Raw genomic sequence first — 56,746 nt, 5'->3', positions numbered from 1 at the left:
CGGGCCGGAGGCCAGACCGATCGCGACCGATCCGGCGCCCTGGACGGCGTACAGGACGCCGGCGTAGGCGGGGGAGTGGCCGAGGCCGTCGATGACGGCGTAGAGCAGCGCCCCGGACATGCCCGCGCAGAACATCGTGGTACCGCCCGCCAGGACGAGGGGGCGCAGCCCGGGGTGGTTCCAGAGGTGTCCGATGCTCTCCGCGGTCCGACGTCGCCGGCCGGTCATGGGCGGCTGCGGCTGCTCCTCGTGGACGCGCAGCAGCGCGTACACGCCCGTGGCCAGCACGAACGTGACGGCGTCCAGCAGGGCGACGCCCGGGCCGCCGTACCCCGCGAACAGGGCCGCGCCGGCCAACGGGGCCACCAGCTTCATGGCCTCGGTCGCCGTCATGCGCAGCCCGTTGAAGTCGCCCAGCAGGGAGTGGTCGACCGCGGCGGCGACGAGGGCCGACTCGGCCGCGTCGTGTACGACGCCTGCGGCGCCGTACACGAAGAGGACCGTGTAGAGCAGCCACAGGCGGCTCGGGGAGTCGACGGTGAAGAGGGTGAGCAGAAGGGCGGCCAGGAGGAGGTTCGCGCCGAGGAGAAGGGGTTTGCGGCGGAACCGGTCGGCGAGCGTGCCGAGCAGGGGCCCGGCGAGCGTGGGCGCCCACATGGCGAGCAGGCACAGCGCCGCCAGTCCGTCCGAGCCGGTCAGCTCCTTGGCCCACACTCCGGACGCCAGCCACAGCGCCGACGTCCCGAAGCCGGAGATCACCACGCCGGCGAGATACAGGCCCGCATCGCGGTCCCGCAGGACCCGCACCACCGCCCATGTCGATGTCGTCATGCCTGGCCATGGTGGGTCTAAGGCCCCCGGCCGGGGATCAGGCAAGTGCCTTATGGGCGGGCCCGGCCGAACCAGCCGACTGCTCGTCGCCCACGTGGGACCACCCACGCTCACCCGACTTCCTTTGTCAGAAGCATTGACGGAACATGCGCCCCCTCCTACCTTCAACGCGTCGTATTTCATACGTCATATATGAGACGCGATACACGAGATCAGATACCCCGGATCTGATACGTGACTTCCGAGAGGCGCGCATGACCTCTGTGCCCACGCCGATCCCGTCCCGCACGCAGTACGTGCTGGACGCGATCAAACACCGCATCCTCACCGGGCAGTTGACGCCGGGCCAGGCTCTGGTCGAGACCGAGCTCGCCGCACAGTTCGGGGTGTCCAAGACCCCGGTGCGCGAGGCGCTGAAGACCCTGGCGGGCACCGGACTCGTCGTGATGAGCCAGTACAAGGGCGTCACGGTGCGCAGGGTGGACGCGGACATGGCACGCGAGGTCTACGACGTGCGGCTGCTGCTGGAGCCCGAGGCGCTCAGGCGGGCGGTACGGCGAGGAGCCTCCCTCGACGCCGCACGCACCGCGCTGACCCGGGCCGACGACGCCACCGACACCGCCGAACGGTCCCTCGCCAACCGGGAGTTCCACCGCGCCCTGTACCTGCCCTGCGGCAACCCGCTGCTCGGCCGCATGCTCGACGAGGTCCGCGACCAGGCGGCCCTCGTCTCCGCGGTGGCCTGGGCGGCCTCGCCCTCCTGGGAGCGGGAGGCCGGCGAGCACCGGGAGATCCTGCGGCTCGCCCTGGCGGGCGACGCCGACGGCGCGGCCCGCGCCCTGCACGCCCATATCGCGTCCTTCGTCGAGCGAGCGTTCCCCCAGGCGACCGACCGGGTCACGGACCAGGCGGCGAACCAGGAAGGCACCACATGAGCAGCGTGACGTTCGAGACCCAACGGGCGGCCCTGGCCGACGTGGTGGCGATCCCGGTGACTCCGTTCGCCGAGGACGGCACCGTCGACCAGGACGCCCACCGGGCCCTGTTGCGTCGGCTGCTCGAAGGCGGGATCCGCATCCTCACCCCCAACGGAAACACCGGCGAGTTCTATGCGCTCTCTCCCGAAGAGCGCTGTCTCGTCACCGAGTCGGCCATCGAGGAGACCGGCGACCGCGCCGCGATCCTCGTCGGCGTCGGCCACGACGTGCCCACCGCCGTCGCCTCCGCCCGGCACGCCCGTGAGCACGGCGCCCAGATGGTGATGGTCCATCAGCCCGTCCACCCGTACGTCTCCCAGGGCGGCTGGGTCGACTACCACCGCGCCATCGCCGAGGCCGTCCCCGAGCTGGGCGTCGTCCCCTACATCCGCAACGCCCAGCTGACCGGCACCCGCCTCGCCGAACTCGCCGACGCCTGTCCGAACGTCATCGGCGTCAAGTACGCCGTCCCGGACGCAGCCAGGTTCGCCGCCTTCGCGCGGGACGCGGGGCTCGACCGCTTCGTCTGGGTCGCCGGCCTCGCCGAGCCCTACGCGCCCTCGTACTTCTCCGCGGGCGCCACCGGCTTCACCTCCGGACTCGTGAACGTCGCCCCGTCCGTCTCGCTGAACATGATCGAAGCGCTTCGATCCGGCGACTACCCGGCCGCCATGAAGGTCTGGGAGCGGATCCGCCGCTTCGAGGAACTGCGGGCCGCGAACGGCTCCGCCAACAACGTCACCGTCGTCAAGGAGGCCCTCGCCTCCCTCGGTCTGTGCCGCCGCGACGTCCGCCCGCCGAGCAGCACCCTTTCCGAGGACGAGCGCGCCGAGGTCGCCGCCATGGCCGCCGGATGGTCGACATGACCGACAGAATGCGTCCCGAGGAACTCAGAAGCCACCAGTGGTACGGCACCGAGGGCCGGCTGCGCACCTGGTCGCACAACGCCCGTATGCGCCAGCTCGGTTACGAGGCGGAGGAGTACCGGGGCCGCCCGGTGATCGCCGTCCTCAACACCTGGTCCGACATCAACCCCTGCCACGTCCATCTGCGCGAGCGCGCCGAGGCGGTCAAGCGGGGCGTGTGGCAGGCCGGCGGCTTCCCGCTCGAGTTCCCCGTCGCCACACTCTCGGAGACGTACCAGAAGCCCACCCCGATGCTCTACCGCAACCTGCTCGCGATGGAGACGGAGGAGCTGCTGCGGTCGTACCCGGTCGACGCGGCCGTGCTGCTCGGCGGCTGCGACAAGTCGACACCCGCGCTGCTCATGGGCGCCGCCTCGGCCGACGTGCCGTCGATCTTCGTACCCGCCGGGCCGATGCTGCCCGGGCACTGGCGCGGCGAGACCCTCGGGTCCGGCACCGACATGTGGAAGTACTGGGACGAGCACCGCGCGGGCAACCTGACGGACTGCGAACTGCGGGAGCTGCAGGGCGGGTTGGCGCGTTCGCCCGGTCACTGCATGACCATGGGGACCGCGTCCACGATGACCGCGGCCGCGGAAGCCCTCGGCATGACCCTGGCGGGCGCCTCCTCGATCCCGGCCGTCGACTCCGGGCACGAGCGGATGGCGGCCGCCTCCGGGCGGCGCGCCGTGGACCTCGCCTGGACGGGGCTCAAGCCGTCCGGGATCCTCACCCGCGAGGCCTTCGAGGACGCCGTCACCACGGTGCTCGGGCTCGGCGGCTCCACCAACGCGGTCATCCATCTGATCGCGATGGCGGGCCGCTCCCAAGTGCCGCTCACCCTCGACGACTTCGACCGCATCGCCCGCACCGTGCCGGTGCTGGCCAACGTCCGTCCCGGCGGACAGACGCACCTCATGGAGGACTTCCACTTCGCCGGCGGCCTGCCCGCCTTCCTCTCGCGGATCACCGACCTGCTCCACCTGGACCGGCCGACCGTCAGTGGCACCCTGGGCGGGCAGATCGAGGGTGCCGTCGTCCACGACGACGACGTCATCCGCACCCGCCACAACCCCGTCGCCGCCGAGGGCGGAGTCGCCGTCCTGCGCGGCAACCTCTGCCCCGACGGCGCCGTCATCAAGCACATCACCGCGGAGCCGCACCTGCTCGAGCACACCGGTCCCGCGGTCGTCTTCGACGACTACAGGAGCATGCAACGCACCATCAACGACCCGGAGTTGAACATCACGGCCGACAGCGTTCTGGTGCTGCGGGGCGCCGGACCCAAGGGCGGCCCCGGCATGCCCGAGTACGGCATGCTGCCGATCCCGGACCACCTGCTCAAGCAGGGCGTACGGGACATGGTCCGCATCTCCGACGCCCGGATGAGCGGCACGAGTTACGGCGCCTGCGCACTGCACGTCGCGCCCGAGTCGTACATCGGCGGCCCGCTCGCCCTTGTCCGCACCGGCGACCTCATCACCCTCGACGTCGAGGCGCGCACCCTCCATCTCCACGTGGACGACGAGGAACTGGCGCGACGCAAGGCGGCCTGGACACCCCCGCCCACCCGCTACGAGCGCGGCTACGGCGCGCTCTACAACGACCAGATCACCCAGGCGGACACCGGCTGCGACTTCACGTTCCTGTCCGGCCCGGGCAAGGTCCCAGACCCTTACGCCGGCTGAAGGTGCCCCTTCAGGGGCAGGGCGCCGCATCGCCCTGCGGGCGCTTCGCTGTTCGGAGGTGTCAAATGAACCCCATGAGTATCGCCGTACCCATCGTCCTCGCAGGCGCGCGCGGCCACGGCCGCTGGCACCTGGACAACATCCGCCGGCTCCAGGACAAGGGGATCGTACGGCTGGCAGGCATCTGCGAGCTGACCCCGCTGACCGCCGACGAGATCCCGGACGGCCTCGGCGCGCCCGAGCAGTCCGCCGACTTCGGCGCGCTCCTCGACTCCACCGGCGCCCGGATCGCCGTGATCTGCACACCGATCCCCACCCACACCGACCTGGCGCTCACGGCCGCACGCAAGGGCGTGCACCTGCTGCTGGAGAAGCCGCCCGCGCCGTCGTACGCCGAGTTCCGGCGGATGGCGGACGGGGTCGCCGAGGCGGGCGTGGTCTGCCAGATCGGCTTCCAGTCGCTGGGCTCGCACGCCGTACCGGCGATCCTGGGGATGATCGCCGAGGGCACCGTCGGTGAACTCGTCGGCGTCGGCGGGGCCGGCGCCTGGGTGCGCCCCGAGGCCTACTACCGGCGGGCGCCCTGGGCGGGCAAACGGCGCCTGAACGGCGTCGACGTCATCGACGGCGTGCTCACCAACCCCCTCGCGCACGCCGTGGCCACCGCGCTCGCCGTCAACGGCACCACACGCGCCGAGGACGTCACCTGCATCGAACTCGAACTGCTGCGCGCCAACGACATCGAGTCCGACGACACCTCCTGCGTCCGCGTCACCACCGCACCGGGCCGCAAGGTCACCGTCGCCGCGACCCTGTGCGCCGAGCGGGACGACGAGCCGTATGTCGTCGTGCACGGCACCCGCGGCCGGATCACCTACTGGTACAAGCAGGACCGCGTCCTGCTCCAGCGCGCCGGCCACGGCCCCGAGGAGTACGAGTACGGCCGCACCGATCTGCTGGAGAACCTGGTCGACCACCTCACCGACGGCGCCGACCTCCTGGTCCCGCCCGACGCGACGGGCGCCTTCATGAGGGTCGTCGAAGCGATTCGGCAGGCACCCGATCCGGCCCCGCTGCCCGCCGCGGCCTGGCATCTGATCCCCGACGAGGGCCGCAGGGTCGTGCCCGGCATCGACGGACTCGTCGCGGCCGCCGCCGACACCCTCGTCCTCTACTCCGAACTCGGCGCCACCTGGGCCCCACCGCAAGAGGTGAGCACCTGATGACGACCACCGACTCGCCGGTCCTGCGTGTCGCGGGCCCGGCGGGGCGACGATGAACTGAGCGGTGCCGATCCGGAACCCTCCCGTCCAGAGCGCTTGACCCGTTTTTTGCCTGTGGAGGAGATATCGATCAGGCAACGGGTCTCGCGCCCGCCGGGGTGACGCGCGTAGAAACCTGTCATGCATAAGCCACTGCGTATCGCGGCGATCGCCGCAGCGTGTGCCCTCGCCGGCGGCGCCCTCTACGGCGCCGGTGCGGCCACGGCCGGCCAGTCCACGGCCAACTCCACCCATGAGCCGTACAACATCGGTCTCCTGGTGAAGGACATCGACACCTACTACGGCACGGCTGCCGACGCGGGCGGCGTGTACCAGGCGTCCCCGGACAGCCCGTACGCCCAGGACCTCGCGCGGATCGACTCGGCCGCCCGGAGGTACATAGACCAGGCCGCCCGAAAGGCGCACCACCACGGCGAGAAGCCCGCGGTCGTCTTCGACATCGACGACACGCTGCTGCTCAGCCTCGACTACGAGAAGCGCTACAACTACACGTTCAACCCGACCACGTGGGCCGACTACGTGAACAAGGCCGACCGCCCGGGCGTCTTCGGCAGCGCGGAGCTGGTCCAGTACGCCGAGTCCAAGGGCGTCGAGGTCTTCTACAACTCGGGTCTGAGCGAGGCGCAGCGCACCGCCGCCGTCGCGAACCTGAAGAAGATCGGCGCCGATGTGAACCTCGACGCCGACCACATGTTCCTCAAGGACAAGGCGAACCCGCCGGCCTATCTGAGCGCCTGCGCCACGCCGGGCACCTGGACCTGCACGACCGTGCAGTACAAGTCCGGCACCCGCAAGCACATCGAGGACGACCTCGGCTACGAGATCGTCGCCAACTTCGGCGACCAGTACTCGGACCTGGACGGCGGCTACGCCGACCGCACGTACAAGCTCCCGAACCCGACGTACTTCGTGTCCTGACCCGTCCCGGCCGTCCCGCTCAGCCATACGTCCTGAGCGGCCGCTCGTACTCGGCCCCCGTCACCGGCAGCACCGTGCCGTGACGGGGGCCTTCGTAGCTAGTTCTCGGTGTTGGACTTGAACACGGTCGGTCCTTCGCCCGAGGTGCGGCAACCTCTTCCGGTCACGGCGGCGACTGGGTATCAGAAACGGCCGGGGAGGGCTCCTCCGGCCCCGTTTCGTTCCCACTCCCCAGGAAAGGAACGCCCCGTGCGACTCGGCACCGGACGCCACCGCAGGACACGTACCCTCTCGATCGCCGCGGCGGTGTCCCTGTCCGCCGGGGCCGGCGGCGTCTGCCTGGGCCTCTCGGGCGGCGGCGCCCAGGCCGCCACGACGACGGTCACCGTCTCCACCACGGCCCAGCTGGAGTCGGCCGTGAAGAGCGCTGCGGCGGGCACCGTCATCCAGGTGCGCGGCGGCACGTACTACCCGACGGCCACCCTCAAGTCCACCGCCGGCGGCAGCAGTTCGCACCGCATCACACTGCAGCCGTACGGCAGTGAGAAGGTGAGGATCGACGGCTCCAAGCTGCCCGCCGGGTCCTGGCTCACCGGGATCTACGGCAGCTACTGGACCGTCCGGAACCTCACCTTCCAGCACTCCCCGGCCCAGGGCCTCGTCGTCACCTCGTCCACCGGGGGCATCTTCAAGAACCTGGTCACGGCGGACAACGGCGACTCCGGGTTCACGCTGCGCGGCGACAACACCGTCGGCAACCTCGTACAGAACCTGGACAGTTACGGCAACTACGACGCCGCCGGGCACGGCCAGAACGCCGACGGCATCGCCATCAAGTTCGGCTCCGGCACCGGCAACAGGGTCACCGGGGCCCGCCTCCACGACAACTCCGACGACGGCCTCGACCTCTGGCAGTTCTCCTCGCCGGTCACCATCGAGCACTCCTGGTCGTACGGCAACGGCAGGAACCGCTGGCACGACTCCGCCTTCGAGGGCAACGGCAACGGGTTCGAACTGGGCGGCGGGGGAGTCGCCGTCGCGCACGTCGTCAACAACAACGCGGCCTGGGACAACGCGCTCAACGGGTTCACCGAGAACTCCAACACCGGGGCGATCGCGCTGAACCGCAACACCGCGTACGCGAACGCCCGGGCGGGGTTCTCCTTCGCCACCGGTAGGGCCCGGTTGGCGCGGAACCTCGCGGTGAGCGACGAGGGCGGGCCGGCCCAGCTGGGGCCGAGGACGGTCTCCGCCGCGAACAACTGGGACGCCGGGGTGAGCACGCCGGGCTTCAGGTCGACCGACGCGTCGCCCGCGTACGGCTCCCGGAGGTCCGATGGATCGCTCCCGGCGACCACCTTCCTCACCACGGGGTCCACCACCGTCGGGTCGACCATGGACTGAACGCGGCCCCGGTCCGGGCAGGACGACAGAAACGCCCCGCCGGTCGTCACCGGCGGGGCGTTCTCGTCGCCGACGAGGGGGGCTCTGTCGGCGGCTGCTGACCGAGGGGGGCTCAGGTCAGCAGGTCCAGGCAGTCGAACGACGTGCCCGCGCTCAGGAAGGCACTGCCGCCCGAGCCGCTCACGACGTCGATCTTCAGGACGTTGTACTGCGAGGTGTCCGTCTTCCACGCACTACTAGGGACGTTGAAAGTGAAGGTGTGGTTGTTTCCGCGGTACGACCCTGTGGTGAGGGAGCGTGTCGAGGGCTGTGCGGGTGCCGTGGGGATGGCCGAGACCCAGTCGTTGACGGTCACCCGCGGCCGTCCGCCGGCGAACGCGTCCGTCACCCCGAGCCGCAGTGTGTGCGCCGCCGCGGCCTGCGCCTTGGTCAGCTTGAAGTAGACCAGGACGCCGTTGTTGACGTCCTTCCAGATGTAGGCGGGGAAGGACGCGGCCTCGTCGCCGCTGCCGATGGCGACGTTGCCGGTCCACTTCGCCGCGCGGGCGTCGGAGGGATGCGCGTACGTCATCAGCCTGGCGTTCTTGAACTCGCCGGGCGTGCCGTCCCAGTCGCCCAGCCGCCAGACGGCGGAGGCGGCGGACGGGTCCCCGGTGATGTTCAGGGTGTGCAGGGACGTCGTACCGCCCGCCGTCACCTTCACCGACTCGGTGTGCACGGCGAGTTCGCCCTTGTGGACGGTCAGCGTGTACGTCCCCGGCAGCATCCCCTTGCAGGAGAAGGCGCCGGTGCCGGCCGCGGCCTTCGCCCAGTACTGCGCGTCCGCGTTCGCGAAGCCCACGGTGTAGGGGTACGTGGCGTCCATGCCCTTCAGGCCGACGCCCGCCACCTTGCCGCGGCCCGCCCTGCCGACCCAGCCGGTGATGCCGAGCCCGTCCACCCAGGAGGTGTCCAGGTTCGCCTGGAAGAGCGAGGAGGCGGGGGCGCCGCCGTCGGTGAGGGCGATGACGTACGGACCCTGCAGACCGAAACGTTCCGCCTCCGTCTGGGCCTCGTTGTAGTGCAGGATCTCGTACAGGGCCGCCCCGCCGTCGTTCGAGTGCCGCAGCAGCGAGCGGTAGAAGGGACCGCCGGAGGCCTTCTCGTGGTGGGAGCGGACCATCCAGAGGCCGACCGAGCCGGTGGTGAAGCCGACGTAGTCGTAGTCGATGGTGCGCTTGCCCGAGTAGTGCTTGGAGTGGGTCGTGCCGTCCGGATGCCGCCAGACGTCACCGGCCTCGATGATCTTGTCCGTGGTCGAGTTCCAGGCGTCCGAGCCCGTGTTGGGGAACATCCCCGGCCTGAGACGGAGGATGTAGCGGGTCGCGGTGAAGGAAGCGTCCTTCTTGTCCGTCCACAGGTAGACGTTGTTCTGGCCGCTGCGGGCCGCGTACCACTGGGTGATCGGGCCGTGCACGACCTTGATCAGGATCGTCGGGCCCGACTGCTTGATCGTGACGGTGGAGGCCCCGAGCCCCGACTCGACGTGCGAGTGCTTGCCGCCGTAGCCCTCGTACTCCTTGCCCCTGTAGACGAGGGACGTGAGGTCGCCGGTCGTCTTGGAGACCTTGAAGACGAGGGAGGAGCCGGTGTCGACGACGTAGTTCCTGCCGTCGTCCCGGTAGCCGAAGGCCGCGGCGGACGCGGACGACAGCAGACCCGCGCCTCCCGCCACGGCGGCGCCGGTGGCGGCGACGCCGAGCGCGGAGGCCCCGAGCACCCGGCGGCGGGTGAGGTGCTTCTTGTGCGAGCTCAAGGTCGAGGTCCTGTCATGCTTGAAGTTTCACTCAGCCGTACGGGAGGAGGAGGACTTGCGTTTCCTGGTTGCCGCAGACGAGGAAAGGGTTGCCGCCGGTTTCAAGATTTTTTACGAGTCGCCCTTGTCGCCGGTGCGCGCCGCGAAGTCGCCGCCCACCGCATGCTGCGCGCCGCCCGCCGTGGCCGTGATGGCGTAGCTGTCGTCCTTCGCGTCCCGGCCGCCGCGCGCATGGTTGTACTGTCCGGCGAACACCCACTCGCCCTTGGGGACCGTGAAGCCCGCCTTGAGCGTCCAGGTGTAGACGAGGAAGCCGTTCTGCTCGCCGACCGTGAGGTCGAAGTACTGTTCCGGCAGTGAGCGCCAGGCGCCCGTGTTGGTGACCCCGCCGGTCTGGGCGACTTTCAACTGCACGGTCAGAGCGGTGAGTTGCCGGCTCGTCCTGAGTGTGATGTTGCTCTGCGCCCAGAAGTCGTTGCTGTGCGTGTCCATCGAGCCGTCCGACCACAGCGGCCCGTCGCTCCGGCCGGAGGCGGGCGCCCCCGCGGAGGCGGAGGGCTTCGTCGCGGGTTTGCCGCTCGACCTGTGGGACTGCGGAGGGCCACTGGGCGTCCGGCCGACCGGCGGGACGGGCGCCCGGCTCGTCGCATCGGGGGACGGCGTGGGCGTCGGGGAAACCGAGACCGTCTGCCGCTGCGGGGGAGTGTCGTCCTTCACCGCGGACGCCACCGCGTAACCGCCGACCGCGAGCATGCCCGCGACCGCGGCCGTCGCACTCACCACCCGGGCCCAGCCCCACACCGGCGGACGGGTCGCCCGGTGGTCGGGGCGGCTGTGCCCGCTCATGCCCCGCTCGATCCGGGCCAGGATCCTGGCCCGGTCCGGCTGGTGCGCCTCGGCCGTCTCGTGCAGCCGGGCGCGCAGCTCGTCGTGCACGTCCTGCTGCCTCATCGGTCCGTTCCTCCACTCTCGCGGCCGCGCGCCATCGTCGCGTGCACCTTCTGCGGTACGCCCCGGGAGCCGAGGATCTTCTGCAGTTCGGCCATCCCCTTGGACGTCTGGGACTTAACCGTACCCACGGAAACACCCAGAGCGAGAGCGGTGTCCTTCTCCGACAGGTCGAACGCGTGCCGGAGCACCACACACGCCCGTTTTCTGAACGGCAGCCTGCGCAGCGCCTCCTGGACGTCGACAACGCCTGCTATGTCGGGATTCTCGGTCTTCTCCTCGCGCTGTGACCAGAACAGCGAGATCCGCCGGCGCTCGCGCACGGCGCTGCGGATCCGGGTGCGGGCCAGGTTGGCGACGACCCCGCGGGCGTAGGCGGCCGGGTGGTCCGCGGCGCGCACCCGGTCCCAGCGGTGCCACAGGGCGAGCAGTGCGTCGGCGGCCAGATCGTCGGCGGCGTCCGCCTCGCCGGTCAACAGATGGGCGAACCGGGACAGTTCGGCGTAGTGCCGCTCGAAGAAGGCGTGAAACTCCACGGAGGCTGCATCGTCGACGACCGTGCCCACGGGCGACCTCTCTGCGTGTGGCATGTAGATGACATGTGAGGCATGTGATCATCCGGAGGAGGCCCGGACGAGATCCGGAAGCGTAGCAGTGATGAACACGCGGCTCGTACGGGGCTTCGAACAAAGTCTGGCGGGCCGACCGATTCCGTAACACGGAGAAAACCTGAAACGGGTTCATCGCGGGAACAATCCAGCCAGCATCCGCACACTGATCAATCAGGCACCTAGGAGCACCCGCCATGTCCGACACCAGGAAGACGGCCGACCGGCAAACTGCCGCACCACCAGCGGCGAACGGCGTCGACCGGTTCTTCAGGATCTCCGAGCGGGGATCCAGCTTCGGCCGGGAGATACGCGGCGGCTTCGCCACGTTCTTCACGATGGCCTACATCCTTGTCCTGAATCCCATCATCCTCGGCAGCGCGAAGGACAAGTTCGGCCACAGCCTCGACACCGGCCAACTCGTCACCGCCACCGCCCTGGTGGCCTGTGTGATGACGATCATCATGGGCGTCGGCGGCAACCTCCCGCTCGCCATCGCCGCGGGCCTCGGCCTCAACGCCGTCGTCGCCTTCCAGCTCGCCCCGCTGATGAGCTGGTCCGACGCGATGGGGCTCGTGGTCCTGGAAGGCATCCTGATCTGCGTCCTGGTCGTGACCGGGCTGCGGAAAGCGATCATGGATGCCATTCCGCAGCAGCTCAAGCAGGCGATCGGCGTCGGCATCGGCCTGTTCATCGCCTTCATCGGCTTCGTGGACGCCGGGTTCGTCAGCCGTATCCCGGACGCGGCGCAGACCACCGTGCCCGTGCAGTTGGGGGCCGTGGGCCGGCTGACCGGCTGGCCCGTCCTCGTCTTCTGTCTCGGCGTGCTGCTCACCATCGCGCTGCTCGCACGCAAGGTGAAGGGCGCGATCCTGATCAGCATCGTGACCATGACGATCGTCGCGATCATCATCGACGCGGTGGCCGACATCAAGAGCTGGGGTCTGACCACCCCGCATGTGCCCGACAAGATCGTCTCCACCCCGGACTTCGGACTCATCGGTCACTTCAGCCTGTTCGGCGGCTTCGCGAAGGCCGGGATCCTCACCGCCGTCCTGCTGGTCTTCACCCTGATCCTGTCGGACTTCTTCGACGCCATGGGCACCATCGTCGGCATCAGCGCGGAGGCCGGACTGCTCGACGAGCAGGGGCAGGTGCCGGGGATCGGCCGCGTGCTGTTCATCGACGGCGCGGCGGCGGTGGCCGGCGGCCTGGGCTCCGCCTCCTCCAACACCGCTTACATCGAGTCGGCGGCGGGTGTGGGCGAGGGGGCGCGCACCGGCTTCGCGAACCTGATCACCGGTGGGTTGTTCGGGCTCGCGCTGTTCCTGACGCCGTTGCTGACCATCGTGCCGCTGCAGGCGGCCGCGCCCGCGCTGATCGCGGTCGGGTTCCTGATGATGACGCATGTCAAGCACATCGACTGGGACAAGTACGAGATCGCGATCCCGGCGTTCCTGACCATCGCCGCGATGCCGTTCACCTACTCGATCACCGACGGTATCGGGGCGGGGTTCGTGGCCTACGTCGTCATCAAGGCGGTGCTGGGGAAGGCGAAGGAGGTGCACTGGCTGCTGTGGGGGGTGTCCGCGCTGTTCCTGGTGTACTTCGCCATCGACCCCGTGGAGCAGATCCTGGGCGTGAAGTAGGAACGAACCGGGCCTCAGTTCTTCAGTGCCGCCTCCATCACGGCCTTGGCCACGGGGGCGGCCAGCCCGTTGCCGCTGACCTCCGAGCGGGCCGCGTTCGACTGCTCGACGACCACCGCCACGGCGACCTCCTTGCCGCCCTCCTTGCCGAAGGACGTGAACCAGGCGTACGGCGTCTTGCTGTTGTTCTCGCCGTGCTGGGCCGTGCCGGTCTTGCCGCCCACGGTGGCGCCCGAGATCTGGGCGTTCGTGCCGGTGCCCTTCTCCACCACCGTCTGCATCGCCGACTGCAGTTGCCCGGCGGTCGCGGAGCTGACGATCTCCTTGGTGCTCGTGCTGTCGTCGTAGTTCTTCAGCACATCACCGCCGCTGTCGGTGATCTGCGAGACCATGTGCGGCGAGACCAGCTTGCCGCCGTTGGCTATGGCGGCGGACACCATCGCCATCTGGAGCGGGGTCGCGGTCACGTCGTACTGGCCGATGCCCGTCAGGGCCGTGGAGGACCGGTCCATGTCGGAGGGGTAGACGCTGGTGTAGGCCCGCACCGGCACGTCCTGCTCCGTGTCGTTGAAGCCGAACTTCTCGGCCATCGCCCTCACCTTCTCCTGGCCCAGGTTGACGGCCATCTTCGCGAAGACGTTGTTGCAGGAGTACTGCAGCGCCGTGCGTATCGAGGCGTTCTCACAGGGAGCGTTCGGGTTCTCGTTGGACAGGTCGCGGGTGGTGCCCGGGAGCGTGTACGGGTCCGGGCTCTTCGTGTTCTCGTCCACCGACGAGTACAGCCCGTCCTCCAACGCCGCGGCCGCCACGACCAGTTTGAACGTCGAGCCCGGCGGCAGCGGCTGGCGCAGCGCGCGGTTGGTCAGGGGCTTGTCGGAGTCGTCGTTGAGCTTCGTCCAGGCCGCGCCCGCGGTGTTGGCGTCCGTCAGCGTCGACGGGTCGAACGACGGAGTCGACACCACCGCCAGGATCCTGCCGGTCTTCGGATCGATCGCGACGGCCCCGCCCTTCTTGCCGCCGAGCGCGTCGTACGCCGCCTTCTGCACGTCCGGGTCGATGGTCGTGACCACGTTGCCCGGGTCGGCCCGCTTGCCGGTGATGGTGTCCATCACGGTCTTGAGGCGGTTGTCCGTCCCGTCCAGGAGGTCCCGGTAGATGCCCTCCAGCTGGGTCGGCGCATAGGCCTGCGAGGCGTAGCCCGTCACCGCCGCGTACAGCTTGCCGTCCTTGTACGTGCGTTTGTACTTGAGGTCGCTGTGCTTCGTCACCGCGGAACCGGTGATCGCATTGCCGGCCACGATGATGTTCCCGAGCGGCTCCGCGTACGTCTGGATCGCGTTGCGCCGGTTGTCCTTGTCGTCCGCGAGGGCCTTGCCGTCGTAGAACTGCACCCAGGTCGCCCTGACCAGCAGAGCGATCACGAGCAGCAGTGAGAAGACGGAGGCCCGCCTGATCGTCTTGTTCATCCCACTCGGAAGACGATCAGAAGGGGGCCGATCGTTCCCGTGCGTCCGTGTTTCTCATCGGACGTTCATACGGCGGTGTCAGGCGTCCAGCGCGAGCACGAACTCGTCGATCTCCTCGCCGCGCGCGTTGGCGAACCCGGAGGCCCGGGCGGTCACCCGGAATCCGCACTTGCCCAGGACCCGCAGGGAGCCGGTGTTGTCGGCGGCCGCACGGGCGTACAGCGGACGCTCGGGCACCTGGGTCACCAGCTCCCGCAGCGCGGCCGTGGCGATGCCCCGGCCCCAGTACGCGCGGTCGATCCAGTAGGTGACCTCGCGCTCGCCCGGCTCGCCGTACACCGCGGCACTGCCCACCACGTCACCGTCGACCAGGACCGTGCGCAGAACGTCCTCGGAGGCCCGGATCCGTTTCCAGTGGGCGTCGAAGGCGTCCCGGTCGGCCGGGTCCTTCGGGGTGAACGCGGCCATGTGCAGGGCCTCGGGGTCGTTCATCTGCCGGAAGAAGACCGGCAGATCACTGTCGTGCACTTCACGGAGTTCGACGTCCATGACGCCGAAGCCTAGGAGTCAGAGCCTGCGGGTCGCCAGGGTCAGCCGGTCGCGCGCGTCGAACAGGGCGTCCTTGACCATCTGTTCGTGGGCCGGGGTGAGCCGCGCCACCGGCACCGAGCAGCTGATCGCGTCGCGGGCCGGAGTGCGGTAGGGAATGGCGACTCCGAAGCAGCGCAGCCCCAGCGTGTTCTCCTCGCGGTCCACGGCGAAGCCCTGCTCCCGCACCTGGTGCAGCTCCTCGATGAGCTTCTCCCGGTCGGTGATGGTGTTCTCGGTCAGCGCCGGCAGGGTCTCCGGGAGCATCTTGCGGACCTGCTCGTCGGTGTACGTGCTCAGCAGCGCCTTGCCCAGCGAGGTGGAGTGCGCGGGCAGCCGGCGCCCCACCCGCGTGAACGGGCGCAGATAGTGCTGCGACTGCCGGGTGGCCAGGTACACCACGTTCGTGCCGTCCAGGCGGGCCAGGTGAATGGTCTCCGTGGTGTCGTCCGACAGCCGGTCCAGGGTCGGCCGGGCCGCGGCCACCACCTCGTCGCCGTCGATGTACGAGGTGCCGACCAGCAGCGCCCGCACCCCGATGCCGTAGCGCGTGCCCGTCGCGTCCGTCTCCACCCAGCCCAGCTCCACCAGCGTGCGCAGCAGCATGTAGAGACTGGACTTGGGATATCCGACGGCCTCCTGGACCGATGCGAGGGAGTGCATACCGGGCCGGCCGGCGAAGTATTCGAGCAGCTCAACCGTCCGCACCGCGGACTTGACCTGTGCCCCGCCGCCTGTCTCGGCTACCGACATCGCCCTTGACCCCTTCGTTCGACGGGAAATAGTCTCCAACAGCATATTCATCATCAGAGACAGCGTTCAGTATATCGAACGACCCTGGTGGATGACCCAGATACTGCGGCAATACAAGCAGGACATACCGCAAGACATACGTGGAGGGACCCGCGGTGGCAGCAGCACCAGTCTGGAGTGTCGACCCCCGTACCGGGAAGCAGCGTGAACAGGTTGCGGTGGAGGCCACAGCCCAGGAGGTGGACGCCGCCGTCCGCGCCGCGCACGCCGCGCGCGGCGCCCTCGCCGACCGAGCGGTCCGCTCGGCCTTCCTGCGCACCGCCGCCGAGCAGCTCGAGGCGGCGAAGGACGGGCTCGTCGAGACCGCCGACGCCGAGACCGCGCTCGGCCCGGTCCGGCTCACCGGCGAACTCGCCCGCACCTGCTATCAGTTGCGGGCCTTCGCGGACATCGTCGACGAGGGCGCCTTCCTCGACGTGATCATCAACCACCCCGACGACACCGCGACCCCGCCCATCCCGGACCTGCGCCGCTACAAGGTGCCGCTGGGTGTCGTCGCCGTCTACTCGGCCTCCAACTTCCCCTTCGCCTTCTCGGTCGCCGGCGGCGACACCGCCAGCGCGCTCGGCGCGGGCTGCCCGGTCGTCGTCAAGGCGCACCCCGACCACCCGGCCCTGTCCGAGCTGGTCGCCAAGGTGCTGCGCCGGGCGGCCGCCGCGCACGGCATCCCCGAGGGCGTCGTCGGCCTGGTCCACGGTTTCGAGGCCGGCGTGGAGCTGGTCAAGCACCCCCTCGTCTCCGCGGCCGGCTTCACCGGTTCGGTACGGGGTGGCCGAGCCCTCTTCGACGCCGCCGCCGCACGGCCGACCCCGATCCCCTTCCACGGCGAGCTGGGTTCCCTGAACCCGGTCGTCGTCACCGAGGCCGCGGCCGCCGAGCGCGCCGAGGCCATCGGCGCGGGCCTCGCCGGGTCGATGACGCTGGGCGTCGGCCAGTTCTGCGTGAAGCCGGGCCTGGTGCTCGCGCCGAGCGGCGCGGCGGGCGACCGCCTGGTCAAGTCCCTGACGGACGCGGTCAGCGACACGGACGCCGGAGTCCTGCTGGACCACCGGATGCGCGACAACTTCATCGCCGGGGTCGCCGAGCGGGCGCAGCTTCCCGAGGTCGAGTCCCCGGTGACGCCGGGCGCGGGCGGCGAGCACACGGTGAGCGCCGGGTTCCTGACGGTCTCGGCGGACAAGCTGGCCGAGGAAGGCCAGTACGACCTGCTCCTGGAGGAGTGCTTCGGGCCGGTCACCGTGGTGGCCCGCTACGAGGACGAGGCCCAGGTGCAGGGGGTGCTGTCGCGACTGCCGGGCAATCTCACGGCGACGGTTCATCTGTCGGCGGAGGAGGCGGCCGGGGAGGGCCGCGGCGCGGAGCTGCTGGCCGAACTGACGCCGCTCGCGGGCCGGGTGCTGGTGAACGGCTGGCCGACGGGTGTCGCGGTGGCCCCCGCCCAGCACCACGGCGGCCCGTACCCGGCGACCACGTCCACGTCGACGTCGGTCGGCGGCACGGCCATCGAGCGGTGGATGCGGCCGGTGACGTACCAGACGGCACCGGAGGCGATCCTTCCGCCGGAGCTGCGGGACGACAACCCGCTGGGGCTGCCCCGGAGGTTCAACGGGCGCCTGGAGCGCTAGGCCCTGTCGTTTGGATCGGCTCGGCGTCGCAGAGTCTGGCACGCACTCCCCCACTGCCTTAAGGGCGTGGGGGCCCCAGCGGCGTTGTCGTCACTCTCCCCCACCTCGGCTTCGCTCGAGCGGGGGGACCCCCATGACCCCGCTCGGGGCGGCTGCAAGGCGCAGTTCCCCACGGACGGCCTGATCCGAACGACAGGACCTGGGGGCCAAGGCGGTTCACCGGGCCTGCGACAATCGGCTGATGGACGTGGAACTTCCCGAACTGCCTTTCGCTCTTCGCACCTACGGCCCCGACGGGCACTGGTTGTACGAGGACGGGATCCTCAGCGGATGGGCGGGCCCCCGGCAGGACCGGTTCGTGCCGCCCACCGGGGAGGCGCTGGAGCCCGCCTCCGACGCGCCCCGGTTGCTCGGGGCGCCCGAGGGGGACTTCCAGCTGATCGCGCGCGTCACGGTCGGGTTCGCCTCGGCCTTCGACGCGGGGGTCCTGTACGTCCATGTCGGCGAGCGGGCCTGGGCCAAACTCTGCCTGGAGTACTCCCCGGACGTGCCCACCGTCTGCACGGTGGTCACCCGGGGACACTCCGACGACGCCAACTCCTTCACCGTGGACGGCAGTTCGGTCTGGCTCCGGGTGAGCCGCACCGGTCGCGCCTTCGCCTTCCACGCCTCCCGGGACGGCAGGCGCTGGACCTTCATCCGCCTCTTCACCCTGGGCAACGAGAAGGAGACCGGCGACGCCCTCGTCGGCTTCATGTCCCAGTCACCGATGGGAGAGGGCTGCGTGGTCACCTACGACCACATGGAGTTCCGCCCCAACTGGCCCGCGGATCTGCGAGACGGCAGCTGACAAACCAGCGTCTTCAGCCCGTCCGGCGTTCGAGGACGAGGCCCCTTCAGGGCCGAAGCGGGGGACTGGGGGCGGCAGCCCCCAGCGCCTACCGCAACCGCGACGTGGCCGCACCCGTCAGCGCGAGCGCCCCCGCACTGATCACCAGGCTCAGCCGCATCCCCTCCGCGAACCCGTGGGACACCAGCGTCCCGAACACCGCGATCCCCAAACCCCCCGCCACCTGCCGCGCAGCGTTGAGCACACCCGCCGCGAGTCCGGCCCGCTCCGCCGGTACCGCGTCCATCATCGTGGCCGTCAGCGGCGGCACCGTCAGTGCGCACCCCAGGGCCAGCGGTACGAGCAGCGCGGCCGCCAGGACGGAAGACGTGCCGGCGTCGACGTACAGCAGGACCAGCAGTCCCACGACCGCGAGTGCCTGCCCCACCAGCATCGGCAGCCGCGGCCCGTACCGCCCCGCCAGCTTGCCCGCCACCACGTTCGTCACCGCGATCAGGCCCGTCATCGGCAGGAAAGCCAGCCCGGCGCGCAGCGCGGACAGGCCCTGGACCTGCTGGAAGAAGAGGGAGAAGACGAACACCACGCTGTAGAAGGCCACGCTCACCGCCGCGCCCGCCGCGACCGCCACGGCCACCGTCCGGTTGCGGAAGAGCCCGAGGGGGACGACCGGATGCGGGCTGCGCGACTCCACGCGGAAGAAGACCACGGCCGCCAGGACGGCGACCGCGAAGGCCGCCCATCCCGCCGTACCGCCCTCGATCACCGCGAACGTCAGGCCCGTGAGCGCCACCACTGCCGAGGCCTGCCCCGGCAGGTCCAGGGGTGCGGGGCGGCGTTCGGAACGCGGGGTCCGTACGAGCAGGGCCACGATCAGTGCCCCCACCGGCAGATTGACGAAGAAGATGCCGCGCCAGTCCCACGCCGTGGTCAGCAGACCGCCCGCCACCGGACCGAGCGCCACCGCCACCGAACCGCCGGCGGCCCACGTCGCCACCGCGCGCGCACGCCGCTTCGGCTCCGGATACGCCTGCCGCACCAGCGCCAGCGAGGCCGGGAGCACGACGGCCGCCGCCCCGCCCTGCACCACGCGCGCGCCGATCAGGGACGGCAGGTTCGGCGCCAGTCCACAGGCCGCCGAGGCCAGCGTGAAGACCGTCGTGCCGAGCGCGAACGCGCGGCTCGCCCCGGTCCGGTCCGCGAAGGCCCCGGTGGACAGCATCAGCGCGGCGAAGGGAAGGGTGTAGGCGTCCACCACCCACTGCAGACCGGCCATCCCCGCGCCGAGGGAGGAGCCGATCGCGGGCAGCGCCACGTTCACCACGGACGCGTCGAGGCAGATCAGCGCGAAGCCCAGGAGTGCGGCGGTGAGGGTGAGCGCGGGAGAGGGCCGCTTGGACGTCAACTCCCGCTCGGAAAGGGTGGGTTGTACGTCCTTGAGGATCCGGTCGGTCGACATGACTCCATGCTGGGGATCCGGGCCGTCGTACAGTAGTGGCCCGAATGCCATGCACCCGGAGGTTCTGGCCATGTCCGACCGGCTCGCCCCGCACCGCATCGCCGTGATCGCGCCCTCGCCCGTCTCGATGTTCAACCTGGCCATCCCCGAGCTGCTGTTCGGCAAGGTCGAGGTGGCCGGACGGCCGGGCTACGACGTGGTCATCTGCGCCGCGGAGCCCGGGCCCGTACCCACCAGCGGAGGGCTCGACCTGTATGTGCGCGACGGGCTGGAGGCCGTGCAGGGGGCGGACACGGTGGTGGTGGCCGGTACGGGCGCGCCCTACGAGCCGGATCCGCGGATCGTTGCCGCCGTCCGCGAGGCCGCCGACGCCGGCAAGCGGATCGCGTCCCTGTGTACCGGCGCCTTCCAGCTCGCGGAGGCGGGGCTGCTGGAGGGGCGCAGGGCCACGACGTACTGGGCGCACGCCGACGAACTGCGCCGGCGCTACCCGCTGGTCGACCTCCAGGGAGACGTGCTGTACGTCCAGGACGGCCCGTACGTCACGGCGTCCGGCTACGCCGCCGGCATCGACCTCTGTCTGCATGTCATCCGCACCGACTACGGCGCCGCCGTCGCCAACGAGGTCGCCCGGCTGGCCCTCGTCGCTCCCGTACGGCCGGGCGGCCAGACCCAGTTCACGCACACCCCGCTGCCGCCCGAGCGCGGCACCGTCTGCGCCGACACCCGCGGCTGGGCCATGCGCAACCTCGACAAGCCCCTCACTCTGACCGACCTGGCCCGCCACGCGGGCGTCTCGGTCCGCACCCTCACCCGCCGCTTCCACGCCGAGAGCGGCGTCAGCCCCCTGCAATGGCTGCTGCACCAGCGCATCGAGCGCGCCAAGGAGCTCCTGGAGACCACCACCCTCCCCATGGACCAGGTGGCCCGCGCCTGCGGCCTGGGCACGGCGGACTCCCTGCGGGCCCATGTGGTCAGGCGCACCGGTCTGACCCCGAGCGCCTACCGGGCACAGTTCACCCGCCTGGGAACCGAGCCCGCCGCGGCCACGTCCTCCGCTGCATGATCAGAGCGAACCGGACCGTCGACTCCCTGGTGATCAGAACCGTGCTGCCGGCCGAGGCCGCGGCCGTCGCCGCCCTGCACGCGCGCGCCCGGGCCACCTACTACCCGGACGGTCTCCCGGACGACGGCTTCGACTGGCAGGCCGCCTGGACCCGGGCCATCGAGCGGCCCGACGGCCAGGTGCTGTGCGCGGTCCGCGACGCCCGCCTGGTCGGCATCGCCTCCTTCCGCACCCCGGAGGGCGCCCCCGCGGAAACGGTCAAGCTCTTCCAGTTCCACGCCGACCCCGACCACTGGCGCTCCGGCATCGGTACGGCCCTGCACACCGCCTGCGTCGAGCAGTGGCGGGCCGACGGCAGGCGCACGGCCGTCCTCGACGTGCATGTCGACAACCGGCGCGCCCAGGCCTTCTACGCCCGCCAGGGCTGGGCCCCGGACCCTCGGAACCCGCCCGCCGAGGGCGATCATCACCTCACGCTGCGGTTTGCGGTGACCGGGGAATGATCCCTGCTGCTTGAACGTTCATCTACTCGGCGGAGGGTGTCTCCGTCTCCGTACCCGTACGAGCTGGAGAGCCGAGAACATGAAGGTCGAGATCTGGTCGGACATCGCGTGCCCCTGGTGCTATGTCGGCAAGGCCCGATTCGAGAAGGCGCTCGAGGCCTTCCCGCACCGCGACCAGGTCGAGGTCGTGCACCGCTCCTTCGAGCTGGACCCCGGGCGGGCCAAGGGCGACATCCAGCCGGTGATCAGGATGCTCACCAAGAAGTACGGCATGAGCGAGGCGCAGGCGCAGGCCGGCGAGGAGAACCTGGGTGCGCAGGCCGCGGCCGAGGGTCTTGAGTACCGCACCCGGGACCGCGACCACGGCAACACCTTCGACATGCACCGCCTGCTGCACTTCGCCAAGGAGCAGGGCAGGCAGGACGAGCTGATCCAGATCCTCTACAGGGCGAACTTCGCCGAGGAGCGGTCCGTCTTCAGCGAGGGCGACGAGCGCCTGGTGGAGCTGGCCGTCGCCGCAGGTCTGGAGGCCGAGGACGCCCGCAAGGTGCTCGCCGACCCGGCCGCGTACGCCGACGAGGTGCGCGCCGACGAGCGCGAGGCGGCGCAGCTCGGTGCGAACGGCGTGCCGTTCTTCGTGCTCGACCGCAAGTTCGGCGTCTCCGGCGCCCAGCCCGCCGAGGTCTTCACCCAGGCGCTGACCCAGGCGTGGGGCGAGCGCTCGCCGCTGCGGCTGATCGACCAGGGTGACGCGGACGCCTGCGGGCCCGACGGGTGCGCCGTGCCGCAGCACTGACAAAGCATGCTGGTCAGGGCGGACTTATAAGCGTTGCTTAGTGAAACCACGTAAAAATCGGCAATGGACTATGGGTTCCCGGGGGCTCACAGTGGATCCATGGAAACCTTCGAGAGCCTCGTCCGTGCCGAGTTCGCCCCGAAGAACACCTATCTGAACACCGCGAGCACCGGACTGCTGCCCGCGCGCACCGTGGCCGCCCTGCGCACCGCCGTGGAGGCGGCCGCCGCCGGTGATCCGACCGACATGTTCGCGGACGTCGAGGCGAGCCGCGCCTGTTTCGCGCGGCTCGTCGGGGTGCCCGGGCGCCGGGTGGCGGCCGGGGCCTCGGTCGCCGTGTACAGCGGGCTGATTGCCGCCTCATTGCCGGAGGGCGCCGAAGTCCTCACCGCCGAGGGCGACTTCAGCTCCGTGGTGAACCCCTTCCACGTCCGCCCCGACCTCAAGGTGCGCAGCGTGCCCCTGGAGCGCGTCGCCGAGTCCGTACGGCCCGGCACCGCCCTGGTCGCCGTCAGCGCCGCGCAGTCCGCCGACGGACGCGTGGCCGACCTGCCCGCCATCCGCCAGGCGGCGCGCGAGCACGGAGCACGTACGTACATCGACGCGTCCCAGGCCGCCGGCTGGCTGGACTTCGACGCGGACGCGTACGACTACTGCGCCGCCGTCGCCTTCAAGTGGCTCGTCTGCCCGCGGGGTGTGGCCTTCCTGGTGGTACCGGAGGACCTCGGTGGGCTCACCCCGCTGTTCGCCGGATGGGTGGCGGGGGAGCGCCCCTGGGACTCCTGCTACGGCCCCGTCGATGAACTCGCCCACTCCGCAAGGCGGTTCGACGAGAGCCCCGCCCTCTTCTCCTACGCCGGCGCCCGCCGCTCCCTCGAACTCCTTGAGGAACTCGGCACGGACGCCGTACGCGCCCACGACCTCGCCCTCGCCGACCGCTTCCGCGCGGGCCTGGCCTCCCTCGGCCACGAGCCCGTCCCCTCGCCCGGCGCCCCGATCGTCTCCGTCCCCGGACTCGGCCGCCGCCAGGACGAGTTGAGCAGCGCCGGAGTCGAGGTCTCCGACCGCGCGGGCAACCTCCGGGCCGCCTTCCACCTGTACAACACCGCGGCCGATGTCGACCGCCTGCTGGACGTCCTGGCCGGTTGAACCCCTGTGGCGCACTGGAGCGGGCGGCGTCACTGTCGTGGCTGTGAAGCCTGTGACGCCGCCCGCTCCAGAAGGAATCACCCAGGTCACCGCACGGGGGTGAAGTCCCGCGCGCCGATGCTGTGTCCGGTTGCCGCTGCGCGGCGGGCAGGTCGCCGGGCAGCGGCGTTCATCGGACGGGGGTGAAGTCCCGCGCGCCGATGCTGTGTCCGGTTGCCGCTGCGCGGCGGGCAGGTCGCCGGGCAGCAGCGCTCATCGCACGGGGGTGAAGTCCCGCGCGCCGATGCTGTGTCCGGTTGCCGCTGCGCGGCGGGCAGGTCGCCGGGCAGCAGCGCTCATCGCACGGGGGTGAAGTCCCGCGCGCCGATGCTGTGTCCGGTTGCCGCTGCGCGGCGGGCAGGCCGCCGGGCAGCAGCGCTCATCGGACAGGGGTGAAGTCCCGCGCGCCGATGAACTCAGGGCGTCGGATCGGCGCCGCGAACGGCTCGACCGCCGCGTTCTCCACGCTGTTGAACACGATGAACACGTTGCTGCGCGGGAACGGCGTGATGTTGTCGCCCGAGCCGTGCATGCAGTTGCAGTCGAACCAGGTCGCGGAGCCGGCCCTGCCCGTGAACAGCTTGATGCCGTACTCGCTCGCCATCGCGGTCAGCGCCTCGTCCGAGGGCGTGCCCGCGTCCTGCATCTGCAGCGACTGCTTGTAGTTGTCCTTGGGCGTGGCTCCCGCGCACCCGAGGAACGTCTTGTGCGACCCCGGCATGATCATGAGGCCGCCGTTGGTGTCGTAGTTCTCGGTCAGCGCGATCGAGACGGACACCGTCCGCATGTTCGGCAGGCCGTCCTCGGCGTGCCAGGTCTCGAAGTCCGAGTGCCAGTAGAAGCCGCTGGCCCCGAAACCCGGCTTGACGTTGATCCGCGACTGGTGGACGTACACGTCCGAGCCGAGGATCTGCCGGGCCCGGCCCACGACCCGCTCGTCGCGCACGAGATTCGCGAACACCTCGCTGATCTTGTGCACTTCGAAGACGGAGCGGATCTCCTTGGACTTCGGCTCGATGATCGAGCGCTCGTCGGCCCGGATCGCCGGGTCGGTGACGAGGCGCTCCAACTCCTGCCGGTACACGGCGACTTCGTCGTCGGTGATGAGCTGGTCGATGGCCAGGAAGCCGTCACGCTCGAACGACTGGAGGTCGCCGGTCGTGATGGGGCCCGGTGTGTCGGGGGAGCCCCATACGACGGGGTCCTGGCGCGGGGTCGACACCTCGGTGGTGCCGCGGCTGGGGTAGAGATCGGTGACGGTGGTCATGGTGATGTCACACCTCCTCGGGCTCGGGCTCGGTGAGCAGCGGGTAGACGCCGTTCTCGTCGTGGTCCTCCCGGCCGGTCACGGGCGGGTTGAAGACACAGATGCAGCGGAAGTCCTCCTTGATCCGCATCGTGTGCCGCTCGTGGCCGTCGAGGAGGTACATGGTGCCGGGCGTGATCGTGTACTTCTGCCCGGTCTCGTCGTCGGTGAGCTCGGCCTCGCCCTCGACACACACGACGGCCTCGATGTGGTTCGCGTACCACATCGACGTCTCCGTACCGGCGTACAGAATCGTCTCGTGCAGGGAGAAGCCGACCCTCTCCTTGGCGAGGACGATGCGCTTGCTCTCCCATGTGCCGGACGCGGCCTTCACATGCCGGTCGGTGCCTTCGATGTCCTTGAACGAACGGACGATCACGGTGCTTGCACTACTCCTTGCTGGTCGTGGCTAGACGGTTTCGCGTACGGCGCGGGCGAGGACGCTGAGCCCCTCGTCCATCTCGTCGGCCGTGACGGTGAGCGCCGGGAGGAGCTTGACGACCTCGCTCTCGGGGCCCGACGTCTCGATGAGCAGCCCGAGTTCGAAGGCGCGCTTCGCGATCCGGCCGGCCCGGTCCTTGTCGTGGAACTCCAGGCCCCACACGAGTCCGCGTCCGCGGTACTCCTTGACGTCGGCGCGGTTCTCCTCGGTGATGGCGGCGAGGGCCTGCTCGACCTGCTCGCCGCGCGCCCGGGTCTGCTTCTCCATCGCGGACCCGTCCGCCCAGTACGCCTCCAGGGCGGCGGTGGCCGTGACGAAGGCGGGGTTGTTGCCGCGGAAGGTGCCGTTGTGCTCGCCCGGCTCCCAGATGTCCAGCTCGGGCTTGAACAGGCACAGCGACATGGGCAGTCCGTAGCCGCTGATGGACTTGGACACGGTGACGATGTCCGGGGTGATCCCGGCCTCCTCGAACGAGAAGAAGGCCCCCGTCCGCCCACAGCCCATCTGGATGTCGTCGACGATGAGCAGCATGTCCTGGCGCTCGCACAGCTCGGACAGCGCCCGCAGCCACTCGGGCCGCGCGACGTTGATGCCGCCCTCGCCCTGCACGGTCTCGACGATCACGGCCGCGGGCTTGTTGAGACCGGACCCCTGGTCCTCCAGGAGCCGCTCGAACCACAGGAAGTCCGGCACCTTGCCGTCGAAGTAGTTGTCGAACGGCATGGGCGTGCCATGGACGAGCGGGATGCCGGCCCCGGCCCGCTTGAAGGCGTTGCCGGTCACGGCGAGGGAACCGAGGGACATGCCGTGGAAGGCGTTGGTGAACGAGACGATGGCCTCGCGCCCCTTGACCTTGCGCGCCAGCTTCAGGGCCGACTCCACGGCATTCGTACCCGTCGGACCCGGGAACATGACCTTGTACGGCAGGTCACGGGGCCGCAGCACCAGGTCCTGGAAGGTCTGCAGGAAGGAACGCTTGGCGGTGGTCGACATGTCGAGCCCGTGCGTGACGCCGTCCCGCTCCAGGTAGTCGATCAACGCTCGTTTCAGAACGGGGTTGTTGTGGCCGTAGTTCAGCGAGCCCGCTCCGGCGAAGAAGTCCAGGTACTCATGGCCGTCCTCGTCGTACATGCGGCTGCCGTGCGCACGGTCGAAGACGGTGGGCCAGCCGCGGCAGTAGCTGCGCACCTCGGACTCGAGTGTCTCGAAGACGCTGAGGTCGGGCTGGGTGATGGTCACGACGAATCGCTCCTCGTTGCGTGGGGGGAGTGCGTGTGGGTCGTCAGTGGGGTGGGTCATGGGTGCCGTCATCGGTGTCGGTCAGAGGGAGAGGGGGCCGATGCGGTACAGGACTTCGGGGTCGTGCGGCCCGTCGGGGAACAGGCCCTCGTCGAACAGCACCTCGCGCTCCACCAGGGCGCCGTGCCGTTCGGCGAACGAGGTGAACAGGCGCTCGGAGCCGGTGTTGCCGGGCGTGATGGTGGTCTCGACGGCGGTGATCCCGTGCGCGGCACCGGCCCGTGCGACGAGCCCGTCGAGCAGCGCGGCGGCGAGCCCGCGCCCGCGGTACGCCTCGTCGACGGCCACCTGCCACACCAGCAGGGTGCGCGGGCGGTCCGGCCGTACGTACGCGGTGACGAAGCCGACCGGCTCCCCGCGCTCGTCGCGGGCCACGGCCGAGGTGTCCGCGAAGTCGCGACACCACAGCAGATAGCTGTACGACGAGTTCAGGTCGAGGGCCTTCGAGTCCTTGGCAATCCGCCACAACGCTGCTCCGTCCGCGACCTGCGGACGGTCGATGTGCAGATCTGCTTGAGCGGCAGTCATGCGGATTGAATTTACCGAGGGAAATTCAAAATTGCATCGCTGGTGAGGGTTACGTGCGGCGGGCTTGTGTGTTATCACGCGGGCGCGGGCGGTCGCACGAGGTGGGGGAAGTATCGGGGGTATTGTCCGGAAAATAGGGGGCAAATCGACCGCGATGTGTAACGCGTCACAAGCATGTAACCCCCACGAGATCTGCCCGAATTCCCCCGCTTGGCGTTCGCGAAATCTTTGCGTTTAGCCCCTGGAAAATCGGGCAGAAGAACACGGGAAGCTATGCAGAAGTGAATTCCTGAATTACACCCTGAGTTGACCCTGGAATTAGGCGGAGGTTACTGCTTCGAGCCGTTCCCGCAAGATATCCGCGGGGCGGAGTCGGCTGCGCCGAAGCCGGCCCGGGCGGGGGAGACCGGTGGTCACGCCCCGCTCTGCTCCACGGCCCGCCGGGCCCCTGCCAGGTCGACGGTCATCCCCCGCTCCGCCAGCGCAGCGCCCAGCGCCGCCAGGGCCCGCTGCACCACCCCGACCGAGGCATCCACCCCGTAGTGATTGACTCGCACCATCTCCTTGGCCAGCGCACCCCCGCCCGCCGCCAACGGCAGCGAAGGGTCGCCCTCAAGCGCCCGAGTCACCAGCTCCGAGGCCACCACCCCGGCAGGGACCCTCAGCGTCGTGGCCACCGGCGCGGCCTCCCGCGCCTCGTGCACATACGGCTCCAGCCCCCCGCCCAGAGCCACCGCCCCCGCCCGGGTCGCCGCGGCGGCCGCCGCATGCCGGGCCATGACGGCAGCCGGCCCCACCGTCTCGATCCGCTCGACACACGCCTCCAGCGCCAGCATCTCCAGCTGGGCCGGCGCGTGCAGCAGCGCCTTCCGTCCGCCGTCGATCCACCGCTCCTTCCAGTCCAGCAGCGACAGATACGAGCGACGGGGCGCCCCCGGGTTGGCCGCCATCCGCGCCCACGCCCGCTCGCTCACCGACACGGCCGACACCCCCGCCGGCCCGCCCATCGCCTTCTGCGCCCCGATGACGCACAGATCCACGCCCCACGCGTCCGGCAGCACGGGCTCGGCCCCGATGGAGGCGACGGCGTCCAGATAGAACAGCGCCCCCTGCTCCCGTACGACCTCCCCGATCTCCGCGACGGGGTTGGTGTTTCCGGTCGCCGCCTCCGCATGCACCAGCGACACGAAGTCGATCTCGGGACGCTCGGCGAACGCGGCCCGGATCTGCTCGGCGGTGACCGCCGTGTGGAAGGGCACGGCGAGGTCGATGACGGTCGCCCCGCAGTCCCGCAGCCAGTTCCCGAAGGTCTGCCCGTACGGACCTGTGACGACGTTCAGCGCCACCGTCCCCGGCCCCGCGGTCGCGCGGATCGCCCCCTCCAGCGGCAGCAGCGCCTCACCCTGCATGATCACGACGTCCTGCTCGGTGCCCAGGAGTCGCGCCACCCGGTCCTCGACCGACGCGAAGTGCGCGGCGCTCATCGGGGGCAGATCGAGGAATGGGTGCGTCACGACAGTGCTCTCCTCGCTCACGAGTGGTCGGCTCGGTCGAGGGTATCCACCACCCGTGACCCCACTCCTGCCCCTCCCGCCACTGATGACTTCTTAGGCCGGACAGCCCCGCAGCCATCGGTTTGATTTGAGAGACCCAAAGATCTCCTTATAATCGGAACCCACAGTTCCCACACAGGAGGCCACCCGTGAAGACGTTCTCCGGGCGCCGGACCCGCATTCTGGCCGCCACCACCGCGACGGCCGGGCTGGTGCTCGTGGCTGCCTGCACGTCCACCGGCAACGGTGGCAGCGGGAGCAAGACCGCCGCAGGCGGCGTCGAGCTCGTCAAGGCCGGACAGCTCACCACCTGCACCCACCTGCCGTATCCGCCCTTCCAGTCGGAGATCAACGGCAAGGTGCAGGGCTTCGACGTCTCGATGATCGACCTCGTGGCCAAGGACCTGGGCGTGAAGCAGCAGATCCTCGACACGCCCTTCGAGAACTTCAAGACCGGCGCGTTCCTCAACTCCGGTGAGTGCGACGTGGCCGCGGCCGGCATGACCATCACCGCCGAGCGCAAGAAGAACGTCGACTTCTCCGACCCGTACTTCGACGCCACCCAGGCCCTTCTGGTCGACAAGAGCAGCGGCATCACCTCGCTCGCCGACGCGAAGGCCAAGAAGGTCAAGCTGGGAGCACAGGCGCAGACCACCGGCGAGGACTACGCCAAGAAGCAGGGCTTCGACCCGGTCTCCTTCGAGTCCTCCGACGCCGTCCTCAACGGCCTGCGCACCGGCCAGGTCAAGGCCGTCATCATCGACTACCCGGTGGTCCAGGGCTGGCTCAAGGACAAGGCCAACGCGGACAAGTTCAAGGTCGCCGACAACCTCAACACCGGTGAGCAGTACGGCTTCACGGTGAAGAAGGGCAACACCAAGCTCCTCGCCGCCATCAACAAGGCGATCAAGGACGCCAAGGCGGACGGTACGTACAAGAAGCTGTACGAGAAGTGGATCGGCCCGTACAACCCCTCCGCGGCCTCCCCGTCCCCCGCCGCGTCCTGACCCATGAGCACCGATACGGACGTACAACTCCCGCCCAGGAAAAAGGGTCTGACGCGCAGCCAGAAGCGCAGCCTGTCGCGTGGCGCGCAGTACGTCGTCTTCGTCGCCGCCGTGATCGCCTTCGCGGTCTCGGCGGACTGGGGGCGGCTGAAGAACCAGTTCGCGCAGGGCAGCATCGCCAAGCAGATGTTCCCGGACGTCATCACGCTGGCGCTGAAGAACACCGTGCTGTACACATTGTCCGGGTTCGTCGTCGGCCTGGCGCTCGGCATGGTGATCGCGCTGATGCGGCTGTCGTCCGTCGGCCCGTACCGCTGGCTGGCCGGCATCTACATCGAGATCTTCCGCGGCCTGCCCGCGCTGCTGATCTTCATCTTCATCGGGGTCGCCGTCCCGCTGGCCTTCCCCGGCACGGAGATCGTCGGCGGCACCTACGGCAAGGTGGCCCTCGCACTCGGCCTGGTCGCCGCCGCCTACATGGCCGAGACGATCCGCGCGGGCATCCAGGCGGTGCCCAAGGGTCAGATGGAGGCGGCCCGTTCGCTGGGGTTCTCGCCGGGCCGCGCCATGGTCTCGATCATCATCCCGCAGGCCTTCCGCATCATCCTCCCGCCGCTGACCAACGAGCTCGTCCTGCTCTTCAAGGACTCCTCGCTCGTCCTGTTCCTCGGTGTCACCCTGGAGGAGCGCGAACTGTCCAAGTACGGCCGTGACCTGGCCAGTACGACCGCCAACTCCACGCCGATCCTGGTCGCGGGCCTGTGCTACCTGCTGATCACGATCCCGCTCGGCTTCGTCGTACGCCGTATGGAGGCGAAGGCCCAGGAGGCCGTCAAATGAGCCGTCCGGAAATCGAAGTACGCGGTCTGCACAAGTCCTTCGGCGACAACGAGGTGCTGCGCGGCATCGACCTGGAGATCGGCCAGGGCGAGGTCGTCTGCGTCATCGGCCCGTCCGGCTCGGGCAAGTCGACCCTGCTGCGCTGTGTGAACCTGCTGGAGGAGCCCACGAAGGGCCAGGTCTTCGTGGGCGGCACCGAACTCACCGACCCCGATGTGGACATCGACGCCGTACGCCGCCGTATCGGCATGGTCTTCCAGCAGTTCAACCTCTTCCCGCACCTCACGGTGACCGAGAACCTCACGCTGCCGCAGCGCCGGGTGTTGAGGCGGGACAAGGCGAAGGCCGCGCGGGTGGCCGCCGAGAACCTGGAGCGCGTGGGCCTGTCGGAGAAGGCGGACGCCTACCCCGCCTCCCTCTCCGGCGGCCAGCAGCAGCGTGTGGCGATCGCCCGCTCGCTGTCCATGGGCCCCGAGGTGATGCTGTTCGACGAGCCGACCTCGGCGCTCGACCCCGAGCTGGTGGGGGACGTACTGGCCGTGATGCGCATGCTCGCGAACGAGGGCATGACCATGATGGTCGTCACCCATGAGATGACCTTCGCCCGCGAGGTCGCCGACCGGGTCGTCTTCATGGACGGCGGCACGATCGTCGAGGACGGCACCCCCGACCAGGTCATCGGCGCCCCCGTCCACGAACGCACCCGCCACTTCCTGTCCCGGCTCCTCGACCCGGCCATGGCCCAGGTGGAGGAGGAGACCTCGGACCAGGTGGGCACGGCCGACTAGCCGGTCATTAAGGTGCGGTGCATGAGCGATGGCGCGGTGCTGCATGTGAAGGGCCGGGTCCTCGTCGGGCCCGAGGACGTCCGGGACGAGCTGTGGGTGGTCGGCGGCCGTATCTCCTACGACCGCCCGGGCGGCGCGGACGACGTCCGTACCGTCGAGGGCTGGGCGCTCCCCGGGCTCGTCGACGCCCACTGCCACGTGGGCCTCGGCCCGCACGGGCCGGTCGAGCAGGACGTCGCCGAGAAGCAGGCACTGACCGACCGCGAGGCGGGCACCCTCCTCATCCGTGACGCGGGCTCGCCCTCGGACACCCGCTGGGTCGACGACCGCGAGGACCTCCCGAAGATCATCCGCGCCGGCCGTCACATTGCCCGCACCCGCCGCTACCTGCGCAACTATGCCTGGGAGATCGAGCCGGACGAACTGACCGCCTACGTCGCCCAGGAGGCTCGCCGCGGTGACGGCTGGGTGAAGCTGGTCGGCGACTGGATCGACCGCGACCTCGGCGACCTCGCCCCCAGCTGGCCGCGGGAGGCCGTGCGGGCGGCCATCGCCGAGGCCCACCGCCTCGGTGCCCGCGTCACCGCCCACTGTTTCGCGGAGAACTCCCTCCAGGACCTGGTCGAGGCCGGCATCGACTGCATCGAGCACGCGACGGGCCTGACCGAGGACCTGATCCCCCTCTTCGCCTCGCGGGGCGTCGCGATCGTCCCGACCCTCGTCAACATCGCGACCTTCCCGCGGCTCGCCGACGGCGGTGAGGAGAGGTTCCCCAAGTGGTCGGCCCATATGCGGCGGCTGCACGAACGCCGTTACGAGACCGTGCGCAACGCCTACGACGCCGGCATCCCCGTCTACGTCGGCACCGATGCCGGCGGCCACCTCGCGCACGGCCTGGTGGCGGGCGAGGTGGCGGAGCTGGTCACCGCCGGCATCCCGCCCGTCGAGGCGCTCTCGGCGACCACCTGGGGCGCACGGAAGTGGCTCGGCCGCCCCGGCCTCGATGAGGGGGCGCCGGCCGACCTCGTGGTGTACGAGAGCGATCCACGGGCCGATGTACGTGTACTGGAGGCCCCTCGACGGGTAGTGGTGAACGGACTCGTCGTCGGCTGACCGACGCGGGAACAGGCGATACGGCGGTGAAAGAGTGGAACGCCTGTGCCCGGAGATTCGAAAATGTTCACGACGAACACACGATGGGGTGAAGTGGCGCCGGAATGCCGTCAGGGCACCCCTGGTGCGCAATTCTTGACGGGTCCCGAGCAAGAATCCTCTGAGGGGTCCCCACCTTGAACGGCAAGAACTTCCGCATGCCCGCACGCCGTCTCGCCACCGTCGCGACGGCCACGGCCCTCGCCGCGGGTCCCGCGGCGCTGGCCGGCGCGGGCGCCGCGCACGCGACCGGCGACCAGGGCCGGGCGAGCGCCGTCGTCCTGCGCACCGGGCTCGACGTCTCCCTGCTCAACAAGACCGTGAACGTCCCCCTCACGGTCTCGCTCAACCAGGTCGAGGCGCCCGAGAGCGCCGAGAAGACGGCGCTGAGCGCCGAGCTGGACGGCGTCAACGGCGGCAGGCCCTTCAGCGTGCTGGACGCGAAGACGGCGAAGTCCGCGGCGAGCGTCACCTCCGACCGCGCCGAGGGCTCCGCCAACCTCGCCCACGCCAGCGTCCACGTGCCGGGTCTGCCGCTGCTGTCCCTCATCGAGCTGGAGCAGGTCACGTCGAAGGCGGTCTGCGAGGCCGGGAAGAAGCCCGTCGCCTCCTCGAACCTGGGCGGCTCGGTGACCGTCCTGGGCAAGAAGGTCACCCTGACGACCGGCGGCACCACCGAGGTCAAGGCGGCCGGCATCGGTGAGGTGCGCCTCGACCTGTCGAGGACGGAGACGACCTCGCGTACGGCGGCCGCCACGGCCCTCGAACTCAAGGTGTCTGTCAACCCGTTGAAGCTCAACGTGGCCGAGGTGGGGGGCACGGTCACGCTGGCGAAGGCGACCTGCGAGGCGCCGCCGGCGGGTGGGCAGGGGGCGGCGGCACCCGGCACGGGCCCTGCGGGTGGCTCCGGCGGCAACGGTGGCACCGGCGGCGCCAAGGCGCAGGGTGGGGAGACCGGGCTTGCCGAGACCGGCAGCAACTCCATGACGCCGTATATCGCGGGTGGCGCGATCGCCCTGGTCCTGGCGGGCGGGGGAGCGGTGGCGCTGGCGCGGCGGGGTCGTAGCTGAGCGCTCCGCGGGGAGGGGCTTTTGGCTGCGGGTTTGTGGGGGCTGGTCGCGCCCACGCGGCGGAGCCGCATATCGATACAGCCCCGCGCCCCTTAAGGGGCGCTGCCCCGGCCCGTGGTTATCAGCGATCCGGCGACGATGCCAGGGTCAGGGCGCGGTCCAGTGCCCGTAGGAAGGTGTTGACCGTGCCACGGTCGCGCACCGCCAGCCGTAGCCACTCCTCGCTCAGCCCCGGGAACGTGTCGCCGCGCCGTACCGCGAAACCCAGGTCCCGCAGGTGCCTGCGTACCGCGGTCGCCCTGGGGAGTCGTATGAGGACGAAGGGGCCCTCGGCGGGCTGTGTCACGCGCAGTCCGGCCGAGGTGAACTCGCCGAGGCCGGTGATGAGATGGGCTCGGTCGGCGGCGATGCGGTGTGCCGCGTGGGCCGCCTCCGCGAGGGCCTGCGGGTCCATGCAGGCCTCGGCGGCGGCCAGCGCGGGTGTGGACACCGGCCACAGGGGCTGGGCGCGCTCCAGTTCGGCGATCGTCTCGGGGGCGGCGAGGACGTAGCCGATCCGGAGGCCGGCCAGCCCCCAGGTCTTGGTGAGGCTGCGCAGGACCACCAGCCCCGGCACGTCCGTACGCCCGGCCAGCGCCTCCCGCTCACCCGGCACCGCGTCCATGAACGCCTCGTCCACGACCAACGTCCGCCCGGGACGGGCGAGTCGAGCAATGGACGCGGCCGGGTGCAGGACGGACGTCGGGTTCGTCGGGTTGCCGATCACCACCAGGTCCGCGTCCTCGGGGACCGCCGCCGGGTCGAGGCGGAAGCCGTCCTCCTCGCGCAGCAGCACCCGGTCCACCGTGTGGCCCGCGTCCCGCAGGGCCGCCTCCGGCTCCGTGAACTGCGGGTGCACGACGACCGGCCGCCGTACCTTCAGGGCGCGGGCGAGCAGCACGAAGGCCTCGGCGGCACCGGCCGTCAGCAGCACCCGCTCCACCGGCAGGCCGTGCCGTGCCGCCACCGCCGCCCGCGCGGCCCGTCCGTCCGGGTAGGCCGCGAGGGAGCCGAGCGAGCCCGCGATGCGCTCGCGCAGCCAGGCGGGCGGGGTGTCCGCGCGGACGTTCACCGCCAGGTCGACCAGCGCCGAACCGTCGTCGCGCACCTCGGCGTCACCGTGGTGACGGAGATCGTGCTCAGTGCGCATGGGCGTGTCCGCCGTGGTGGTGACCGTGGTGATGGTGGCCGTCGTCGTCCGGGTGGAAGTGCGGCTGCTGCGGCAGCCCCACCTTGTCCTCGAAGCCCGGCAGCGCGATCCGGTACACGCACGAGTCGCAGTTCATGCGCAGATCGCCCTTGACGGCCTCCTCGTACCGCTCCATCACCAGATCGAGCAGCTCCGGCTCCGGGCCGATGACGTCCGCGGAGCGCACCTCGACCTCCGGGTGCGCGGCCGCCCAGCCCTCCGTCTGCTGCCGCACCCGGTCCGGCAGGATGCCGGTGAACAGGAAGTAGGGGAGGACGACGATCCGGCGCGCGCCCAGCTTCGCGCACCGGTCCAGGCCGCTCGGCACGTCCGGCGCCGCCAGCGACACGAACGCCGTCTCCACGCCCGCGTACCCGCGCCCCTCCCACAGCAGCCGCGCCGCCTTGTACACCTCGGCGTTGGCGTCCGGGTCGGTCGACCCGCGCCCCACCAGCAGTACGGTCACGTCGGCCCGGTCCTGAGGCGTTCGTGCCGTTCCTCCGAGCGCCTCGTCCAGCCGCCGCTCCAGGACCGACAGCAGCGAGGGGTGCGGGCCCAGCGGACGCCCGTACGTGTAGGAGATCCCCGGGTGGCGCTCCTTCTCGCGGGACAGGGCAGCGGGGATGTCGCCCTTGGCGTGCCCGGCGGAGACCAGCATCAGCGGTACGGCGGCGAAACGCCGTACCCCCCGCTCCACCAGTTTGGCGACCGCCTCGCCGAGCGGGGGCGGCGAGAGCTCGATGAAGCCGCCCGCGACGGGCAGGTCGGGGTGGCGGTCCCCCAGCTGCCCTACGAAGTCGCGGAACGCCTCGGCTCCGGCCTCGTCCCGGGTGCCATGACCGGCGATGAGCAGGGCGGGCGGCGGGGTGGTCACGATGTCTCCTCGGAGTACGAAGTGGGGTGGTACAGCAGGGCGTTCAGGGCGGCCGAGGCGACCGCCGAGCCGCCCTTCTCGGACACGTTGCTGACGGCGGGCAGCCCGCTCTCGCGCAACGCGGCCTTGGACTCGACCGCGCCGACGAAGCCGACGGGCAGGCCGATGACGAGTGCCGGGGCGGCGTCCAGGGTCAGCAGCTCCTCCAGGGCGGTCGGCGCGTTGCCGATCACCCAGAGGGCTCCCGGGCCGACCTGCTCGTAGGCGAGCCGTATCGCGTGCGCCGAACGGGTCAGTCCGGGACCGGCCACGGCGTCCCTGAGCCGGCAGACCGTCTCGCGCCGGGTGATCCCGGCCGCGACCATCTCCACGTCCACGACGACGGGCGCCCCGCCGTGCAGGGCGGCATACGCCTTCTCCAGGGCGGCCTCGTCCATGACGAGATCCGTCGCGTAGTCGAGGTCGGCGGCGGAGTGGACGACCCGCTCCACCACCGCCCGCGTCAGCGGCGGGAAGTGCGAGGTGTCCAGGCGGGTCCGCAGCCGCCGGTAGGACTCCTCCTCGATCGGATGGACCACACGGTTCACCGGTCGGCCTCCTGCCAGCGGTAGCCGCGCGGCGTCACCATGCGCCCCGCGATCTCGCGGGTCGCCGTGTTGCCCACGGTCACGACCGTCATCATGTCGACCGTCGCCGGGTCCAGGGAGCCCAGGTCGGTCACCCGGCTGGATTCGTCCGGCCGCGACGCATTGCGTACGACACCGACCGGCGTCGTCGGCTCCCGGTGCTCCGCGAGGATCGCGAGCGCCTTCGGCAGCTGCCAGTCCCGGCCCCGGGAACGGGGGTTGTAGAAGGTCACCACGAGGTCCGCCTCGGCCGCCGCGCGCACCCGCCGCTCGATGACCTCCCACGGCGTGTGCAGGTCGGAGAGGCTGATGGACACATGGTCGTGGCCGAGCGGCGCCCCCAGGATCGCCCCGGCCGCGAGTGCGGCGGTGACGCCCGGTACGCCGATCACGTCGATGTCGTCGGAGGCCTCGGCGAGCGCGGGGGAGGCCATCGCGTACACGCCGGCGTCGCCGCTGCCGATCAGCGCGACCGCCTGCCCCTTGCGGGCCTCGGCGACCGCGGTCCGGGCCCGCTCCTCCTCGGCGCCGAGCCCGGACTCCAGGATCCGGGTGCCCGGCCGCAGCAGATCGCGGATCTGGTCGACGTACTGGTCGAGCCCGACGAGCACGGAGGCGCGCCGCAGTTCGGCCGTGGCGCGCGGGGTGAGCAGATCGCGGGCGCCGGGGCCGAGCCCGACGACCGCCAGCCGGCCGCGGGCAGGGCGCCGTACGACGGCACAGGTCGCCATCGAGGCGTGCCCGTCCGCACGGGACGACTTCCGCTTGGGGACGAGGAGTTCACCGCCGCGGGCGAGCGCGGAGGCCTCGGCGACCGACGGAGTGCCCACGGCGGCGAGCGGGGCGTCGGAGGGGTTGGGGACCTCTACCTTCGCCAACTCCTCGGCGGAGTACGTCACCAGGGGCACTCCGAGCCGCGCGGCCGCCTCGACGATGCCGGGCTCCTCCCGCTTGGCGTCCACGGTCGCGACCTCGGCGAGGCTAAGAGGAGACAGTCCCGCGTCCCGCAACGCGCTCTCGACCAACCCGATCACCTCGTCGACCGGGGCACCCTTGGACGCACCCACGCCGACGACCAGGGACGGCGGACGGAGCAGCACCTCACCATCGGCGGGTTCGACCGCGCGGTCCGTCAGCCTGACCGTCCGCGTGCCCTCCGCCGCGAACGGCAGCGGCGGCAGCGGCCACGCCACTTCGGCGTCCAGCGCGACCGGCTCACCGTCCAGCAGCGCCCGCGTCACACCGGCCACGTCGCCCTCCACCGGGAGGCCGAGCGTGTCCAGGCCAGGGATCCCGACCGCGTCCGTCGCCGTGGTCACCACCGGCTCGGCGCCCAGCACCTCACCCACCCGCTCGGCGAGTTCATTGGCACCCCCGCCGTGTCCGCCCACCAGCGACACGGCGAACCGCCCGCCCTCGTCGACGCACACCACACCCGGGTCGGACGCCTTGTCACCGAGCAGCGGCGCCACGAGCCGTACGACGGCCCCCGTCGCCAGGAAACACACGAGCTGCTCGCACTCCGCGAACGCGGCCCGTACGGCGTCCCCGACGGGACCCTCGTACACCCGCGTGCGGTCCGGCCACGCCGCGGCCAGCCGGTCGCGCGCCGCCGCCCCCGCCGCGGTGGCGGAAATGAGGCCGATCACAGGGCAACTCCTTCACGAGAGACGGGGGTTGTGGCCCCCCACAGCAGGAAAACCGGATTGGTCGCCGCCAGCCGGGTCACATCTCCCGGCAGCGGCGCCAGCCGCGAGGACTGCAACAGCACCCCGTCGCAGTCGAACCCGGCCTCGGTGAGCGCCGTGCGTACCGCGGGCACCCGGTCCAGTGCGGCCATGGCGACCACGACCGTCCGCCGGGCCCGCCGCGCGCACGCACGCACGATGTCGGGCAGCTCGCGCCCCCCGCCGCCGACGAACACGGCGTCGGGATCGTCGAGTCGGTCCAGCGCGTCCGGCGCCGTCCCGTGCACCACGTGCACGTCGACGCCGTGTGCACCGGCGTTGGCGCGGATCCGCTCCACCCCGTCCGGGGCCTTCTCGACGGCGCTGACGGCGGCGCCCAGCCGCGCGCACTCCACGGCCACGGAACCGGACCCGGAGCCGACGTCCCAGACCAGGTCGCCGGGGCGTGGCCCGAGCCGGGCCAGGGCCAGGGCCCGTACCTCGAACTTGGTGATCATCGAGTCGCGGTGCGCGAAAGCGCCCTCGTCCAGAGCCCATCCGGAGGGCCGTACGGCCGCTCCCGCCAGCGTCCGTACGGGACCGAGCGCCCGCGTCTCGTCGAGGCACAGGACGACGCTCACCGCCGTCCCCCAGTCGCGGCCCGCTGCCTCCGCGGGGGAGACCCGCTCCAGGCGCTCCTCGTCGGAGCCCAGCGCGGAGGCGACGACGAGGACCCGGCCGGGAGCGGTACGGGCGAGCGCGGCGCCCAGTTCGGCAGGACCGGCGCCCGGGCCGGTCAGCACGGCCACCTTCGGATGCGCCCGGCACACGTTGACCGCCACGCGCGGGTCCCGCCCGTGCGCGCTGACGACGACCGCGTCGTCCCAGGTCAGCCCCAGCCGCGCGAAGGCGGTGGCGACGGACGAGACACCCGGGCGTACGTCCAGACGCTCCGCACCGAACCGCTCGGCGAGCGCCCGCACGATCCCGAAGAACCCGGGATCGCCCGAGGCCAGCACGACCACCCGCCGGTCCTTGCCGACGTACTCCTCCATGGCGTCCAGGGCGGGCGCCAGCGGCCCGAGCACGATCCGCTCGGCGGTCTCGGGCAGCCGTACGGCGTCCAGGTGCCGCCGCCCGCCCACGACGAGCTCGGCCCCCGCCACCGCTTCGAGGGGAACGGGCGCGCCCGTCCCCGTACCGACGACCGTGATCACGTACTGGCACCCCGCGCACGCAGGGCCCTGCGGGCCTCCGGGTCGGCCTTGCGGTAGCCGTGGAAGTGGCCGGGGTGGTACAGGTGCGAGCGGGTGCCCTCGGCGTCCAGCGCCGGGCCGACCAGGAAGAGGGTGTGCTTCCAGAGCTTGTGCTCCTTGACCGTCTCCTCCAGCGTGCCGATCGTGCACCGCACGACCAGCTCCTCCGGCCAGGTCGCCTGGTACGCGACGACGACCGGCGTGGACGTCGGATAGCCGCCCTCCAGCAGCTCCCGCACCAGCTGCCCGCTGCGCGCGGCGGACAGGAAGATCGCCATGGTGGTGCCGTGCTTGGCGAACTCCCGCACCTCCTCCCCGGGCGGCATCGGCGTCTTGCCGCCGCCGAGCCGGGTCAGCACGACGGACTGCGCGACCTCCGGAATGGTCAACTCGCGCTGCGCGAGCGCGGCGACGGCCGAGAACGCGGACACACCGGGCACGACCTCCGTCTCGATACCGATCCGCGCACACCGGTCCAGCTGCTCCTGCGTACCGCCCCACAGGGCGGGATCCCCGGAGTGGATACGCGCGACCTTCAGACCGGTGCGATGCGCGCGCTCGTAGACGGCGACGACGTCCTCCAGCGACATCGTCGCCGAGTCGAGGATCTCCGCGTCCTCGCGCGCGTGCTCGAGGACCTCCGCCTGCACCAGGCTCGCGGCCCAGATCACGACGTCGGCCTCGGCGATGGCGCGCGCGGCACGGAACGTCAGCAGGTCGGCGGCGCCGGGGCCGGCACCGACGAAGGTCACCTTGCCGGTGGGGGCATCGGCCATGGAAACGGTCCTCTCTAGCAAAGCGCTGGGTTCTGGCTCTTGGTGTCGTGTCACGAGTCCGGTGTGGTTATTGCCGTCGGACGTGCGTGAACGGGGGTTGATCGGATAGCAAGGGCGTATGGCGGTCTTCGTCGCGCTCGGCGCGTTCCTGATGACGCTGGCCGGCGGCTGGACGGCACAGCATGTGACCGACCGCCGCCACCTGGTTCTGGGCCTGGCCGGCGGACTGATGCTGGGTGTCGTCGGCCTGGACCTGCTGCCGGAGGCGCTCAAGGCGGCGGGCGAAGAGGTCTTCGGCGTACCGGCGGCTTTGCTGCTGTTCGTGGCCGGCTTTCTGCTGGCCCATCTGGTGGAACGCCTGCTGGCCGCCCGCCAGGCCTCGCACGGCGGGGAGGAGAGCAACGGACGCGCACCCGAGGTGGGCCTCACGGCGGCCGCGGCGATGGTCGGTCACAGCTACATGGACGGCGTGGCGATCGGCGCGGCCTTCCAGGTCGGCGGCGGCATGGGCACGGCGGTCACGCTGGCGGTGGTCGCCCACGACTTCGCGGACGGCTTCAACACGTACACGATCACCAGCCTGTACGGAAACGCCCGCCGCAAGGCCCTGACCATGCTGTTCGCGGACGCGGTGGCCCCGGTGGCCGGCGCGGCCTCGGCGGCGTTCGTCACCATCCCGGAGGGCCTGCTCGGCGGCTACCTCGGCCTGTTCGGCGGCGTACTCCTCTACCTCGCCGCCGCCGAGATCCTCCCCGAGGCGCACCACGAGCACCCCGCCCGCTCGACGCTGCTGTGCACGGTGGCGGGGGCGGCGTTCATCTGGCTGGTGGTGGGCCTGGCCGGGTGAGCCGGCGCCGGTCACAGCTTGCCGCCGCGGCCGCCGTCGCGCGGCGCGGGCGCGATGAGCGTGGACAGGTAGGGGAGGGGCTCGCCGTCGAGCTGGGACGCCGGCCGGATGGACTCCGACTCCAGCCCGAGCGCGGAGCCCCACACGGCATCGTCGAGCCGGCCGGTCTCGCGCAACGCCTCGGCGACCTCGCCGGCCTGCCGCCCGAACTTGTAGGCGACGACGGTGCCGGGCCCGCTGAGGGCGTCCTTCAGCACGGCCGCCCCGGCGGTGACGGGCACGAGAGTGAGTGGCTCGGTGCCTTCGGTGAGCACGGCACCCGAGCGCGCCGCGAGATCCTGCATGGCGGTGATCCCCGGGACGGTCTCGATGCCGGTCCCCGGCACCAGCTCGGCGATGGTCTGCGCGAGATAGGTGAAGGTGGAATAGACATGGGGATCGCCGATGGTGGCGAACGCGACGACGCCCCGCTCCCGCAGCAACTGGGCGACCCGCTCCCCGGCCGCGTCCCAGGCGGCCTCCCTCCGCCCGCGGTCACTGCGCTCGTTCAGCGCGAACACCACGCGGACGATTTTCTCCGCGGGTACGTAGTGCAACACGGTGGCCTCGGCCCGCCCGCGCTCCAGGGTGTCCATGACGGGCACGACGACGACATCGGCGGCCCGCAGGGCATTGACCCCCTTGACGGTCACGAGCTCGGGGTCACCGGGACCCACCCCGACCCCGATCAACCTGCTGTTGTTGCTGCTGCTCATGACGTCCGGCACCTCTCCACGAACCGACGGGCGACACCGGGCTCGGACGCCCAGTGCGTGTGCAGATAACTGGCGTGCACACCTTGTTGTACGAAGCCTTCGACCCGCGGTACAGGGGCGCGCACGCCCCAGGCGGGAGCCGCCCCCGCTCCCGGCTCGACGACCGTCCGGTGAAACTCGTGTCCCCGCATCCTGGTCCCGGCGGGCGCCAGCACGCTGTCACCGACGGCCACGGCGTCCCGATACCCGAGGGCGAGCCGCCCGCTCATCCGCGCCCTCGCATCGAGCACCCCGCACATGGGCTGCCCGTCGAGCTCCCGGCACAGATACAGCAGCCCGGCACACTCGGCAGCAACGGGAGCCCCGCCCTCCGCAAGCGCGGCGACGGCCTTGCGCAGCGGTTCGTTGGCGGACAACTCACTCGCGTACACTTCGGGAAACCCGCCACCGATGACCAACCCCCGTGTCCCGTCGGGCAGTTGCTCATCCCGGAGCGGATCGAACGGAACAACTTCGGCCCCTGCGGCAGCGAGCAGCTCACTGTGCTCGGCGTAGGAGAACGTGAAGGCGGCCCCACCGGCAATGGCAACCACCAGCCTGTCACCCACCTGCTGGGGGTCACCCAGCCCGTCCGGCGCTTGAGGACGAGGCCGTTCAGGCCGAAGCGGGGGTCTGGGGGCGGCAGCCCCCAGGGACGGGACGGGAAGGGGCGGCGGGGGCGAAGAAGCAAGCACCTCAGCCGCATCCCAGGCCGCACACGACAACGCACCCGCACTCCGCGCCAGCCCCGCCAACGCCTCAAGATCGCACCCTGCGGAAACCTGCGCCGCCATGGCGGCAACCGCCTCCACAGCCGCAGCCCGCCGCTCGGCGACGGGCACCAACCCAAGATGCCGCGACGGCGTATCCACCTGAGCCACCCGCCGCAACACCCCGAGCACAGGTACCCCGGCCGAATCCAACGCCTCCCGCAGCAACTCCTCATGCCGATCCGAGGCGACCTTGTTCACAATCACGCCCCCGACCCGCACCTCCGGATCCCAGGACGCGAACCCATGCACCAACGCCGCCACGGACCGGGACTGCGACGACGCGTCGACCACCAGCACCACAGGCGCCCCGAGCAGCTTCGCCACATGAGCGGTGGACGCCAGCTCACCCTCCCCCGCGGCCCCGTCGAACATCCCCATCACACCCTCGACGACGGCGATGTCACACCCACGAGCCCCGTGCAGGAACAACGGCCCGACCAGCTCCGGCCCGCACAGATACGCGTCGAGGTTCCGCCCCACCCGCCCGGTGGCGAGCGCGTGATACCCGGGGTCGATGTAGTCCGGTCCCACCTTGTGCGAGGACACGGCAAGCCCCCGCGCGGCGAACGCGGCCATCAACCCCGTGGCAACGGTGGTCTTGCCGCTGCCCGAGGAGGGCGCGGCGATGACCAGCCGGGGGACGCAGGACAGGGAGGAACTCACGACGACATCACCACTCGATGCCCCTCTGCCCCTTCTGCCCCGCATCCATCGGATGCTTGACCTTGGACATGTCGGTCACGAGATCGGCGAACTCGACCAGCTTCTCGGGCGCGTTCCGCCCGGTGATCACCACATGCTGGGTCCCCGGCCGGTTCCGCAGCACGTCCACGACCTCGTCGGTGTCCACCCACCCCCAGTGCATGGGGTAGGCGAACTCGTCCAGCACATACAGCTTGTACGTCTCGGCGGCGAGGTCCCGCTTGACCTGCTCCCAGCCCTCCCGGGCCTTCTCCTCGTTGTCCATCTGGGAGTCCCGCTGGACCCAGGACCAGCCCTCGCCCATCTTGTGCCAGTCGACGGTCCCGCCCTCGCCCGAGGCGCCGAGCACCCGCAGCGCGTTCTCCTCGCCGACCTTCCACTTCGCCGACTTGACGAACTGGAACACCCCGATCGGCCACCCCTGGTTCCAGGCCCGCAGCGCAAGCCCGAAGGCGGCCGTGGACTTGCCCTTGCCGATGCCCGTGTGCACGACGACCAGCGGCCGGTTACGACGCTGACGAGTCGTCAGCCCGTCGTCCGGCACCACACTCGGCTGCCCCTGCGGCATTACGCGGCCCTCCTCTTCGTCCCACCCTGTACATCCCTGACCAGCCCGGCGATCGAGTCAGCCCGCAACTCGTCGAGCGTCACCGCCGTACCGCCCAGCTCACCCGCGAGCTGCCCGGCGAGCCCGAGCCGCACCGGCCCGGACTCACAGTCGACGACCACGGAGGCGACTCCGTCGGCCGCGAACAGCCGAGCGGCCCGACCGGCCAGCGCGACCGGCTCGGGGCCACCGGTGGCCCGCCCGTCCGTCACCACCACGACCAGCGCCCGCCGCGCCGGATCCCGCAACCGCTCCACCCGCAGCACGTCGTGCGCGCGCAGCAGCCCGGCCGCGAGCGGCGTCCGCCCACCGGTCGGCAACGACTCCAGCCGCACCGCCGCCGCGTCGACGGACGAGGTCGGCGGCAGCGCGACCTCGGCGGCCGCTCCCCGGAACGTCACCAGCCCCACCTTGTCCCGCCGCTGGTACGCATCCAGCAGCAGCGACAGCACGGCCCCCTTCACGGCGCTCATCCGCTGCCGGGCCGCCATCGAACCCGACGCGTCCACCACGAACAGCACGAGATTCCCCTCGCGCCCCTCCCGGGTGGCCTGCCGCAGATCGTCCCGCCGCACGACCAGCCCCGGCCCTGACCGCCCCCGCGCCCGCTGATGCGGCGCGGCGGCCTGCACGGTCGCCGCCAGGTGCAGCTTGGTGAGCGCCCCTCGGGGCCGCCGGGCCCCAGTGGTCCGGCCATGCTCGGTCCTGGCGCGTGAACGCCGCCCGGCGGCCCCCTCACCGATCCCGGGCACGCTCAGCACCTTGGTGCGAAAGGGCTCCGAGGCCCGCACGGCGGACTGCTCGGCAGCCCCCGAGGCCTGCGGCTGTCCGCCCTCCCCGGCCTCGGGCCGCGCGTCGGTGTCACCGCCCTGCGGACCGTCGGAGTCCCCGGAGGGCGGCTGCCCGCCGCCGTCCGGTCCGCCGCCGTCGGGGTCCGGGTCGGGATCGTCGTCGCCGGAGAACTCCTCCAGCGTCTCGTCGAGCTTGTCCTCGTCGAGCCCCGGCGCGTCGAAGGGGTTGCGACGGCGCCGGTGCGGCAGCGCGAGCAGTGCCGCCTGCCGTACGTCCTCGGCGAGCACCTCGGTCCGCCCGGCCCAGGCCGCCAGCGCGGTGGCCGTGCGCGCCATCACGATGTCGGCCCGCATGCCGTCCACCTCGAAGGCGGCACAGGTCGCCGCGATCTGCCGGAGCGCCCCGTCGCCCAGCCGCACCGACGGCAGCAACTCCCGTGCGGCGACGATCCGTTGACGTACGGAAGCCTCCTCGCCCGCCCAGCGGGCCACGAAGCCGGCGGGATCGTCGTCGTAGGCGAGCCTGCGCCGGACGACCTCCACCCGCTGGTCCGGCTCCCGGGAAGCGGCGACCTCGACGGTCAGCCCGAACCGGTCGAGCAGCTGCGGCCGCAGTTCGCCCTCTTCGGGGTTCATCGTGCCGACGAGCAGGAAGCGCGCGGCGTGCCGCACCGAGACTCCCTCGCGCTCGACGTACGAGGCACCCATCGCGGCCGCGTCGAGCAGCAGGTCGACGAGATGGTCATGCAGCAGGTTGACCTCGTCGACGTAGAGGATCCCGCGGTGCGCGTCGGCGAGCAGGCCGGGCTCGAAGGCTTTCACGCCCTCGGCAAGCGCCCGCTCGATGTCGAGGGCGCCGACGAGGCGGTCCTCCGAGGCGCCGACCGGCAACTCGACCATGCGGGAGGGGCGTCCCGTGCCCGGCCCCGGCTCGTGCGGTCCGTCCGGGCAGGACGGGTCCGGTGCCGCCGGGTCGCAGGAGAATCGGCACCCGGGGACGACGGCCACCTCCGGCAGCAGCGCCGAGAGCGCCCGCACGGCCGTCGACTTGGCGGTGCCCTTCTCGCCGCGCACCAGCACACCGCCGACCGCCGGTGACACGGCGTTCAGCAGCAGCGCGAGCCGCAGGTCGTCCTGGCCGACGACGGCCGTAAAGGGGAAGGGGGTGGTCACTGGTCGCCCTCCAAGTCGCCTTCCAGCTCCAGGTACGTGGCGCGCAGCCGCTCCAGCGTCTCCGCGTCCGGCTCCGCCCACAGGCCGCGGTCGGCGGCCTCCAGCAGGCGCTCGGTGATGCCGCGCAGCGCCCATGGGTTGGACTGCTTCATGAACTCCCGGTTCTCCGGGGCGAAGACGTACTCGGCGCTGAGCTTCTCGTACATCCAGTCGTCGACGACACCGGCCGTGGCGTCGTAGCCGAAGAGGTAGTCGACGGTCGCCGCCATCTCGAAGGCACCCTTGTAGCCGTGCCGTCGCATGGCCGCCATCCAGCGCGGGTTGACGACACGCGCGCGGAAGACGCGGTGCGTCTCCTCGCCCAGCGTCCGCGTCTTCACCTGGTCGGGGGTGGCGGAGTCACCGACGTACGCCTCGGGGCTCTCGCCCGTCAGATGCCGCACCATGGCGACCATGCCGCCGTGGTACTGGAAGTAGTCGTCGGCGTCGACGAGGTCGTGCTCACGGGTGTCGACGTTCTTCGCCGCCACGGCGATCCGCTTGAACGCGGTCTCCATGTCCCCGCGCGCGGCCCGCCCGTCGAGCCCGCGGCCGTACGCGTAACCGCCCCAGACGGCGTACACCTCGGCCAGGTCGGCGTCGGAGCGCCAGTTGCGGGCGTCGATCAGCGGCAGCAGACCGGCACCGTAGGCGCCCGGCTTGGAGCCGAAGATCCGGGAGGTCGCGCGCCGCCGGTCGCCGTGCTGGGCCGTGTCCTCGTCGGCGTGGGCGCGCACGAAGTTCTGCTCGGCGGGCTCGTCCAGCTCGGCGACCTTGCGGACCGCGTCGTCGATCAGTCCGACGACGTGCGGGAACGCGTCACGGAAGAACCCGGAGATGCGGACGGTGACGTCGATGCGCGGCCGCCCGAGCTCGTCGAGCGGGATCACCTCGAAGCCGGTCACGCGGCGCGAGGCGTCGTCCCACACCGGCCGGCAGCCCAGCAGCGCCAGGATCTCGGCGATGTCGTCGCCCTGCGTGCGCATCGCGGACGTGCCCCAGACCGTCAGTCCGACGGACTTCGGGTACTCGCCGGTGTCCTGCAGGTACCGCTGGACGAGGGAGTCCGCAAGCGACTGCCCGACCTCCCAACTCAGCCTGGAGGGAATGGCCTTGGGGTCGACCGAGTAGAAGTTCCGGCCGGTCGGCAGGACGTTGACCAGGCCACGGGTCGGGGAACCGGACGGTCCGGCCGGGACGTAACCACCGTCAAGTGCCTTGAGGATGTGGCCGATCTCGTCCGTGGTACGGGCCAGCCGCGGCACCACCTCGGTGCAGGCGAACTCCAACACCGCTACGGCGTCGGGGAGTTCGGTGCCGAGCACCCCGCGGACGAGAGCCCGGGCGAGCGTGACGTCCCAGTCCCGCGCCTCCATGCCCTCCGCGATCCGCCGGCACAGCTGCTCCAGCAGGTCGATGGCGTCGGCGGCCGTACGCGAGGGGCCCTCGACGAGATCGCTCAGCTCCACCGGCACCTTCACCGGCGCGCCCGGCTCGGCGAGCAGCTCCTTCTCCACCAGCCCGAAATGAGCGGCCAGCGAGGCCCTGAGCCCCGGCAGCGCGTTCGCCTGCCCGCCCCACACCTGCGAGGCGCGCAGCACGGCCAGCACGAGGTTCACCCGCGGTTCGCCGACCGGCCCGCCGCCCAGGATGTGCAGTCCGTCGCGGATCTGCACGTCCTTGATCTCGCACAGATAGCCGTCGATGTGCATGACGAACTCGTCGAACTCGTCCTCGTCCGGCTGCTCGTCCACATGCAGGTCGTGGTGGAGCTCGGCCGCCTTGACCAGCGTCCAGATCTGGGCCCGGACGGCCGGCGCCTTCGTCGGGTCCAGGTCGGAGACCAGGGCGTACTCGTCGAGCAGCTGCTCCAGCTTGGCCAGGTCGCCGTAGGTGTCGGCACGGGCCATGGGCGGTACGAGGTGGTCGACGACCGTGGCATGGCCGCGCCGCTTGGCCTGGGTGCCCTCACCGGGGTCGTTGACGATGAACGGGTAGATCAGCGGCAGTTCGCCGAGGACGGCGTCCGGCGCGCATCCGCCGCTGAGTCCGAGCCCCTTGCCGGGCAGCCACTCCATCGTGCCGTGCTTGCCCATGTGGACGATCGCGTCGGCGTCGAACGTGTGGTCGAGCCAGCGGTAGGCCGCCATGTAGTGGTGTGAGGGCGGCATGTCGGGGTCGTGGTAGATCGCGATGGGGTTCTCGCCGAAGCCGCGCGGCGGCTGGATCATCACGACGACGTTCCCGAACTGGAGGGAGGCGAGGACGATGTCCTCCCCGTCGACGTACAGACTGCCCGGCGGCTCGCCCCACGCCTCCAGCATCCCGTCCCTGAGCTCCGGGTCCAGCTGGTCGAACCACGCCCGGTAGTCGGCCAGCGGTACGCGCGCGGGGGCGGCGGCCAGCTGCTCCTCGGTCAGCCACTCCACGTCGTGACCGCCGGCCGCGATGAGCCGGTGGATCAACTCGTCGCCGCCGGAGGGGTATTCGGTGAGCGAGTACCCGGCGGCCTTCAGCGCGTCCAGCACCTGTACGGCCGACGCGGGCGTGTCGAGCCCGACCGCGTTGCCGACCCGGGAGTGCTTCGTCGGGTACGCGGTGAAGACGAGCGCCAGCTTCTTGTCGGCGTTCGCCTTGTGCTTCAACAGCGCATGCCGTACGGCGATCCCGGCGACGCGCGCGGCCCGCTCCGGGTCGGCGACGTACACGGGCACGTCGTCGGGGCCCTGCTCCTTGAAGGAGAACGGGACGGTGATCAGCCGCCCGTCGAACTCGGGGATCGCGACCTGCATCGCCGCGTCCATGGGGGACAGGGCGGCGTCCGACTCGTCCCAGGTCTCACGGGAGGACGTCAGGCAAAGACCTTGCAGGACGGGCACGTCGAGGTCGGCGAGCGCCCCGATGTCCCAGGCCTCCTCGTCACCTCCGGCCGAGGCCTGCGAGGCGTGTGTGCCGCCGGCGGCGAGGACGGTGGCGACGAGGGCGTCGGTCCGCCCGAGGATCTCGTACAGCCCGGCGTCCGCACCGCGCAGCGAACCGCAGTACACGGGAAGGGCGTTGGCGCCCTTCGCCTCGATCGCCTCGCACAGGGTGTCCACGAAGGCGGTGTTGCCGCTCAGCTCATGGGCCCGGTAGAAGAGCACACCGACGGTCGGCCGCCCCTCGACGAACTCCCGCTCGCCGTGGACGCCGTACTCCGGCATCTTCTGCGGCTCGACGAACCCCTCACCGGTCAGCAGCACGGTGTCGGACAGGAACCGGGCGAGCTCGGTGAGGTTGGCGGGGCCGCCCTCGACGAGGTACCTGAGCGCCTCCGCCACGACACCGGCGGGCACGGACGACTCGGCCATCAACTCGGCGTCGGGGACGGACTCCCCGCCGAGCAGCACGGTCGGGATCCCGGACGCCCTGAGCGCGGCGAGCCCGTCCTCCCAGGCCCGCTTCCCGCCCAGCAGCCGTACGACGGCGATGTCGGCGCCGTCGAGGAGGCCGGGCAGCTCCTCGGTCACATCCACCCGGGTCGGGTTGCCGATCCGGTAGTCGGCACCGGACGCGGCCCGAGCGGCCAACAGATCCGTGTCGGCGGTCGACAACAACAACACTGTGCTCATGCGGGCGCTCCCGGTGGAATGAAAGGCAGTCCTTGCGGCGCGCCGGACTCGATGAGCCGCCAGAGCGCGTCCGTGTCCGCGTGGTGTTCGATCAGGTCGCCGAGCCGGTCGAGCTGCTCCTCGCGCAGCGCGGCGAAAGAGGTGTCGGGCGCCGGCACGAAACGACGGCCCGCGGCGGCCGCCACCTCGCGCAGGAAGGCCCGCCGGAACCCGTCCGACTCCAGCGAGCCGTGCCAGTGCGTGCCCCAGGTCTGCCCGACCCGGATGCCGTCCAGGAAGGCTTCGCCGCCGCCTATGTCGGCGACCCCGTGATGGATCTCGTACCCCTCGACATGCTCGCCCAGGGCTTCCCCCACGGGCCGGGTGAGGGTCTTCTCGCGGGCGAACCGCACCCGTACGGGCAGCACTCCGAGCGCTTCGACATGCCCGCGCCGGCTCTCGACCTCGTCCTCGATGTGCTCGCCGAGGACCTGGAACCCACCGCAGATGCCGAGGACGGGCCGCTGTTCGGCGGCCCTGCGGACCAGAGCGTCCGCAAGTCCCCGCTCGCGCAGCCACTCCAGGGCCTTCACGGTCCCCCGGGTCCCCGGAACGACGACGAGGTCGGCGTCGGCGAGCTCCTCCGGCCGGTCCACGAACCGCACCACGACGCCCGGTTCGGCGGCCAGGGCGTCCACGTCGGTGAAGTTGGACATGAGCGGGATCGCGCACACGGCGACCCGCAGCACGTCCTCGTCGACGGGCGGCGCGACGTTCGACTCCCGCACCGTCCCCCGAAGGGAGACCCGCAGTCCGTCCTCCTCGTCGATGCCGAGGCCGTGCTGGAACGGCAGGACGCCGTAGGTGTGCCGTCCGGTGAGGCCGCGCAGCATGTCGAGGCCGGGCTCCAGAAGGCTGACGTCCCCGCGGAACTTGTTGACGAGGAACCCGGCGACGAGTTCCTGGTCCTCGGGCGAGAGCAGGGCGACGGTCCCGAAGAAGGAGGCGAAGACCCCACCGCGGTCGATGTCACCGACCACGAGCACGGGAAGCCGCGCGTTACGGGCGATCCCCATGTTCACGATGTCGGTCCGGCGCAGGTTGATCTCGGCGGGAGAACCCGCCCCCTCACAGATCACGGCGTCATACGTGCCCCGCAACTCGGCCAGGCAGTCGAGCACGGTCCCCAGAAGCTGCTGCTGCCGCCCACCGTGATACCCGCGCGCACTCAGCTCGCCGACGGGCTTGCCCATCAGCACGACCTGGCTGCTCTGCTCGCCACCGGGCTTGAGCAGCACGGGGTTCATCAGCGCGGTCGGCTCGACCCGGCAGGCCTGCGCCTGCATGGCCTGAGCCCGCCCGATCTCGGCACCCTCACGCGTCACAAACGAATTGAGGGACATGTTCTGCGCCTTGAAGGGCGCCACCTTGACCCCCTGCCGCACGAGCCAACGACAGATCCCGGCGGTGACGACACTCTTCCCGGCGTCGGAGGTGGTACCGGCAACGAGAAGCCCCCCGCCGGTCATGACGCACCGCCAACCGCTGTGGGCAGTCGTTCCGCTGGGGCGATGGCGGGCCCCCCGCTCGAGCGAAGCCGAGAGTGGGGGAGGGTGGGCACAGCCCCCACCGCCGGGCGCCTCGCCGCCCGCCCCCGCAGCACCGCCCCAGCCGCGCTGACCCCCAACGCCAGCCACCCCACCCGCCGCGACAACCGCACGGCCCGCTCGATGTCCCCGGCCTCCACAGCCCGCCCCTCCGCGTTCAGCACAGGCCGATGCTCGACCCGCCCCCCGTAAGACAAGGTCCCCCCGAGCCGCACCCCCAGCGCCCCCGCGAACGAGGCCTCCACAGGCCCGGCATTGGGACTCGGATGCTTCGCGGCGTCAGAACGCCAGGCGCGTACGGCCCCCCGGCCGTCACCCCCGGCAACGGCGGCCAGTACGGCGGTCAGACGGGCCCCCGGCCACCCCGCCACGTCGTCCAGCCGCGCCGAAGCCCACCCGTACCGCCGGTACCTGGCCGACTTGTGCCCCACCATGGCGTCGAGCGTGTTGACGGCCCGGAACCCGAGCAGCCCCGGCACCCCGCCCACGGCCCCCCACACCAGCGCCCCCACGACGGCGTCGGACGTGTTCTCGGCGACGGACTCCACCACCGCCCGCGCGATCCCGTCGGCGTCCAGGGCCTGCGGATCCCGTCCGCACAGATGCGGCAGCCTGGCCCGGGCGGCCTCGACGTCCCCGGTCTCCAGCGCACGCCCGATGCCACGGGCCTCGCGCGCGAGCGAAGTCCCCCCGACGACGGCCCAGGTGGCGGCCGCGGTCAGCGCGAGGGAGGCGGCACGGGACGGACGTACGGCTCTCTGCGCCACGACACCGAGCGCGATGGCGCCACCGGCGCACACGGCGGTGTGCAGTGCGCCCCACCCGCGGTGGTCCCGCCACAACACCCGCTCCACGGCACCTGCGGCCCGCCCGAACACGGCGACCGGATGTCCACGGCGCGGATCGCCGAGCAGATGGTCACCGAGGAGGCCGGCGGCGGCGCCGTACGCGAAGACGCGATCGGCACGCATCGGCTCAGCCGGCCGTGGGGTCGGGCAGGGACCTGGTCCTGTACCTCAAACGGCAGGCTGGCATGGCGACATGTCCTCACTCAGGGTGTCCACGCCCTGGTTCGACGAGACCGGCGGTGAGAGTTCCTGGCTCCCGGGGCTTACTACCCCGGTGACAGTGGCGGGACCGCGCCGGACTCGCACCGGCTTCCTCTCGCGCCGCCGTATATGGCCTCGGCAGTCCACCACGCCCCCGAACGGCAGTCAACTTGCCGTTGACCTGCGGCGGGGGAGTGTGCTGAGGCCCACACCCGGCGCTCGGATCCGCGCAGGAAAAACCCGCGGGGCGAGGAAGCACGAAAGGGTGCTTCCTCGCCCCGCGGGACGGTGGGGAGGCGGTCCGGCCGCCTCAGGCCTTGGCGATCACCAGATGGATCCCGTAGGCCACCGCCGCCGCGCACCCCGCGAAGGCCACGTACGCGCCGGCCACCGCGAGGGACGCCGAGTTGCCCTGCGCCACGGCCCGCTCGCGGCGCGACAGGCCCATGATGCCGAGGGTGAACAGGGCCACGAGGCCCACCGTGACCGCGAGGCTGACGCCGAAGACGGAGCCCAGGGCTGCCCAGTCGATCTTCATGCTGCTTCTCTTCCTTCGTACCGGTGGGCGGGCTCAGACGGCCGCGGCCGGCGGGGTCGCCGGGTCGGGGGCGGCGGTCACGGGGGCCGGGGCGGGGATCGTGGCCGTCAGGCCCTCGGTCACCGTGCCCGTGGGGGGCGGGGTCACGGCGGCGATCGCCGTGGTCACCACGCCCGCGGGTTCGTCGGTCTCGTTGACGTTCGACGCGTCGACGACCTCGCGCCGGGAGATCTTCCAGATGGCCGCACTGGCGACGACCAGGAAGACGGCGACGACGGCGGTGCCCCAGTCGCCGAGATCCGTGACGGACTCCGCGCCCGCACCGACCAGGGCGGCGGCCGGCAGCGTCAGGCACCAGGCCACGAGCATGCGGGTCGCCGTCGACCAGCGGACCACGCCGCCCTTGCGGCCGAGGCCCGCACCCATCACCGAACCGGAGACCGAGTGGGTGGTGGAGAGCGAGAAGCCGAGGTGCGAGGAGGCCAGGATGACCGTGGCCGCGCTGGTCTGGGCGGCGAAGCCCTGCTGCGGCTGGAGCTCGGTCAGTCCCTTGCCCATGGTGCGGATGATGCGCCAGCCGCCGAGCCAGGTGCCGAGCGCGATGGCGAGGCCCGCGGAGAGGATGACCCAGGTGGGCGGGTCGGAGTCGGGGGCGACGGCGCCGCCGGCGACCAGGGCGAGGGTGATGATGCCCATCGTCTTCTGTGCGTCGTTGGTGCCGTGGGCCAGCGAGACCAGGCCCGCGGAGGCGATCTGGCCGACGCGGTAGCCCTTTTCGGCGGCCTTGCCGTCGGCCTTCTTGCCGACGGTGTACGACAGCCGGGTCGCGAGCAGCGCTGCCAGGCCCGCGACGATCGGGGCGGCGAGCGCCGGGATGAGCACCTTGGTGACGAGCACGTCACCGTGCACCGCGCCCATGCCGGCCGAGGCGATGGTGGCGCCGATCAGACCGCCCATCAGGGCGTGCGAGGAACTGGAGGGAAGGCCGACGAGCCAGGTCAGCAGGTTCCAGAGGATCGCGCCGACCAGCGCCGCGAAGATGACCTCGGGACGTATGCCGGTCTCGTCGACGAGACCCTTGGAGATCGTGTTGGCGACCTCCACGGAGAGGAAGGCACCCGCAAGGTTCAGCACGGCGGACATGGCCACCGCGACCTTGGGCTTGAGCGCGCCGGTCGAGATGGTGGTGGCCATCGCGTTGGCGGTGTCGTGGAAACCGTTCGTGAAATCAAACGCGAGTGCGGTCACTACCACAATCGCGAGGATCAGCGAGAAGTTTTCCATTTACCCAGGCAATCGTTCGAAGTCAACGGTCGGTTGACCGTAGGCAACCTGGGTGAACGGAAGATGAACTGAGGGCGGCCGCACGATGTCTGGATAAGGGGGTCGCCGCTCCGCCCCGTGCCGGCGACCCCCGGTCCCCCGGCGCCGCTTGGTCAGTAGCCCCGGGCGAACTTCCTCAGCTGGGTCTGCGACCCGTTGAAGAGATTCTGGTCACCCGGCAGGCTGCCGCCGTTGTCGTACTGCCAGAAGGTCCAGAACGACCAGCCGGCCGGGAGAGAACCCGTGGCCCCGGAGCCGTGACGGGCTATCCACAGCGCGTGGTCGTGCGCGAACGCGCCGCTTCCGCCCGTGCAGGTGTTCCACCAGTGGGTGGTCGTGTAGATCACGGGATGGCGGCCGGTGAGCCGCTTCACCTCGCCGCTGAACGACTTGATCCAGCCGACCATGTGCGCCTTGCTCAGGCCGTAGCACCTGTGCTTGGCGCTGTACGGGTTGTATTCGATGTCGAGCGCGGGCGGCAGCGTCCAGCCGTCCGAACTCCACCTGCCGCCGTGGTTCACGAAGTACGCCGCCTGCGCCCTGCCCGACGACTTGTCCGGCAGCGCGAAGTGGTACGCGCCGCGGATGATGCCGGCGCTGCGGGCGCCGTTGTACTGCTGCCCGAAGTACGGATTGCTGTAGTTCGTGGACTCGGTCGCCTTGACGTAGACGAACCTGGCGCCCTTGGCCTTCGCGCTCGACCAGTCGACGTTCTTCTGGTGCGAGGAGACGTCGTGCCCCTTCGGCAGACTCGCCGCCGAGGCCGGAAGCCCGGCGAGAGCCGCCCCTGTGACGGTGAGTGCCGCCACCGAGACCGCGAGAACGCGGGTGCGGCGGCGCAGCGGTTTGCGATCACGAGCCATGTTTCCCCCCGGAATGGCGACGTGCACGACAAAACAACGGGAGATTACTGGAAGGTCGTCGAATGCCCGGTGATCTCAGGCCAAGCACGGAGAGAGGGGGATATGTCCCTATAAGGGGTCTTTCGGAGGCGTGGCTTCCGCCCTAAAGTGCCTCCGCCCCGCGGCGGGCCGGGGAGGTGCCTGGCAGGATCGCGGCATGGCTGAGCAGCGGCGGGACCAGCGAGGCGAACGGGATGCGCGAGAAGGCGTGCGGGGAGTGCCGGAGCGGTGGGGGAGGGGTCCGAGTGCCGAGGTGGCGCACGCTTGGGAGGCGCTCGTCGCGACCGCCCGCCGCACGGTCGCCGACGGCCTCGTCGTCGGCACCTCCGGCAATGTTTCGGTGCGCGTCGGGGACACCGTGCTGGTCACACCCTCGGGCGTGCCCTACGACCGGCTCGCGCCCGAGGACGTGACCGGCGTCGACCTCGAAGGCCGTCAGGTGCTCGGCACGCTCGTCCCGACGAGCGAACTCCCCATGCACCTCGCGATCCACCGGACCACCGACGCCCGCGCCGTGGTCCACACCCACGCCGTGCACGCGACGGCCGTCTCGACGCTCGTCCCCGAGCTCCCGGCGATCCACTACATGGCCGGCGCCCTCGGCGGACCCGTCCGAGTTGCCCCCTATGCGACATACGGCAGCGACGAGTTGGCCGAGAACATGCTCCACGCCCTCGCCGACCGCACCGCCTGCCTTCTGCAGAACCACGGCACGATGGCCTACGGCAGCACCCTCGACCAGGCCTACGACCGCACCGCCCAACTGGAATGGATGTGCCGGCTGTGGCTGACGGCCTCCTCGGTACCGGGCATGTCCCCGACGCTGCTGTCCCGCGAGCAGGTGGCGGAGGCGGGCGAGAAACTGCGGGGCTACGGGCAACGGAGGTGAGGCCCGGGAAACCGCACCCGGGCCGAGCCGGCACACCCTGCCGCAATCCGCATCACCCCGCGCCGTCCTCCCGCTGGCCGGTGGCCGGGTCCGCCAGGACACTGGACGGGTGCGCACAGTCAAAGCGACGGCCGCAGCCGTCACCGTGGCCCTGGCGGCCGGCGCGGCAAGCGTGGTCGCCGGCCGGTTCGCGAGCGACGCGGCGCTCAAGGCGCCGCCGGGCCGGCCCCTGCCCACCGAACCCCAGCTCACCGTGCACGCCACGGCCGCCGGGCAGATCGCGCTCACCCGCGACCTGGCGGCCATGCGCCCGGGCACCTACGGCCTCACCGGCGACGGCACCCACGCGGTCGTCGGCCCCGTCCTCGCCACCGCCACGCACTCCGCCGACACCGTCGTCCGCCGCCTGGAACGGGTCACCCACGGCACCCTGGAGCCCGGCGACAAGGTCTGGCTGACCCCGAACGTGCACACCGGCGATCCGGGCAGCGCCCTCGGCCTGCCCCACACCGACGTGGACATCCCCGGCGAACTCGGCTCCCTGCCCGCCTGGTTCGTGCCCGGAGTGCGGGACACCTGGGTGATCGCCGTGCACGGTCTGGGAGCCACCCGCGAACTCGCCATGAACATCATGGAGTTCCTGCACCGCCAGCGCTTCCCGGTGCTGGCCCTCGCCTACCGCGGCGACCCCGGCGCACCCCGCTCCCCCGACGGCCTCGGCCACCTCGGCGAGACGGAGTGGCGCGACGTGGACGCGGCGATCCGGCACGCCGTCAGCCACGGCGCCAGACAGGTCGTCCTGCACGGCTGGTCGACCGGCGCCACCATGGCACTGCGCGCCGCCGCCCACTCCGGACTGCGCGACAGCATCTCCGGACTGGTCCTGGACTCCCCGGTGCTCAGCTGGGCCACCACCCTGCGCGCCCTCGCCGCCGCCCGCCGCACACCGGGCGCGCTGCTGCCGCTCGCCGTCCGGGCCGCCCAGGGACGTACCGGCATGGAGCGCGAGCGCACCACCGAGGCCGGGCAGCTCAGCGTGCCGACGCTGATATTCCACGGCCCGGAGGACACCCTCGCCCCCTGGGAGTACTCCCGCCGTCTCGCCCATGCCCGTCCCCGTCTGATTGCCTTGCGCACGGTCCCGAACGCCCCGCACTCGGCGATGTGGAACGCGGACCCGGAAGCCTACGAAGAAGCCTTGCGCCGCTTTCTGACCCCGCTGATGTGACCGCTTCCGCCGGCCCCCCGTTCCCGCGCCTCTTCCGACCCGGACCTCACCCGGCTCGCGCACCCGCTCCGCCGGCCCCCCGCCCCGCCCGCGGGGTCCTCTCTGCCGGTGTCTCGCCCGGCTCG

The 56,746-nt window shown here is 71.1% G+C and carries 50 protein-coding genes and 1 riboswitch (1 of these 51 running past the window's edge); of the genes, 21 read left to right on the top strand and 29 right to left on the bottom strand.

Going from position 1 to position 56,746, the window contains the following annotated elements; translation table 11 throughout:
* Positions 1 to 831, bottom strand: the 5' portion of a protein-coding gene (locus ACWC1K_RS34290; RefSeq protein ID WP_450836825.1) for an MFS transporter. The gene continues 405 nt to the left of window position 1, outside the view; only the first 831 of its 1,236 coding nucleotides appear in the window; it begins with the start codon at positions 829 to 831; its stop codon lies beyond the left edge, outside the window.
* A 254-nt stretch (positions 832 to 1,085) separates the two neighbouring features.
* Between ACWC1K_RS34290 and ACWC1K_RS34285 the strand changes: the two genes are divergently transcribed.
* From ACWC1K_RS34285 to ACWC1K_RS34260, 6 genes are all read left to right on the top strand, one after another.
* Positions 1,086 to 1,766: a GntR family transcriptional regulator gene (locus ACWC1K_RS34285; protein WP_450836824.1), complete on the top strand. Its 681-nt coding sequence runs from the start codon at positions 1,086 to 1,088 to the stop codon at positions 1,764 to 1,766.
* On the top strand, positions 1,763 to 2,674 hold the full coding sequence (locus ACWC1K_RS34280; protein ID WP_450836823.1) for a dihydrodipicolinate synthase family protein: 912 nt from the start codon (positions 1,763 to 1,765) through the stop codon (positions 2,672 to 2,674). Before ACWC1K_RS34285 ends, ACWC1K_RS34280 begins: the two co-directional genes overlap by 4 nt.
* The gene (araD, locus tag ACWC1K_RS34275; protein ID WP_450836822.1) at positions 2,671 to 4,401 is read left to right on the top strand and encodes an L-arabinonate dehydratase; all 1,731 of its coding nucleotides are present in this window, start codon (positions 2,671 to 2,673) and stop codon (positions 4,399 to 4,401) included. Before ACWC1K_RS34280 ends, araD begins: the two co-directional genes overlap by 4 nt.
* Before the next feature lie 74 nt (positions 4,402 to 4,475).
* Positions 4,476 to 5,624: a Gfo/Idh/MocA family protein gene (locus ACWC1K_RS34270; RefSeq protein WP_450836821.1), complete on the top strand. Its 1,149-nt coding sequence runs from the start codon at positions 4,476 to 4,478 to the stop codon at positions 5,622 to 5,624.
* 180 nt (positions 5,625 to 5,804) lie between these two features.
* Positions 5,805 to 6,602, top strand: a complete 798-nt coding sequence (locus ACWC1K_RS34265; RefSeq protein ID WP_450836820.1) for an HAD family acid phosphatase — start codon at positions 5,805 to 5,807, stop codon at positions 6,600 to 6,602.
* Between the two features lie 249 nt (positions 6,603 to 6,851).
* A complete protein-coding gene (locus ACWC1K_RS34260; RefSeq protein WP_450836819.1) occupies positions 6,852 to 8,006 on the top strand; it encodes a right-handed parallel beta-helix repeat-containing protein in 1,155 nt (384 codons plus the stop codon).
* 112 nt (positions 8,007 to 8,118) lie between these two features.
* On the opposite strand, the gene ACWC1K_RS34255 is transcribed toward ACWC1K_RS34260, so the two are convergent.
* From ACWC1K_RS34255 to ACWC1K_RS34245, 3 genes are all read right to left on the bottom strand, one after another.
* Entirely contained in the window at positions 8,119 to 9,801 is a 1,683-nt protein-coding gene (locus ACWC1K_RS34255) for a rhamnogalacturonan lyase B N-terminal domain-containing protein (RefSeq protein ID WP_450836818.1), read from the bottom strand.
* Positions 9,802 to 9,912: 111 nt separating this feature from the next.
* Positions 9,913 to 10,752, bottom strand: a complete 840-nt coding sequence (locus tag ACWC1K_RS34250) for a hypothetical protein (RefSeq protein ID WP_450836817.1) — start codon at positions 10,750 to 10,752, stop codon at positions 9,913 to 9,915.
* Positions 10,749 to 11,315: a SigE family RNA polymerase sigma factor gene (locus tag ACWC1K_RS34245; RefSeq protein WP_450836833.1), complete on the bottom strand. Its 567-nt coding sequence runs from the start codon at positions 11,313 to 11,315 to the stop codon at positions 10,749 to 10,751. The genes ACWC1K_RS34250 and ACWC1K_RS34245 overlap by 4 nt, the downstream gene beginning before the upstream one ends.
* 239 nt (positions 11,316 to 11,554) lie before the next feature.
* Here ACWC1K_RS34245 and ACWC1K_RS34240 point away from each other — a divergent pair, with 239 nt between their 5' ends.
* A complete protein-coding gene (locus ACWC1K_RS34240) occupies positions 11,555 to 13,006 on the top strand; it encodes an NCS2 family permease (protein ID WP_450836816.1) in 1,452 nt (483 codons plus the stop codon).
* A gap of 14 nt (positions 13,007 to 13,020) precedes the next feature.
* Here ACWC1K_RS34240 and ACWC1K_RS34235 read toward each other — a convergent pair whose 3' ends face one another.
* The 3 genes from ACWC1K_RS34235 to ACWC1K_RS34225 form a co-directional block, all read right to left on the bottom strand.
* Positions 13,021 to 14,472 (bottom strand): peptidoglycan D,D-transpeptidase FtsI family protein, encoded by a 1,452-nt coding sequence (locus ACWC1K_RS34235; RefSeq protein WP_450836815.1) that lies wholly within the window; start codon positions 14,470 to 14,472, stop codon positions 13,021 to 13,023.
* 78 nt (positions 14,473 to 14,550) lie between these two features.
* Positions 14,551 to 15,021: a GNAT family N-acetyltransferase gene (locus ACWC1K_RS34230; RefSeq protein WP_450836814.1), complete on the bottom strand. Its 471-nt coding sequence runs from the start codon at positions 15,019 to 15,021 to the stop codon at positions 14,551 to 14,553.
* Between the two features lie 18 nt (positions 15,022 to 15,039).
* Positions 15,040 to 15,813 (bottom strand): IclR family transcriptional regulator domain-containing protein, encoded by a 774-nt coding sequence (locus ACWC1K_RS34225; RefSeq protein ID WP_115908899.1) that lies wholly within the window; start codon positions 15,811 to 15,813, stop codon positions 15,040 to 15,042.
* Between the two features lie 155 nt (positions 15,814 to 15,968).
* Between ACWC1K_RS34225 and ACWC1K_RS34220 the strand changes: the two genes are divergently transcribed.
* Positions 15,969 to 17,498: an aldehyde dehydrogenase (NADP(+)) gene (locus tag ACWC1K_RS34220; protein ID WP_450836813.1), complete on the top strand. Its 1,530-nt coding sequence runs from the start codon at positions 15,969 to 15,971 to the stop codon at positions 17,496 to 17,498.
* Positions 17,499 to 17,739: 241 nt separating this feature from the next.
* Complete coding sequence (locus ACWC1K_RS34215; RefSeq protein WP_450836812.1) at positions 17,740 to 18,348, top strand: DUF1349 domain-containing protein; 609 nt, start codon at positions 17,740 to 17,742, stop codon at positions 18,346 to 18,348.
* Positions 18,349 to 18,436: 88 nt separating this feature from the next.
* Here ACWC1K_RS34215 and ACWC1K_RS34210 read toward each other — a convergent pair whose 3' ends face one another.
* Positions 18,437 to 19,804, bottom strand: coding sequence for an MFS transporter (locus ACWC1K_RS34210; protein ID WP_450836811.1), 1,368 nt, complete (start codon positions 19,802 to 19,804; stop codon positions 18,437 to 18,439).
* 70 nt (positions 19,805 to 19,874) lie between these two features.
* Here ACWC1K_RS34210 and ACWC1K_RS34205 point away from each other — a divergent pair, with 70 nt between their 5' ends.
* The 4 genes from ACWC1K_RS34205 to ACWC1K_RS34190 all read left to right on the top strand — a co-directional run bounded on the left by ACWC1K_RS34205 (position 19,875) and on the right by ACWC1K_RS34190 (position 23,318).
* Positions 19,875 to 20,870 (top strand): GlxA family transcriptional regulator, encoded by a 996-nt coding sequence (locus tag ACWC1K_RS34205; RefSeq protein WP_450836810.1) that lies wholly within the window; start codon positions 19,875 to 19,877, stop codon positions 20,868 to 20,870.
* The gene (locus ACWC1K_RS34200; protein ID WP_450836809.1) at positions 20,867 to 21,373 is read left to right on the top strand and encodes an N-acetyltransferase family protein; all 507 of its coding nucleotides are present in this window, start codon (positions 20,867 to 20,869) and stop codon (positions 21,371 to 21,373) included. Before ACWC1K_RS34205 ends, ACWC1K_RS34200 begins: the two co-directional genes overlap by 4 nt.
* A 79-nt stretch (positions 21,374 to 21,452) precedes the next feature.
* Entirely contained in the window at positions 21,453 to 22,169 is a 717-nt protein-coding gene (locus ACWC1K_RS34195; protein ID WP_450836808.1) for a DsbA family oxidoreductase, read from the top strand.
* A gap of 99 nt (positions 22,170 to 22,268) precedes the next feature.
* Complete coding sequence (locus ACWC1K_RS34190; protein WP_450836807.1) at positions 22,269 to 23,318, top strand: aminotransferase class V-fold PLP-dependent enzyme; 1,050 nt, start codon at positions 22,269 to 22,271, stop codon at positions 23,316 to 23,318.
* 418 nt (positions 23,319 to 23,736) lie between these two features.
* Here the strand turns inward: ACWC1K_RS34190 and thpD are convergent, their stop codons facing one another.
* The 5 genes from thpD to ACWC1K_RS34165 form a co-directional block, all read right to left on the bottom strand.
* Complete coding sequence (gene thpD / locus ACWC1K_RS34185; protein ID WP_344403802.1) at positions 23,737 to 24,624, bottom strand: ectoine hydroxylase; 888 nt, start codon at positions 24,622 to 24,624, stop codon at positions 23,737 to 23,739.
* 7 nt (positions 24,625 to 24,631) lie between these two features.
* Positions 24,632 to 25,042: an ectoine synthase gene (locus ACWC1K_RS34180; RefSeq protein WP_030933607.1), complete on the bottom strand. Its 411-nt coding sequence runs from the start codon at positions 25,040 to 25,042 to the stop codon at positions 24,632 to 24,634.
* Between the two features lie 30 nt (positions 25,043 to 25,072).
* On the bottom strand, positions 25,073 to 26,344 hold the full coding sequence (gene ectB, locus ACWC1K_RS34175; protein ID WP_450836806.1) for a diaminobutyrate--2-oxoglutarate transaminase: 1,272 nt from the start codon (positions 26,342 to 26,344) through the stop codon (positions 25,073 to 25,075).
* Between the two features lie 81 nt (positions 26,345 to 26,425).
* The gene (ectA, locus tag ACWC1K_RS34170) at positions 26,426 to 26,932 is read right to left on the bottom strand and encodes a diaminobutyrate acetyltransferase (protein WP_450836805.1); all 507 of its coding nucleotides are present in this window, start codon (positions 26,930 to 26,932) and stop codon (positions 26,426 to 26,428) included.
* A gap of 413 nt (positions 26,933 to 27,345) precedes the next feature.
* On the bottom strand, positions 27,346 to 28,446 hold the full coding sequence (locus ACWC1K_RS34165; protein WP_450836804.1) for a pyridoxal-phosphate-dependent aminotransferase family protein: 1,101 nt from the start codon (positions 28,444 to 28,446) through the stop codon (positions 27,346 to 27,348).
* Between the two features lie 188 nt (positions 28,447 to 28,634).
* Here ACWC1K_RS34165 and ACWC1K_RS34160 point away from each other — a divergent pair, with 188 nt between their 5' ends.
* From ACWC1K_RS34160 to ACWC1K_RS34140, 5 genes are all read left to right on the top strand, one after another.
* Entirely contained in the window at positions 28,635 to 29,492 is an 858-nt protein-coding gene (locus tag ACWC1K_RS34160; RefSeq protein WP_450836803.1) for an ABC transporter substrate-binding protein, read from the top strand.
* A 3-nt stretch (positions 29,493 to 29,495) separates the two neighbouring features.
* Positions 29,496 to 30,332: an amino acid ABC transporter permease gene (locus ACWC1K_RS34155; RefSeq protein ID WP_450836802.1), complete on the top strand. Its 837-nt coding sequence runs from the start codon at positions 29,496 to 29,498 to the stop codon at positions 30,330 to 30,332.
* Positions 30,329 to 31,120, top strand: a complete 792-nt coding sequence (locus ACWC1K_RS34150; protein WP_450836801.1) for an amino acid ABC transporter ATP-binding protein — start codon at positions 30,329 to 30,331, stop codon at positions 31,118 to 31,120. The genes ACWC1K_RS34155 and ACWC1K_RS34150 overlap by 4 nt, the downstream gene beginning before the upstream one ends.
* A 21-nt stretch (positions 31,121 to 31,141) precedes the next feature.
* Complete coding sequence (locus ACWC1K_RS34145; RefSeq protein WP_450836800.1) at positions 31,142 to 32,233, top strand: amidohydrolase family protein; 1,092 nt, start codon at positions 31,142 to 31,144, stop codon at positions 32,231 to 32,233.
* Positions 32,234 to 32,409: 176 nt separating this feature from the next.
* The gene (locus ACWC1K_RS34140) at positions 32,410 to 33,342 is read left to right on the top strand and encodes an SCO1860 family LAETG-anchored protein (RefSeq protein WP_450836799.1); all 933 of its coding nucleotides are present in this window, start codon (positions 32,410 to 32,412) and stop codon (positions 33,340 to 33,342) included.
* A gap of 121 nt (positions 33,343 to 33,463) precedes the next feature.
* On the opposite strand, the gene cobC is transcribed toward ACWC1K_RS34140, so the two are convergent.
* The 6 genes from cobC to cobM are packed head-to-tail and all read right to left on the bottom strand — an operon-like array spanning position 33,464 to position 39,769.
* A complete protein-coding gene (gene cobC, locus ACWC1K_RS34135) occupies positions 33,464 to 34,531 on the bottom strand; it encodes an Rv2231c family pyridoxal phosphate-dependent protein CobC (RefSeq protein ID WP_450836798.1) in 1,068 nt (355 codons plus the stop codon).
* Positions 34,521 to 35,444 carry a sirohydrochlorin chelatase gene (locus ACWC1K_RS34130; RefSeq protein WP_450836797.1) on the bottom strand — a complete coding sequence of 308 codons (924 nt, stop codon included), beginning with the start codon at positions 35,442 to 35,444 and terminating at the stop codon, positions 34,521 to 34,523. The genes cobC and ACWC1K_RS34130 overlap by 11 nt, the downstream gene beginning before the upstream one ends.
* A complete protein-coding gene (locus ACWC1K_RS34125) occupies positions 35,441 to 36,031 on the bottom strand; it encodes a precorrin-8X methylmutase (RefSeq protein ID WP_450836796.1) in 591 nt (196 codons plus the stop codon). The genes ACWC1K_RS34130 and ACWC1K_RS34125 overlap by 4 nt, the downstream gene beginning before the upstream one ends.
* Positions 36,028 to 37,719 (bottom strand): precorrin-3B C(17)-methyltransferase, encoded by a 1,692-nt coding sequence (cobJ, locus tag ACWC1K_RS34120; RefSeq protein WP_450836795.1) that lies wholly within the window; start codon positions 37,717 to 37,719, stop codon positions 36,028 to 36,030. Before cobJ ends, ACWC1K_RS34125 begins: the two co-directional genes overlap by 4 nt.
* On the bottom strand, positions 37,716 to 38,954 hold the full coding sequence (gene cbiE, locus ACWC1K_RS34115; RefSeq protein ID WP_450836794.1) for a precorrin-6y C5,15-methyltransferase (decarboxylating) subunit CbiE: 1,239 nt from the start codon (positions 38,952 to 38,954) through the stop codon (positions 37,716 to 37,718). Before cbiE ends, cobJ begins: the two co-directional genes overlap by 4 nt.
* Positions 38,951 to 39,769 (bottom strand): precorrin-4 C(11)-methyltransferase, encoded by an 819-nt coding sequence (gene cobM, locus ACWC1K_RS34110; RefSeq protein WP_351481708.1) that lies wholly within the window; start codon positions 39,767 to 39,769, stop codon positions 38,951 to 38,953. Before cobM ends, cbiE begins: the two co-directional genes overlap by 4 nt.
* A gap of 118 nt (positions 39,770 to 39,887) precedes the next feature.
* Here cobM and ACWC1K_RS34105 point away from each other — a divergent pair, with 118 nt between their 5' ends.
* Positions 39,888 to 40,616, top strand: a complete 729-nt coding sequence (locus tag ACWC1K_RS34105) for a ZIP family metal transporter (RefSeq protein ID WP_450836793.1) — start codon at positions 39,888 to 39,890, stop codon at positions 40,614 to 40,616.
* A gap of 11 nt (positions 40,617 to 40,627) precedes the next feature.
* Here ACWC1K_RS34105 and cobI read toward each other — a convergent pair whose 3' ends face one another.
* The 10 genes from cobI to ACWC1K_RS34055 all read right to left on the bottom strand — a co-directional run bounded on the left by cobI (position 40,628) and on the right by ACWC1K_RS34055 (position 54,465).
* Positions 40,628 to 41,371, bottom strand: coding sequence for a precorrin-2 C(20)-methyltransferase (gene cobI, locus ACWC1K_RS34100; protein WP_450836792.1), 744 nt, complete (start codon positions 41,369 to 41,371; stop codon positions 40,628 to 40,630).
* Entirely contained in the window at positions 41,368 to 42,891 is a 1,524-nt protein-coding gene (locus ACWC1K_RS34095) for a cobyrinate a,c-diamide synthase (protein WP_450836791.1), read from the bottom strand. Before ACWC1K_RS34095 ends, cobI begins: the two co-directional genes overlap by 4 nt.
* On the bottom strand, positions 42,854 to 43,453 hold the full coding sequence (cobO, locus tag ACWC1K_RS34090; RefSeq protein WP_123964296.1) for a cob(I)yrinic acid a,c-diamide adenosyltransferase: 600 nt from the start codon (positions 43,451 to 43,453) through the stop codon (positions 42,854 to 42,856). The genes ACWC1K_RS34095 and cobO overlap by 38 nt, the downstream gene beginning before the upstream one ends.
* Positions 43,453 to 45,456 carry a putative cobaltochelatase gene (locus ACWC1K_RS34085; RefSeq protein ID WP_450836790.1) on the bottom strand — a complete coding sequence of 668 codons (2,004 nt, stop codon included), beginning with the start codon at positions 45,454 to 45,456 and terminating at the stop codon, positions 43,453 to 43,455. The genes cobO and ACWC1K_RS34085 overlap by 1 nt, the downstream gene beginning before the upstream one ends.
* On the bottom strand, positions 45,453 to 49,106 hold the full coding sequence (cobN, locus tag ACWC1K_RS34080) for a cobaltochelatase subunit CobN (RefSeq protein ID WP_450836789.1): 3,654 nt from the start codon (positions 49,104 to 49,106) through the stop codon (positions 45,453 to 45,455). The genes ACWC1K_RS34085 and cobN overlap by 4 nt, the downstream gene beginning before the upstream one ends.
* Complete coding sequence (locus tag ACWC1K_RS34075; RefSeq protein ID WP_450836788.1) at positions 49,103 to 50,614, bottom strand: cobyric acid synthase; 1,512 nt, start codon at positions 50,612 to 50,614, stop codon at positions 49,103 to 49,105. The genes cobN and ACWC1K_RS34075 overlap by 4 nt, the downstream gene beginning before the upstream one ends.
* A complete protein-coding gene (locus tag ACWC1K_RS34070; RefSeq protein ID WP_450836787.1) occupies positions 50,611 to 51,663 on the bottom strand; it encodes a cobalamin biosynthesis protein in 1,053 nt (350 codons plus the stop codon). Before ACWC1K_RS34070 ends, ACWC1K_RS34075 begins: the two co-directional genes overlap by 4 nt.
* 100 nt (positions 51,664 to 51,763) lie before the next feature.
* Positions 51,764 to 51,905, bottom strand: a riboswitch (cobalamin riboswitch).
* A gap of 146 nt (positions 51,906 to 52,051) precedes the next feature.
* Positions 52,052 to 52,279, bottom strand: coding sequence for a hypothetical protein (locus tag ACWC1K_RS34065; protein ID WP_398951906.1), 228 nt, complete (start codon positions 52,277 to 52,279; stop codon positions 52,052 to 52,054).
* A 33-nt stretch (positions 52,280 to 52,312) separates the two neighbouring features.
* Positions 52,313 to 53,563, bottom strand: coding sequence for an anion permease (locus tag ACWC1K_RS34060; RefSeq protein WP_450836786.1), 1,251 nt, complete (start codon positions 53,561 to 53,563; stop codon positions 52,313 to 52,315).
* 152 nt (positions 53,564 to 53,715) lie between these two features.
* Positions 53,716 to 54,465, bottom strand: a complete 750-nt coding sequence (locus ACWC1K_RS34055) for a lysozyme (protein ID WP_450836785.1) — start codon at positions 54,463 to 54,465, stop codon at positions 53,716 to 53,718.
* Between the two features lie 196 nt (positions 54,466 to 54,661).
* On the opposite strand from ACWC1K_RS34055, the gene ACWC1K_RS34050 reads away from it, so the two are divergent.
* Both ACWC1K_RS34050 and ACWC1K_RS34045 read left to right on the top strand, forming a co-directional pair.
* Positions 54,662 to 55,393 (top strand): class II aldolase/adducin family protein, encoded by a 732-nt coding sequence (locus tag ACWC1K_RS34050; protein WP_450836784.1) that lies wholly within the window; start codon positions 54,662 to 54,664, stop codon positions 55,391 to 55,393.
* A 109-nt stretch (positions 55,394 to 55,502) separates the two neighbouring features.
* The gene (locus tag ACWC1K_RS34045; protein WP_450836783.1) at positions 55,503 to 56,621 is read left to right on the top strand and encodes an alpha/beta hydrolase family protein; all 1,119 of its coding nucleotides are present in this window, start codon (positions 55,503 to 55,505) and stop codon (positions 56,619 to 56,621) included.
* Positions 56,622 to 56,746 lie beyond the last annotated feature (125 nt).

Source organism: Streptomyces sp. NPDC001492 (assembly GCF_053597275.1).
The sequence above is the reverse complement of the archived record's forward strand: the minus strand, read 5'-3'. Positions and strand labels throughout refer to the sequence as shown.

Coding starts and splice junctions, on each gene's coding strand:
- ACWC1K_RS34150 (WP_450836801.1), top strand. CDS start 30,329: ATGAGCCGTCCGGAAATCGAAGTACGCGGTCTGCACAAGTCCTTCGGC.
- ACWC1K_RS34105 (WP_450836793.1), top strand. CDS start 39,888: ATGGCGGTCTTCGTCGCGCTCGGCGCGTTCCTGATGACGCTGGCCGGC.
- ACWC1K_RS34265 (WP_450836820.1), top strand. CDS start 5,805: ATGCATAAGCCACTGCGTATCGCGGCGATCGCCGCAGCGTGTGCCCTC.
- ACWC1K_RS34075 (WP_450836788.1), bottom strand. CDS start 50,614: ATGACCGGCGGGGGGCTTCTCGTTGCCGGTACCACCTCCGACGCCGGG.
- ACWC1K_RS34050 (WP_450836784.1), top strand. CDS start 54,662: ATGGCTGAGCAGCGGCGGGACCAGCGAGGCGAACGGGATGCGCGAGAA.
- ACWC1K_RS34270 (WP_450836821.1), top strand. CDS start 4,476: ATGAGTATCGCCGTACCCATCGTCCTCGCAGGCGCGCGCGGCCACGGC.
- ACWC1K_RS34095 (WP_450836791.1), bottom strand. CDS start 42,891: ATGCGGGGCAGAAGGGGCAGAGGGGCATCGAGTGGTGATGTCGTCGTG.
- cobC (WP_450836798.1), bottom strand. CDS start 34,531: ATGCGCACTGAGCACGATCTCCGTCACCACGGTGACGCCGAGGTGCGC.
- ACWC1K_RS34195 (WP_450836808.1), top strand. CDS start 21,453: ATGAAGGTCGAGATCTGGTCGGACATCGCGTGCCCCTGGTGCTATGTC.
- ACWC1K_RS34190 (WP_450836807.1), top strand. CDS start 22,269: ATGGAAACCTTCGAGAGCCTCGTCCGTGCCGAGTTCGCCCCGAAGAAC.
- cobN (WP_450836789.1), bottom strand. CDS start 49,106: ATGAGCACAGTGTTGTTGTTGTCGACCGCCGACACGGATCTGTTGGCC.
- ACWC1K_RS34230 (WP_450836814.1), bottom strand. CDS start 15,021: ATGGACGTCGAACTCCGTGAAGTGCACGACAGTGATCTGCCGGTCTTC.
- ACWC1K_RS34215 (WP_450836812.1), top strand. CDS start 17,740: ATGGACGTGGAACTTCCCGAACTGCCTTTCGCTCTTCGCACCTACGGC.
- thpD (WP_344403802.1), bottom strand. CDS start 24,624: ATGACCACCGTCACCGATCTCTACCCCAGCCGCGGCACCACCGAGGTG.
- ACWC1K_RS34145 (WP_450836800.1), top strand. CDS start 31,142: ATGAGCGATGGCGCGGTGCTGCATGTGAAGGGCCGGGTCCTCGTCGGG.
- ACWC1K_RS34055 (WP_450836785.1), bottom strand. CDS start 54,465: ATGGCTCGTGATCGCAAACCGCTGCGCCGCCGCACCCGCGTTCTCGCG.
- ACWC1K_RS34210 (WP_450836811.1), bottom strand. CDS start 19,804: ATGTCGACCGACCGGATCCTCAAGGACGTACAACCCACCCTTTCCGAG.
- ACWC1K_RS34155 (WP_450836802.1), top strand. CDS start 29,496: ATGAGCACCGATACGGACGTACAACTCCCGCCCAGGAAAAAGGGTCTG.
- cobI (WP_450836792.1), bottom strand. CDS start 41,371: ATGAGCAGCAGCAACAACAGCAGGTTGATCGGGGTCGGGGTGGGTCCC.
- ACWC1K_RS34065 (WP_398951906.1), bottom strand. CDS start 52,279: ATGAAGATCGACTGGGCAGCCCTGGGCTCCGTCTTCGGCGTCAGCCTC.
- ACWC1K_RS34240 (WP_450836816.1), top strand. CDS start 11,555: ATGTCCGACACCAGGAAGACGGCCGACCGGCAAACTGCCGCACCACCA.
- ACWC1K_RS34060 (WP_450836786.1), bottom strand. CDS start 53,563: ATGGAAAACTTCTCGCTGATCCTCGCGATTGTGGTAGTGACCGCACTC.
- cobM (WP_351481708.1), bottom strand. CDS start 39,769: ATGGCCGATGCCCCCACCGGCAAGGTGACCTTCGTCGGTGCCGGCCCC.
- ACWC1K_RS34235 (WP_450836815.1), bottom strand. CDS start 14,472: ATGAACAAGACGATCAGGCGGGCCTCCGTCTTCTCACTGCTGCTCGTG.
- araD (WP_450836822.1), top strand. CDS start 2,671: ATGACCGACAGAATGCGTCCCGAGGAACTCAGAAGCCACCAGTGGTAC.
- ACWC1K_RS34280 (WP_450836823.1), top strand. CDS start 1,763: ATGAGCAGCGTGACGTTCGAGACCCAACGGGCGGCCCTGGCCGACGTG.
- cobO (WP_123964296.1), bottom strand. CDS start 43,453: ATGCCGCAGGGGCAGCCGAGTGTGGTGCCGGACGACGGGCTGACGACT.
- ACWC1K_RS34200 (WP_450836809.1), top strand. CDS start 20,867: ATGATCAGAGCGAACCGGACCGTCGACTCCCTGGTGATCAGAACCGTG.
- ACWC1K_RS34070 (WP_450836787.1), bottom strand. CDS start 51,663: ATGCGTGCCGATCGCGTCTTCGCGTACGGCGCCGCCGCCGGCCTCCTC.
- ectA (WP_450836805.1), bottom strand. CDS start 26,932: ATGACTGCCGCTCAAGCAGATCTGCACATCGACCGTCCGCAGGTCGCG.
- ACWC1K_RS34205 (WP_450836810.1), top strand. CDS start 19,875: ATGTCCGACCGGCTCGCCCCGCACCGCATCGCCGTGATCGCGCCCTCG.
- ACWC1K_RS34225 (WP_115908899.1), bottom strand. CDS start 15,813: ATGTCGGTAGCCGAGACAGGCGGCGGGGCACAGGTCAAGTCCGCGGTG.
- ACWC1K_RS34250 (WP_450836817.1), bottom strand. CDS start 10,752: ATGAGGCAGCAGGACGTGCACGACGAGCTGCGCGCCCGGCTGCACGAG.
- ACWC1K_RS34285 (WP_450836824.1), top strand. CDS start 1,086: ATGACCTCTGTGCCCACGCCGATCCCGTCCCGCACGCAGTACGTGCTG.